This is a genomic window from Streptomyces sp. NPDC031670, from assembly GCF_055580545.1.
In genome coordinates this window covers 55,274-103,096 of sequence record NZ_JBVILC010000026.1, presented here as the reverse complement: position 1 = coordinate 103,096, position 47,823 = coordinate 55,274, and the positions used below count along the sequence as shown (strand labels likewise).

The following is a 47,823-nucleotide window of genomic DNA, read 5'->3' as shown; positions in this document are numbered from 1 at the left end:
CCGGTCCGGGAGCAACGGCTCAATCCGCGCCCACTGCGCGTCAGTCAAAGGCACACCCGAACCAACGATCAGATGATCCGAACGAAACGGCCTAGGTCCGCATCGTTGAGCAGCGCGACTTGCACGGCCATCGGCCGGTCATGCCAGGTCTGCGCGACCATCGCGCGCAGCTTGGGATCGGAGCTGGCCGCCAGCTCCCCCGGCGGTCGGCCATAGACGTCGACCAGGACCTCGATGTTCAGCGGCACCCCGATGTCCACCCTGTGACGGATGAAGTCCGGGTAGGCGTCGCGAATGGCGGGGTCGGGGTGCTGGGCAATGCGGCGGCGCATCGCCGAGGAGATGCGGCGCCCGTGCAGGGATACGGCGGAATCGCTGCCGCCGTACGCAAGCAGGGCCTCGGCCACGGTGTCCGGTAGCTGTCCCGCGCGTATGACCAGCCCATGCCGGCCCGCCGCGTGCCTGGCCAGACGCACCAAGACGCCCACCGGGGCGACTGGGTTCCGCCCCAGTCCCGACAGGTGCGGCTGCTTGAGGTGGACCATGCGCCCACATTACGCCGGGGGCGTACTGGACAAGGGCCGTTGACCGTTGACCGTTGGCCGCTGCCCCGGCCGCGCCGCCCCTCGTAGCGGTGGCAAGGCCCGGTGCCAAGCGGGAGTTGGCCTGGCGAAGGCACAAGTCCCGCCACCGATGGCCTGCACCTCAACACCTGGACGAGGCGTCGACTGCCGTCGCCCGCGCTCCGGCATTTCCCGGTTCTCCTCCGGCCGAACAGGTGCCGACAGAACGTCAGTCGGCGCTGCGGACGCCGCACAGCGTCCCCCTGCCCGACAGGGCATGATCCGGAGCCGATCTGCTTGACTCCCGGCACGCGGGAAAGGCCGTCCCGCTCAACCCGAGCATGATGGGAGGGAGCGTAGGGAACGGCCGACCCGCGGCACGGTCACCACCTGCCGCACGGCCCGCGCGACGCCGAATCACCAAGATCAGTAGATGACGACGGATACCCCGCACAGGCCACGCCCATCCGCCGCTGCCTGCCGCCACACGCGCAGCGGTCCGAAGAGGACGCCTATGCACTCGCCCAGCTGGCAGCAGCCGACCTGCAGCTCGGGGCCGACACCATCACGTACGCACTCGACTACCAGCGTGCACATGGCCGGACGCCGGACGGCACCCTCATGAGCGCTCCGCACCTGGAAGGCCCGGGGATACGGATCGACTGGGACCGGTCAGATCCCCTACCTACCCTGGTCGGGGGAACCCCAGCCGTGCTTCCCCGCCAACACCTACATCTACGAACGCTGCTCGATCACCCCCCACCCCACGATCAGCGTGGCGACCGCGCGGGCCCGTTACGGCACCGTCCTGGCCGTCCACCTCAGCGCATCGGACAATTCCGGCCTCTATTACACCGTCCCCTGCGGCAAAGTCCGTTGGTAAGCAACAAAGGGACTGGCATCCACCCGGCGTCGCCGCCGATCTGATCTGACCGTCCGCGAGTGCGACGCCGCGAAGCCCACCTGAGTGAATCCGAGCCGGCCCTGAGCTGCCCCCACCGCCGCTAGGCTCGCGGTGACGGTCAGCACAGACAGGGGACGGACCATGACTGAACAAGCGTTCGGAATCGACAAGATCCAGTTAGCCAAACTGCTCCGCCGGGCGGCAGACGGCGAAACACAGCTTCCGGAGTTTCAGCGTGGCTGGGTTTGGCCGGAGCAGAACATCATCAGCCTGCTGGCCTCGATCTCTCGCGGCTACCCGGTCGGCACCTTGATGCTGCTCCAGACCGGTGGTGACGTCCGCTTCAAGTACCGCCCGATCGAAGGTGCCACTCCCCTTGCGAACGTCGACCCGGACGCATTGATCCTCGATGGCCAGCAGCGCATGACCTCATTGTTCCAGGCCCTGATGCTCAATGAGCCCGTCAAAACCCTGAACCAGCGGAAGCGGCCGACGAGCGGGTGGTTCTACGTCGATATGATGAAGGCACTCGACCCGCAGATCGACCGCGAGGACGCGATCCGGCTACTGCCGCCGGACCGCGTAGTCCGCAACTTCAGGGGCGAACCAACCGAGGACTACTCCACCCCCGAGAACGAATACGCGGCGCACCTCTTCCCGCTTTCCGCCCTCTTCAACACCAGGGAGTGGAGCTACGGTTACGAGGATTACTGGAAGGAGCGGGGCGAGGACGGCCGTAAAGGGTGGCGCGACTTCGAGGAGGCGTTCGTCCGTCCCTTCGACCTCTACCAGGTCCCGGTCATCCAGTTGGGCAAGCAGACCGAGCGTCAGGCGGTCTGCCAGGTCTTCGAGAAGGTCAACACCGGCGGCGTCACCCTCACCGTCTTCGAACTGCTCACCGCCACGTATGCCGCCGACGAGTTCAACCTGCGCGACCACTGGGCCAATCAGGTGCGTGCCGCATGGAAGGCCCCCGAATACCGCATCCTCAAAGAGGTGTCCAATACCGACTTCCTCCAAGCCGTCACGCTCATGGCGACAGCTGCCCGGCGCGAGGACGCGCTCGCGGCCGGGGACGACGAAGAGCGACTGCCTCGCATCGGTTGCAAGCGCAAGGACATGCTGGGGCTGGGGCTGATGGAGTATCAGCGCTTTGCGCCTCTGCTTGTCGAGGGCTTCAAGCAGGCCGCGAAGTTCGCACGCCGGCAGTACCTGTTCGATACCAGGTTCCTGCCCTATGGCACCCAGCTGATCCCGCTGGCATCGATCTTGAGCACGCTGGGGCAGAAGGCCGAACCCGCCGGAGCCCAACAGAAGATGGCCCGCTGGTACTGGTGCGGAGTCTTCGGTGAGCTCTACGGCGGCTCGACGGAAACCCGGTTCAGCCACGATCTCCCCGAAACGGTGGCATGGGTGCGTAGTAACGGACCCGAGCCCCGGACCATCCGCGACGCCCGGTTCAGCGAGGACCGACTCCTGACACTGCGTACCCGCAACAGCGCCGCGTACAAGGGGATCTATGCCCTGCTGATGAAGGAAGGCGCCGTCGACTGGCGTACCGGCCAGAGGACCGAGGACGCGGAGTACTTCGCGGAGTCTGTGGACATCCATCATGTCTTCCCACGGGCCTGGTGCGTGGACGAACAGATCTCCCCCGATCGGTACAACTCCATCATCAACAAGACCCCCCTCGCCTCCCGCACCAACCGGATCATCGGTGGCGCGGCGCCTTCCACGTACCTCCCCAAGGTTGCCAAAAACGCCGAGGTGGAAGCGGACGTGGTTGCCGACCACATTCGTACCCACATGGTCGATCCGGCTCTGCTGGCCCGGGACGACTTCGAAGCCTTTTTCAAGGCCCGCCAGGACGCGCTGGTACAGGCCGTCGAGAGGGCAACAGGCAAGGCGGTGGTCGCGGGCGAGGGGCACCCTGACAGCGAAGCCGCGAATGAGGACGAATACGAGGACGAAGACGATAACTACTAATCCTCTTGGTCGAGCGATTACTGTGAACCTCGGCGCCGCCTCCTAGGGAGTGTTTGAGGGCCGACAGGTTCACGGGCTCGGCATCAGGTCGGTGAGCGGGAACGCCGTCACGTCCTCGGGTGGGCGCGACAAGTGCAGCACGGTGTGGAAGTAGCCGTCCGTTTCCGTTCCGTACGGGTCATCGCCGGCCGAGGCAACCGCCTGGACGGCGTATTGCTGCTCGTCCTTGCCCGTGAAACGTCGTTGCCTGAAGGGGTGCGTGGTTGCCTTCTCGGTGACCAGGCCGAAGGAATCCAGGCATGCGGCGATGGACGCGTACGAGGACGTGCGCAGCACGAAAGCCGCGACCCACACCGGGTCCTGGGCGCAGTCCAGGATCGGTTGGAAGGTCCGGGGGGAAAGGAAGGACGACCCTCCGGTGATCGTGATCAGACGGGCGTGCCGCGCGGCGCGGAGCAGGGGCTGGGAGGGAGGCGCGGATTCGAGGTTCTCGGCGAAGCCCGCTTCGATCAGACCGACCTCGCATGCGTAGGAGATGGCGTTCGCGGCCATGTCGAGTCCGATCACGCGGGCCGGGTTGTCGCGCCGACGAGCCGCGTAGTAGCCGCGGTCCCATTCGATCAGTTCGGCTGTGGTGAGGGCGGTGGCGTGCGGCGACGTGTAGTGGGCGCAGAGGTCGTCCAGCGTCACTTCGTGGTTGAGAAGGGCCGCGTTGATGCCGTAAGAGCAGCAGATGTCCATCACGGTTACCGGTTCCGGTGCGCGGACCCCCCCGCTGAGGGCCGCGAGCGCCCGCCGAAAGATGTTCTGTCCGTGATGGGGAGTCTGGTATTCCAGTGGGCCCAGTGCCTGGAAATAGGCCCGGGGATCCGGCTGGTCGTAAATGTCGTCGAACGGCGTCATACCCTCCGCGGCGGGGGTCTTTGACGGCTGCCGGCCGTCCGCAGCGACGTTCTCGTGTCCCCGGTTCCGCACTCCGCTCATGCAGGTTCTCCTCACACCGCGCGGGTGGCTGTCGGGTCAGAGTCGGTGACTCGGGGGCCGTACCGGAAGAAGGCGGGAACGAAACCGGCCACGCGCCGTGAAAGGCCCTGCGCTGAGTCCTGCTGAGTCCATCGACGCCACCGCCGGTGACTTGGCACCCTTCGGCACCGCCGACCGGCCGCGTCGCCCGAGCCCGGCCCGGGACCCGGCCCCCGGGCCCGGCCGCAGCCCGCCGACGACCCCGGTTCAGGGCGCGGTGGCCTCCCAAGCCGCATCGATCATCCGGAAGACCAGCCCATCCGGTCGATCTGCCCGCCGGGGTCGGACTGGACGCCGCCGGCGTGGTGGACGAGGTCGGCGAGGGCGTCGTGGGGGTCGAGGTCGGCGACCGCGTGTTCGGCGAGGGCGCCGACACGTACGCCGAATTCGCCGTGCTGTCGGCCTGGGCCCGGATGCCCGAGGGACTGTCCTTCGAGGAGGCGGCCGGGTACCCGTCTGTGGTGGAGACCGCGCTGCGCGTCATCCGTGAGGTCGGCGTGCGGCCCGGGCAGACACTGCTGGTCAGCGGCGCGTCCGGCGGTGTCGGGTCGGCTGTGCTGCAGATCGCCCGCGCGCGGGGCATCACCGTGATCGGCACGGCCGGGGCCGCGAACCAGGACTACCTGCGCGGCCTGGGCGCCCTCGCCACGACCTACCACGAGGGCTGGGTCGAACGGGTGCGGCACCTGGGCCGGGTCGACGCGGCCCTCGACCTGGCCGGCTCGGGCGTGATCCGCGAACTCGTCGAGCTGACAGGCGACCCGCGCAAGGTCGTCTCCATCGCCGACCTCGATGCGCCGCGGCTGGGCGTCCGGTTCTCCGGCGCGGCCGGGAGCGTACCGGACGCGCTCGCCGAGGCCGTCGACCTCATCTCCCGGGGCATGCTCCACATCCCGGTCGAGAAGTCGTACTCGCTCACCGAGGCAGCGGCGGCGCACGCTGACAGCCGCAGCGGCCACACCCGGGGGCGCCGGGTCCTGGTCATCTGAGCCGCGGCCCACCCGGCGTCCGCTCCAAACGGCCGTTCAGCAGCGGGTGTTGAAAGGGTTCGGCGGTGCGGTGTGACGGCCGGGGCCGGGGCTGCGGCGGTGGATACCAGGCAGGTCAACAAGCTCGCGCCACTGCCTGTCGGTGCCCTGGTTTAGGGTCGGCAGCATGGCCGAGCCCTCCTTTCTGACCGCTGTCCGGGAGTCGTACGACACGGTCGCCGACGAGTACGTCCAACGTGTCCCGTCTCCAGCGGAGATGGACCCGTTGTCCCGCGCGATGCTGGCGGGGTTTGCCGAACTCGTGCGGACGGCCGACCTGGGGCCGGTCGCAGACCTGGGGTGCGGCCCCGGCCGCGTGACGGCGCACCTGGCCGGGCTGGGGGTGTCCGCGTTCGGCGTCGATCTGTCACCGAAGATGATCGGGCTGGCCCGTCAGGCCTATCCGGACCTGCGGTTCACCGAGGGCTCGATGACGGCCCTGGAGACGGGGGACGACGAACTCGGCGGCATCCTGGCCTGGTATTCCACCCACCACACGCCCCCGCAATGGCTGCCCGCGGTGTTCGCTGAATTCCACCGCACGCTCGCGCCCGGCGGCTTCCTGCTGTGGGGAGACTACGTGGGCGATGAACGGCTGCGGCCGACTCACGGCTATGGCCGTCCCGTGTCCTATGAGTCGCATCTGCTGCCCCTGGGCCACTTGGTCAGCTTGCTGGGCGAGGCCGGACTCGTCGTCACGGCACGGCTGGAGCAGGAGCCCGGCGGTCGGGTGAACAGGCCGCACGCCTGCCTCCTGGCCCGTAAGCCCGAAAGACCTTGATGGGGCGAGTTCTTGCGGGGCGAGTTCTTGCGGCGAGGTCGTCCGTGCCGGGGCGCCGACGGCGTGTCCGTGCCGGCTCGTCCGTGCCGGAGCACTGACGGCGTCCGAAACCCACTCCCTCGTCAGGGCCCCTGAAATCGGTCATCTAGGCTGGCGCGGTGACTGATGAGCAGGAGCGGGTGCAGCCGTCGGGAGTGTGGGCCACAGCGGTCGGGGTGGCCCGAGTGCGGGCGCTGGAGACCGAGCGGGAGAACGCGCTGTTCCGCGACCCACTGGCACAGGCCTTCGCCGCCGCCGGCGGTCTGTGGCCGTCCTCGCCGCCACTAGCCGATGACGAGGCCGCGCGTCGCCGCCGGTTGGGCGTGTCGTTCTCCATCGTCATCAGGACGAAGTTCCTCGATGATCTGTTGGAGCAGGCCTGCGCGTCCGGGGTCCGGCAGGTCGTGCTACTCGGCGCCGGCATGGACAGCCGCGCCTTCCGGATGGACTGGCCCGAGGGCACCCGGTTGTTCGAGGTCGACACCGCCGCCCCCTTGGACTTCAAGGCTTCGGTGCTGCGCCAGGAGCGGGCCGTCGCGGCCTGCGAGCGGATCACCGTCCCGGTGGATCTGCGTGAGGACTGGCCCGGCGCACTGGTCGCCGCAGGGCACGACCCGGCCGTGCCGACCGCGTGGATCGCCGAAGGACTACTGATCTACCTCCCCGATGACGCGGTGGAGCTCCTGCTGTCCCGGATCAGCACGCAGTCGGCGGCAGGCAGTTGGATGGGGCTGACGCTGGGCTCGCGCGGTGTGATCGAACGCTTCGGCGCGGACGCGGCACCGGGGTCCGCGGCGTCCATGTGGATCTCGGAGATGCCCGAGGACCCGGTGGGCTGGCTGGCCGGGCACGGCTGGGAGGCCGACAGTCACACCCTGCGCGAGCGCGCTGCCGCCTACGGCCGCCCGATGAGTTCCCCGCCGCAGTCCGAGGAGGGGCCCGGCGGACTGATCTCGGCGGTTCGGCGATAGAACGCCTCCCGGTTCACCGGATGCCCCAAGACCTGCCGTCAGGCCGGGTCCCGAGCCCCTGCGCTCCGGCCGTGAGCCTCACACCGTCTTGATGCCGCCGCCATCGACGACATAGTCGGCGCCGGTCATGCTCGCCGCGCGGTCCGAGGCGAGGAACGCGACGACGGCCGCGACCTCGTCTGGTTCGACCATGCGGCCGGTGGTCATACCCATCCCCGCCGGCACCCCGGACACGAAGTCCCGGTGCCCGATGCCATGGGCCTCGGCAAGTCGGGCGCCGAAGCTGTCGTCGTCCTCCCACATGCCCGTACGCGTCGGGCCGGGCGAGACGGTGTTCACGCGTACGCCCTGGGGCCCGAACTCCTCGGACAGCGCCTTGCCGAACGCGTTGAGACCCGCCTTCGCGACGCCGTACTCGATCGGGCCCGTGCCCGGCAGACGCGCACTCATCGATGAGATGTTCACGATCGAGCCGCGGCGTTCCAGGATGCTCGGCAGCAGTCGGCGAGTGACCCGGACCGTGCCGAACAGGTTGACTTCGAAGCTCTGCGCCCACAGGGCGTCGTCGGTCGCGAGGAACCCGTGCAGATTGAACGCGTCCCCGCCGCCCAGGTTGTTGACCAGGATGTCCACGCCGCCGAGTTCCGCGAGCGCCTGCGCCCCCAACTCCTCCGCGCCTGCCGGCGTACTCAGGTCGACTGCCACCGGGTGGGCCCCGGCCTCCTTCAGTTCGGAGGTGATCGTGCGGGCCGCGCCGACGACTCGGACCCCCTCGGCGACGAGCTGCCGCGTGATCGCGAGGCCGACCCCTCGGCTGGCCCCGGTGACGACCGCCGTCTTCCCTACGAGATTGAGCTCCATGTCAGATCTCCTTGCAGATTTTTGAACTACAGGTACAAAACAAGCCCACAAAAATGAGGGCCCGGCCGGGGGGCCAACCGGCGGCACTGAACTACAAGGACTCCATCGCCGCGTCCACGACTCGCCTCAACTGCGTGGCATCCTGAGCGGTCTTCGCCAGTACCCGCATACCGATCACCGTCGCGAGCAGCCAGGCGGCCACCGCCGCCGCGTCGCGAGCACCGTCGATCTCACCGGCTCGCTGGCCCTCCTCGACGGTCGCCCGGAACGCGCCCTCCGTCCGCGCGAACATCTTGCGTACGGTGTCGGCCGTCTCGGCGTCGGAAGGGGCAGACTCCGCAGCGGTGTTGACCGCCATGCAGCCACGCCGACCCGGGTCGCCCAGGTCGAGCTCGACCAGCGCCTCCAGTGCGCCCCGCAGCCGGTCCCTCGCCGAACCGGGATGGTCGAGGAGTGCGGTCAGCCACGCGACCTGCGAGTCGCGGTAGCGCGCCAACGCCCGCTCGAACAGCGCGTGCTTGCTGCCGAAGGTGTTATACAGGCTGCCCTTGCCGATGCCGATCTCGTCCACGAGGTCCTGCGGCGTAGTCGCCGCATACCCCTTGCGCCAGAACACGTCCATCGCGCGCTCCACCGCCACGTCCGGATCGAACTGCTTCGGCCTGCCCATGGCGCTACCGTAGCAGGGTTTTTGACCTTGAGGTCAAATAGTTGGCCGGACAACGCCACCGGGTCGGGGTGATGGGCGGGGTCGTATGCGTACAGCGGGAGCAGCAACGCTTTCCCGCACCGGGCGCGGCCGGGGCAGGATCCGATCCGCAGCGCCCATCATGCTGCAACCTGCTTCCCGGACCGGAGAACGGCGGGATAGGGTCGAAAGGTCCCGGGCGCCGGCAAGTTCGGGGCCATGGGCCGACGACCGCGCCCACCTAGCTCCTGCACGGAGTGGGGTCCGTCTCATGACGGGCGGTCGTCGGACACACCGCCCTCCCCCACTGCCGGGTCAGGCGTCAACGTCAGGCCTGCCCTGCCATGCTTAGCGCGACCGCGATATGGCTCGAGAGGACGCTGCCGCCCGGCGCCCGCTCGTTCGCAGGCCCCTGGCGCGACGGATGCTGGGTGACGAAGCACTCGGTGAGGCGCAGGCGCGTTCCACTTCTGCGCAGGGGTTTGTGTCACCCACCCCCGCGCCAACGGGAGCCGCCCGCCACACCGCGCTGACGAGACGCGCTCACACCTGACGCCGTCGCCTCAGGACGATGTAACCGATACCCGCGGCGCCGGTCACCAGGACCACACCTGCCCCGATCTCAAGCCTGCCGGGGCCGGCCTCTGAGGTGCCCCCCATCCCACCCTGAGCACCACGAGTAGGTATCGCGGTGGGGCCGAAGGGTGCCGGCGTGGGCAGGACATTGCCCCTCCTGGGCAATGTCTCGCAGGCGATTCCGTCGTGATCCTCATCCAACCGGAAGGGATCACTGCGGTCCCTGTCGAAGACGGCTTGCGCTTCCTCCTGGAAGCGGAAGTCACTGCAGTCCAGATCCGTCTGCGCATGGGCAGTGCCGGAAGACAGAGCACAAGAAGCGAAAGCCAGCACTATGCAGGCCGCGCCAGCACGACGATCCACAGGAGCCTCCTCACGATCCCCGAGAGGTTGATTCGACCCTAAGAGGGTTGCCGCGAACGCGCGTCGAGAGGCAGACCGAACGGGTTAAACCAACTGCCGCCTACACCAACGCAGGCGGCCGACGGCGTCATGGACTCGGGACTGGTCAGGCCTGGTCACCCGCGCGGAGAAGACCGCCACCGTCTCCCCGACCGGACACCACACCCCGGGCGTCTTCATCCGGTCCGCCCGCTGATCCAGAAGAAGGAACTCAGGTCAAGCGCGCCACGGCCAGAGGCAGCGCCCGGTCGAGCGCCGTCTCGGCGTCGCACAGCACATCGGGCTGGACTCCGGTGCCCTCCCAGTTGGTGCCCGAGACCGGGTTGACCGCGCGGGCGACAGGCACGCTGAGTTCCAGGTGCGGGTGCACCGTCCAGCCCTCGCGCGGGTGCGCGCCGCCCCGGGTGGCCTCCCCGACGATCTCGGCGCGCCCGAGCTGCTGCAGGTCGTACGCGAGCTCCTCGCCCGCCGAGAAGGTGTTTCCACTCGTCAGCACGGAAAGCGGCTTGCTGCCACCGAAGCGGGCACCCGGTACGAACGGGGGCGTCCAGGACTGCTCAGCCACCTTCCCCTGCTGCGAGACCATGGTGTTGAGGTGTGTCCGGCCGTCGAGCAGATAGCCGCAGATGAAGGCGACCGTGTCCGGATCGCCACCGGTGTTGCGGCGCAGGTCCAGGATGAGGGCGCGGGCGGGGGCCACCAGGGAGAGCGCCGCGGCCAGCGGCTGCGCCGCCCAGTCCAGCGGGAACATCTTGGGTGCGATCTCCAGGACCGCGACGTCGCCGTCGAGGAGCTCCACGCGCGGGACACCACACAGAGAGGCGTCGAATTCTCTCCGCATCGCGGCGAGTGCCGCCGCGCCCTGCTCAGTCGGCACCGGCACGGCGTGGTACTTGAGTGCCAGGTGCAGGTCGCCGTTGACGGACCGTAGGTCCGCGGTGACCGCTTCGGCCAACTCCTCGGCGGATGCGGCCCGGTAGGAGCCCTCGACGCTCCGGCGCCGCAGCAGGTCCGCCACTTGTCGGGCGGCATCGGGGAAGACGTAGTTCTCACAGACCAGGTCGGCGATCGACTCGACGACGGCGTCCAGCGCACGTGGCGATGTGGTGGAAATCATGGAAGGGAGTAGACCAGCGCCTTGCCAAAGCGTCAACCGTACTTAACGCTTGATCTGGTGAACCACCAACCAGACGACGGCGTCCAGCGGATCAGCACGCCTCTGCAGCACACCGCACTCGCCCACCCCCTGCGACAGCGACTGCTCTTCGCCCTGAGCAGCCGGCCGTCCACGATCAGCCGCCTCGCCGCACAGTTGGGAGCGAACAAGGGCAGCGTCTCCCACCACCTCAGGGTGCTGTGCGAGGCGGGGTTGGTCCAGGACGCGGGAACGCGACGGGTGCGTGGTGGCACCGAGAAGTACTACCGGCGGACCGCCGAGCGACTGCTCGTCGCCGAACCGCAGGCCGAGGGTACGGCCGCACTGTTCGGCGCCGTCGCTCAGGAGTTGGACCGCTCCCCCGTCGACCACCTTCTGACACTGCGGCACATCCGGCTCAGCCCGGCCAAGGCAGCGCGGCTCGCCGAGGCACTGGCCGCACTGGTCGACGAGACGGAGGAGGATTCGGAGGGTGAGCCGGTGCACGGCCTCCTGGTGACGCTCTACCAGCAGGCCGGGGCGTAGGGGCCGTCTGCTGACGAGCGGGTAACGGGGCCTCTGCCACTCACCATCATGCGCTTCTCGAACGGTTGCCGTCTTCCAGCCCGGGGCCGGCCGGGCACAAGGCGCGACCTGACGGGTTCATCTCGGTGAGCCTCACGCGGGCCCGGAGCGTGAGAGCTCACCGCGGCAGCGGCGAGTTGCCTGCTCCTACGTTGCGTGGAACGCTGAAAACAGTATCCGAATGCCCGGATCGGAGGCTTCCGATGCGTCTCGGACCATTGACCGGCCTCGTGGCCGTTGTTCTGATCGCCGTCGCTTTCGGTGTGGGTGGCGATACGCCGGGTATCGGGGATTCCGGGCCGCAGATCAGGCTGTTCTTCCAGGAGCACGACACGCGGCAGGCGGTTTCCCTGTACCTGTTGATCCTGGCGGGCGTCCTCCTGGTTTTCTTCGCCGGTAGTCTTCGGCACCACCTCGCCGAGTCCGACCGGCACGGCTGGCTGCCTCAAGTCGCCTTCGCCGGAGGGATATTGTCGGCCGCGGGTTTCTGGTTGGGATCGGCGGTGACGCTCGCGCTGATCGACGCGAGCGACAAGCAGAAAGTCGGCGGGCCTGCCCTTCAGGCCATGAATGTCCTCAGCAACGACCTCTTCATTCCCTTTGTCGGCGGAATCGGCACCATGCTGCTCGCCGCCGGGCTGGACACAGCGCGCAGCGGAACGCCCTTGCCTCGCTGGCTCGGCTGGGCCGGCATCGTGCTCGGTGTGCTGATGTTCATCCCCTGGGCCGGCTTCATCGCCTTCCTCGTATCGGGATTGTGGATCATCATCGCCAGCGTGCTGCTCGCCCGGCGGCCGAACACCCCGGACGTCGCGAGGACCCCGAACGTACCGACCTCCTGATTCGCTCTTGCGCCCGACACGCATCGGCGTCGGCGACTGAGGGGCGAGCCGCCGGGACGACGCGGCGCGGGCCGGTTGGGCGGTGTCCGGCCCGCCCTTCGGGTATCCCCCACCCGGCCATCCCCGGCCTCAGCCGTTGAGGTTCCGCATCAGTTCGGGGGCGTAACGGTCGCCGGAGACGATGCCGCGCGGGGCGACCGCGTCGATGGCGGCCAGTTCCTCATCGGTGATCGCCACGGTGGTGGCGGCGACGTTCTCCTCCAGATAGCGGCGGCGCTTGGTCCCGGGGATGGCGACCGCTCCCTGGTGCAGCACCCAGGCAAGGGCCAGCTGGGACGGCGAGACCTGCTTGGCGGCGGCCAGGCGGCGGACCTGGTCGACGACGGCCAGGTTGCGGCCGAAGTTCTCGCCCTGGAAGCGCGGGTCGGTGCGGCGGAAGTCGTCGGCCGCGAAGTCGTCGGGGCTGGTGATCGCACCGGTAAGGAACCCGCGTCCGAGCGGCGAGTAGGCGACCAGGCCGATCCCGAGCTCGTTCAGGGTGGCCATGACCCCGTCGTCCTCGATGCCGCGCTCGAAGAGCGAGTACTCGGTCTGAACCGCCGTGATCGGGTGGACGGCGTGGGCACGGCGAATGGTCTGCGGGGCGACCTCGCACAGGCCGATATGGCGGACCTTGCCGGCGTCCACCAGCTCGCCCATGGCGCCGACCGTCTCCTCGATCGGCACCTGCGGGTCGACCCGGTGGAGGTAGTACAGGTCGACGTGATCGGTGCCCAGGTGACGCAGCGAGCGGTCGAGGGAGCGACGAATGTAGGCGGGGCTTCCGTTGTGGCCTCGGAGCGTCCCGTCGTCCGTGAACTCGATCCCCGTCTTCGTGGCGAGAACGGCCTGGTCACGGCGGCCCGCGAGGGCCTTGCCGAGGAGCTGCTCATTACGGAACGGGCCGTAGCTCTCGGCGGTGTCCAGCAGAGTCACGCCCAATTCCAGGGCGCGGTCGATGGTGGCGAGGGACTCGGCCTCGTCGGTGTGGCCGTAGAAGGCGCTCATGCCCATGCAGCCGAGTCCTTCAACGGAGACGGTCAGGCCCTGGCTGCCAAGGGTGCGGAGTTCCATGGTGATCTTCCTTGCTGGTGCGGGTCGTTCGCGCGGTGTGACTGGTGGGTTGTGCGTACGGTGCGGTGCGGACCCCCGGCTCGGCGGAGGCGCTGGTCGCGTGGGGCGGGTGCGGTGACGTTGTGGCGCCGACGGGCGGAGGTGCTGTACGGGCTGCCGCGTACGGCGTTCCCGGGGCACCCATGGGAGCGTGGGGCGCTCAGCGCACCCAGGTACGGGTGAGGTTCTGGACGGCGGAGCCGTCGAGGTCGGCGAGGGTGGTGGCGACGAAGTCGCGGGCCCACTGCGAGGTCTGGACGCGGTAGGGCGGGCGGGCAGCGGTCAGGGCCTCGACGATCGGGGCGGCTGCCTCGGCCGAGGTCTGGGCGGTGGAGAACGACTGACGCGTGCGGTTGATGTAGGCCTCGAGCGCCGGGCCGTAGGGCCCGGCTGCGGCCAGCTGCGCCGCGATGTCCAGGCCGAGATTGGCGACGAACTCGCTGGCTACCGCACCGGGCTCCACCACGGTGACATCGACGCCTACGGTGGCGGCGACCGGCGCGAGCGACTGCATGAAACCCTCCACCGCGAACTTGGCCGCGCAGTACGCCTCGTTGAAGGGTTGGCCGACGACGCCGCCGACGCTGGTGACGGTGATCACCCGGCCCTCGGACGCCCGCAGGTGCGGCAGTGCTGCCCTGGTCGCCGCCACCACGCCGAAGAAGTTGACCTCCATGGCCGCGCGGACGTCGTCGAGGCTGCTCTGCTCGATGGTGCCGACCTGGGCGGCGCCGGCGTTGTTGACCAGCGCGTCGAGGCGGCCGTGCTCGGCGATGACCTCGTCCAGGCAGAGGGTGATGCCCGCGGAGTCGGTCACATCCAGGCGCTTCACCTGGATCCGGTCCGCGACACCCGCTTCGGCGGCGGTCCTGAGCAGGGCCTCGGCCTTGCCGGTGTCACGCATGGTGGCGATGGTCGTCCAGCCCGCCTGGGCCGCGCCGATGGCGGCGGCCAGGCCGATACCGGAGGACGTACCGGTGATCAGAACCGTCTTGGGGGAGGTCATGAGGGTCTTCCTTGCATGGGAGCACGACGGGCCGACACCCGTAACCGGGGAGTTCCCCGGTTACCCATCACGTTAAACGGGGACCTCCCCGGTTGTCCAGCTAGACTGGTCCCCTGACGAAGGGAACAGCCTTGACCACCAAGCCGAGCGTGTTGCGCGCCGATGCCCGCCGCAACCGCGAGCGGATCCTCGAAGCAGCCGTGCGCGCCTTCTCCGAAAAGGGGCCCGACGTGGCGATCGACACGATCGCCAAGGCCGCGGGCGTCGGCTCGGCCACCCTCTACCGCCACTTCCCGACCCGGGAGGCGCTGGTCGAGGCGGCCTACCGCAACGAACTGGCGCGCGTCTGCGACAGCGCCACGACGCTGCTCGCCGATCATGCCCCGGACCGGGCACTGCGGCTGTGGATGGATCACTTCATCGACTACGTGGCGGCCAAGCAGGGCATGGCGGACGCCCTGCGGGCCGCGGTCGCATCCGGTGCGGACCCCTTCGCCGAGACCCTCGACAAGCTCGGCACCGCGCTCACCACCCTGCTGCACGCCGGTGCCGCTGCCGGTCTGGTGCGCTCCGACATCGACCCCTTGGACGTCGGCTTCAGCCTGGCCGGGGTCGCGCTGATCACCAGCGCTCCGGACCAGCGCGAACGAGCCGGCCGTCTCCTCGACCTGCTCCTCGACGGCCTCCGGTACGGAGCGGACGGGGCGAGGCAGCAGTAGGCAGGGGCGGCCGACGGCAAGCTGTTCGACTCGGCCACGGGGACCATCAGCCACACCGAATTCCTACCGGATCCCCGGCAGCGACCGTAGACCTCATCAATCTGTCGGCCTGCCTCATCGGCGAGCACCGGCTCGCCGATGAGGCCTTCACGGCCTGGAGGAAGTGGGAGGGCGCCGGCGCGCCCGTGCCGCGGCTGTCTCAGGCGCTCTGCTGGGCCGCCGCGCGGCGCTGCCGCTTGCCCAGCGGTGCCTGGGAAAGGTCCTCGGCACTGCTCCGGAGCTTGGCGTAGCCGTAGCCGCGCTCGGAGAGCCACGTCTTCGCGGCTCGTTCGGCTCGTTCGGTCGCCGCCAGGATGTCTTCTTCTTTCTCCCCCGAGTCGAGGAAGCGGAAGGTGAAGGCGGATCGCGCGGCCAGGTCGTAGCTGAGGTGCCCTTCGGAGGTGAAGGCCGCCTGAAGGACGTCATGATCCGCGGCACGGGCCAGCAGCTCGGCCCGCTGGTCGGCGCTGAGCTCGCTGAAGACGCCCCGGACGGTGATACGGAAGGTACGAGTACTCATCCCGCGACACTAAGCACACGCCGCCCGTACTTCCACCGCGTTTCCGGCGGCACGGGGCGGGGGCGTACCGGCATGTCCGGGACCACTCTCCGCGTCGGTGCACATGGCACGGGAACGCGCCCCGCTCGGGGTGCAAGTCGCATTCCGCGAAGGGATACTCGAAGTAGATACGCCTTCACCGCTGGCAGTCATGGACACAATGGACACAGCGGAAGCGAGGACCGCGCGCGTACTGCACAGCCCGCGGCCGTAAGGCACTTCGCCCTCCGAGCAGGGTCAGCGTCCACCACCGCCACCCCGAGTCGGGACAGGCAGGGTTGCTCTGGAACACGCGGAACAACCACACGAAAAGACCGGACGAGCGAGCCCTCGCGGTCGCTCCTCTTTGCAGAGGCATCCCATGACCAGGACCTGCCGCATCAGTTGCATCATTCCTCCGCACCTTCTGGAAAAGCTCCTGCGCAGCGACAACAGCGAAGTCCACCAATCGGCACTGGACACCTTGCTGACCACCGCCGGACTGCGCGGTGAGCGAGCGATTCGGGCGGGATTCGCGGGCGCCGCCACCCCGGGCAACGGACGGCGGACCGTCTTCGACTGCCAGAACGGCAGACTGCTTCCCTCGGCGGTCATGGCCCGGTCGGAAGACGGACCGGCATCGACAGACGACGCGGTCAACCGAGCGTTCAACGGCCTCGGCACGACGCACGACTTCTACCACGAGGTGTTCAACCGCGATTCGATCGACGACCGCGGGATGCGCCTGGACGGATACGTCCACTTCAGCGTGCAGTACAACAACGCTTTCTGGGACGGGCAACAGATGGTCTTCGGCGACGGAGACGGAAAGGTCTTCACCGACTTCACCGGATCCCTCGATGTCATCGCCCACGAGCTGACGCACGGAGTCACCGAGAACACCGCGGGCCTCGCCTACCACGACCAGCCGGGTGCCCTGAACGAATCCGCCTCGGACGTCTTCGGCTCGCTGGTCAAGCAGTGGTCGCTCAAGCAGTCGGCCGAGGAGGCGGACTGGCTGATCGGTCCCGATGTGTTCACCCCCGGGATCGAGGCCGACGCCCTGCGGTCGATGAAGGCCCCGGGCCAGGCGTACGACAACGCCCTGTTCGGCAAGGACCCGCAGCCCGACCACATGAGCAGGTTCGTCCACCTGCCGAACTCCGAAAGAGGTGACAACGGCGGGGTACACATCAACTCCGGCATTCCCAACAAGGCGTTCTACCTGACCGCCGCGGGCATCGGTGGATTCGCGTGGGAGGCGGCCGGCGCCATCTGGTACGAAGCGCTCAAGGCCTCCAGCGCCGAGACCCAGTTCCAGGACTTCGCGAACACCACGTACCACAAGGCCGAAGACCTGTACGGCGCCGACAGCGCCGAAAGGGCGGCTGTGCTGGCAGCGTGGCACGAGGTGGGCATCCAGATCAGCGGCGTACCCACCGGCATCGCCCGAGTGCGCAGCCGCGCGGCTCACCGGAACGGCAGCCCCGGCAGCGCGGACGCTCTGGCAGCCCTGAGCAAGCAGATCGGAGTACTCACCACCCAGGTCACGGGGCTGGCCAAGGACGTGGCTTCCCTGAAGGGCAAGAAGTGACCCAAGTTCCCTCTGTCGCTTGACGAGGCAGAGTTCCCATGGACGCCCCGGCAGCGCGGTGCCGGGGCGTCCGGGGGGCCGGGGGGCCGGGGGCGTCATAGCCGCTGCCGGCCGTCTTCGGTGCTCCAGGGCCAGGCGGCGAGGGTGGTGTGCATCAGCCGGGCGGCGGTCGGACATGGACATGACGGCCGACATCGAAATCACCTGATGCATCGTCCGACCGGATTTCTCCAGCGGTTTCTCGCCAGCATCCGTAGGATGCGGCCAGATCTTCTCGATCGATGGACACTCACTTGGGGGAAAGCGTGTCGTTCGAACAGGAGTGGAACCAGCTCAAGAGCACCGCCGCGCAGAAGCAGGACTCCGGGCGGATGCGGCTCAACCATCTGCCGGACGACGATCGCGGGGGCGGTCCGGTCAACGGCGACCTCGTGGTGAGCCAGCAGGACCTGGCCGCCGTCGGTGACGAGGCGTTCAAGCTCTACCAACGGCTCGACACCGACGGGGACCACGCCAAGCAGAGCACGAACGCCGCCGGAGCCGCGATGAAGGCGGACTTCGCACTCGGCAACGCCCTTGTCACCGTCGCCGAGCACTGGAACAACCAGGTCGACAGCCTGCTCCAGGCCTGCGCGCACATCTCCAACCACCTCGACTACACCAAGAACGCGCACGCGGGCGACGAGTACCACATCGTCACCAGCCTCAGCGCGCTCGACCTCAACCGGGCCTTCGGGGAAGGGAAGCAGGGCTGATGGAACTGGACGCACTCCGATTCGGGAACTTCACCCCGCTCGGCACGGCCGTCTCCGACTGGACAACGATGATCAGCAAACTGGAGTCGCTGCGGACGGACGCCCACAACCAGCTGGACGGCAAGTCCCAGAAGGCCAATTGGGCGGGCGCGAACGCCACGGTCACCCGGCAGTTCATCACCCGGACGGCCAACGAGTTCGGGGACGCCGTCACCGAGGCGACCACCATCCGCAACATTCTCCAGGACACGTACAACGAACTCGTCGACTGGCAGCAGAAGCTGAACGAGGCCATCGAGCACGGGCTCAAGAACAACCTGACGGTCGTCGGGACCGGCCACGGCGGGTTCACCGTCACCATGAACATCCACCCGGACCGCGCGGCCAAGGGCACCACGGTGCCCGGGCACTCCATGGCCGACGCCGAAAACCTGCGCGACGAGGTCCAGCGCATCCTCAGCAAGGCCACCGAGAGCGACACCAGCGCCGCGCAGGTGCTGACCGCGCTGATGGGACAGACCCCGCTCGGCTTCTCCGACGCCTCCTACGGCGACCGGGACTCGGCTGCCAAGGCGCTCAAGGACGCGGAGGACCTGGCGAACCTCATCAAGGGCAAGGGGGACGACATGACCCCCCAGGAGTTCGACAACCTCACCCGGCAGCTCGGTGCGTACAAGAACGACCGGCTCTTCCAGGAGAAGTTCACCACCACCCTCGGTTCGCGCGGCCTCCTCGACTTCTGGGCCGACCTCTCCGACCCGTCCGACGGAGGCCAACTGCAACGCGCCCGCCTGGACCAGCTGGGCGACCTGCAGAAGAACCTGAGCCTCACCCTGGCCGGGGCCACCCAGACCGACAGCTCCGCGATGCGTACTTGGGAGCAGGAGATGGTCGGTCTGGGCGGCCAGACGATCAGGACGCACGGCACGCAGGTGTACGGCTTCCAGCTGATGAGCAACCTGATGCGGGTCGGCGACTACGGCGACACGTTCCTCAACGACTACGGCAACGCGCTCGTCTCCACCGAGAAGAAGATGCAGCTGCCCGACCACTACTGGAACGGTGGCGTGGGCGGCCCCCCGATGCCGAAGATGAACTTCATCGGTGACGAGTTCGGGCACGATCCCATGACCGGGTTCATGACCGCCTTGTCCAAGTCCCCCGGCGCGGCGACCCAGTTCTTCAATACGACGGTCCCCCAGGACAACGCCGAGTACGTCCTCAACGGCCGCCACACCTTCGACGACACACCGCTCAACCACGGTGACGGCAACCAGGCCAGGGACGCCACCGGCAAGGCGTTGATCGCTGCCGCCACCGGAGTCGACCCGAACGACCCGAACGCCCGGCCCGTGGACCACACACCCGAGCACCGGCAGGTCCTCGACCGGTCGCTGAAATACCTGGCGGCGTCCGGTGACGACTTCGCTCCCGAGTTCCGCGACGACATGGCGATCGTCCTCGGCAACCACTCAGACGAGGTCCACTACTCGATGAGCGCGCTCGCCAACGATCCGAACGACCCGAAGCTGCTCGACCGGGGTCAGCTCCTGGAAGTCACCAAGCAGATCTCGCGCAGCCAGGACTCGTACGGAAAGCTCAACGACTTCATGAACCAGGAGATGGTGCGGGACATCTACCAGGACCATCCCAAGGACCCGCACGAGACACTCCAGCGGGCCGGGCAGACCACGGGTTTCCTGGAGGAGGCCCGCTACCAGGCGCTCAAGACCGACAAGCACGACCCGTCCTGGGACGCCAAGTGGATGTACCACGGCTTCGGCGCGGCAGTGAACTTCATCCCCGAGGTCGGCGACATCGCCCAGCGCGGGGTCGACGCGCTGACCTACCAGTGGCAGCTGGACGAACAGGCCCGCATCAACCACGAGATCCAGGAGCAGAACGGCAAGGTGTTCACCGGCCGGGAGGGTCAGCTCAAGGCGCTGGCCGAACAGTGGGACAAGGTCAACCCCAACAGCGGCAAGGACGCGTACACGCTGACCAACGAGGCCAGCACCGCCGCGCTCAACGGCAACGCGGCGGCCCAGGGCCTGGCGGGTGACCAGTGACCCGCACGCTCCGCGTTCTCGCGCTGTGCGCCGCGCTGGGGGTCCTCGCGGGGTGCTCCGCTTCCGATGACTACACCGTGCCCGACGCCCTGTGCGGTGTGCCCGTAGGGGCGAAGCCGCTGGCCCCGCTGCTGCCGGACGGACAGAAGCTGGACCAGTCGCGGAAGGACCTCAGTCCCCGGAGCTCCGTCTGCGCGCTCTCCGTGGACAACAAGCAGACGGTGTACCTCACGGACGACGTGACCGACGCGGCCACCGATCCGGTCGCCGTGCAGCACAGCGCCCTGGTACGGATGGGCAATCCGCGGAAGGCCGTCATCGGGGACGACGCCCGGATCGCGGACCGGGGCGGAGTGGCGGTCAATGCCTGTACGTACGAGGGCAGGCGGCAGAAATTCGTGACCCTGATCGACCTCACCTCACCGCATCCGGCTCCGGAGGGGACCGCCGAGCGCCGCAGAGCGCTGGAGGAGTTCCTTCGCGCGTATCTGCCGAAGGCTCTGGAGGCCCGGGGGTGCCGACGGTAGCGGGGGCTGCCGTTGCGGGGTTCAGGAAGCGAAATGGTTCGCGGATCAACCGCTTGGTTCGTAGCCTGCTCTCCGTGATGACCCTTGGGCTTTCTGACAAAGCGGGGCGACGTGTCGTCCTGCGTGAGGTGGACGACGAGAACTGGCGTGCCGTAGCGGATATCGCTCCACGGGACGACCAGCGTGGATACGTGGCCGCATTGGCGGCCCGCTACCTGCTTTTGTCGTCGCGGGAAGGCATCTGGCACTCGCTGGCGGTCTACGCCGATGACACGGTGGTGGGTCACCTCATGTGGGGCCGCGACGACGACGGCTCGTACTGGCTCGGGGGCATGGTGATCGACGCCCCCGAGCAGGGCAGGGGGATCGGTCGGGCGGCAGTGCGCACCCTCGTGGAGTGGCTGGCCCGACGCGAGGACTGCCGCGAGCTGCGACTGTCCTATCACCCGGACAACACCGTGGCCGCGGAGCTGTACGCCTCCGTGGGCTTCCAGCCGACGGCAGCCTCCTCCGGTGACGAGGTCATCGCCCGCCTGACCGTGCTCGACGGCCATCCGACAGTGCCGAACTCCCCGTCGCCGTGACGGGGCCTCTCCGGGGCGTCACGGAGTGCGGCGAGGAACGGAGCTGAAGGGCACGAGTGACTGACAACAAGTCGGTCGTGGTTCGTCGGCTGTGGGCCGGCCGTTCTCGGTGGCTACGGCCAGTTGTCGCGGCCGTATTTGACGAGTGCGTTGAGGGCCGGTCCACCCGCCACGATGTTGTTGTCCTCGCTGCCGATGCCGAGCGGCCCGGAGATCTCCTCGTAGCCGCTGACCGTGCCGATGGCGTACGGGCCGTCGTCCCAGGTCGCGAAGAAGGGGCCGCCCGAGTCACCGCCGGTGTCGTCGCCGTGGTGCTCCAGTTCCTGCGCGTCGCCGTCCTCGTCGTCGTCGATGACGTGAATGGCTGCCTGGAAGCTGGGGCGCTCGGAGGTCACCGCACTCGGGTAGCCCGCCAGGGTCCAGTAGTTGCCGCCCTCCCAGCCGTCGTCGTACGCCTTGGTGCCGAGGGAGCCGAGCCAGCCGCCGAGCGGGTCGGCCAGTCGCAGGACGGCCATGTCGTGGGCGGTCACGTCGTGGCCGGAATAACCGTGGGCGTTGGTGACCCAGGACTGGCCGCCGCTGCCGGCGCTGGAGCTGCCGTCGTAGTAGCCGGCGATGAACTGCGCCGCCCAGTTGGACGCGCCCCACGGAACCATATGAGCGGCCGTCAGTACTGTGCGGTCGCCCACGAGTGCCGCCGTGCCGTAGGAGTCCCAGTTCGGCTGGCTCGCGTCGCTCCACACAAACAGCCGACCGATGCACGCCCACGGGTAGCCCGACGGGTAGTAGGTTTGTCTGGTCGTGTACTCCCCGTACACATGGCCGCTGTCGGTCGGGACGACGACCGTGCGGCCGTTGATCCGGCGCAGCCGTGTCTCCGGCACCCCGGTCATGCGGGGGTAGTGCAGTTGCGGCTGCCACAGCGGCCGGTAGGGACGCGGCGGATCGTCCGGCGGTGCCAGCGAGTCGGGTTCGTGGAGCCGGGTCTCGTCCACGGTCCGGCCGTGGAAGGAGCCCTCGGGCAGGACGATGGTGGGGCCGTCGTGGTGCAGCAGCTGCTGCCCTGAGGGGACGGTCACGGTGACACGAGCAGATGCCAGTCCCGCCTGTGCCTCGTCGGATTGCTTTTCGGTGGCGGGGATGTCTTCACGGCGGGCCAGTTCATCCAAGGTGAGCGGTGGTGCCTGTCGGCCGTAGCGGTCACTCATGGTGGTTGCCTCCTCGGTGGGGTTCCGGAGGCGCGCCGACGCGGAGGTGTTCGGCGCCTGCGCCGACCTCTCTTCCATGGTGGACCCGGAGCGGGAGGCGCGGCCACCGGGGGTTTCCTACCAACGGCCGCGGGGAGTCAGACGGCGCTGACCTGGGCGGTTGTGTGGAGAGAAGGGAGTGGCCCCGGTCCGTCAGGTGTCTCAGTCGATGCTCGCCTTGGCCTGCGGGGCGACGGGGGGAACGTCCGGGTAGGGGCGGGGATACCGGGTGCCGATGCCGAAGCGGTCGGCGAGGACATCGGCGAAGGCGGCGGCGATGCGGATCTCGCCGTTGGGGTTGGGGTGGGTGCCGTCCCAGGTGTGGTCCGCCGCGACGAACTCCGCGGCTGTCTCGGCAACCACCACCGGGGAGGACGCGGTGGCGAGATCCTCGGCCACGGCGCGCAGCCGGTCGTTGCTGGCGTCGACCCGGGCGCCGAAGTCCGGATCATCGACCACTTTGCGGCATTGCAGGATGGTGCCGAGAACGATCGCGAGGTGTCCGTCGGCCCGGCGGGCGGCGGCGATGAACTCCCGCAGGTTCGCCTCGAACTGCGCGGGTTCGATGCCGTACCAGAACAGGTCGTTGATGCCGAGCAGCACCAGCAGGTAGTCGGGCCGGTGCTCACGGACCTTGGCCTCGATCTCGTCCTTCTCGGTGACGTAGGGGCGGCCCCACTGGGCGTCGTGATCGGGGTCGAACCGGGACTCGGCGTACGTGGCGTCGTCGTCGCCGACCTCGGCGGTACGGATGTTGTCGAGGGTGTCCTTGGGACCCACCAGGTCGACGCTGACGTCGCGCTCGTGGAGGTGTTTCCAGAACCGGTAGCGCCAGGTCCAGTCGCCGCTGCTGCCATGGCTGATCGAGTCGCCGACGATCATGATGTTCACCATGTCGGGCGTACGGGCGGGGTGGGCCAGAGACATGATCCTCCCTAGGGACACGGGGCCGTCATCAGGAGCGCAGGGGCTGACAGCCGATAGGGCGGTCGAGTTCTGTGCGGATGTGGTTCTGGTCGGAAGAGGTGGACGTACGGGGCGACGACGAACACATGGGCGCCGATCGCCAGGGAGGGGGGAGCCACCCCATGACTCCCCCATGGCTGCTCGACCCATGACCCCGCGCCACGAGTGACCCCGCGCCACGAGCCACCGCGGCTCGCAGTCGGCGGCGGCCTTCCAGCGCGGGACGGCCACGGCACCGATCGGCTGTCCAGGACATGCCCTCACGCTACGCAGACCACCACGGCCGCGCCGCCCGGACGCGCTCGCTCGGGTGACAGAGCAGAACCAGCCGCGGCCGGGTGCCGGTGTCATGCCGGGTGGATGAGGCGGCTCTCGTAGGCGAAGATCACGGCTTGTATCCGGTCACGGAGTCCGAGCTTCGGCAGCATCCGCCCCAGGTGGGACTTCACGGTCGCCTCCGCGAGATGCAGGGTGGCCGCGATCTCGGTGTTGGTCAGGCCGCGGCCCACCTGGATGAGCACCTCGCGCTCGCGGGGGGTGAGCCGTCGCAGCCGCTCGTCGTCGCGGCCGGAGTCGCTGCCGTCGGGGATGTGGGGACAGAAGTTCTCCAGCAGCAGGCGGGTGATCCGCGGGGAGACCACGGCGTCGCCCGCGGCCACGTTGCGTATCGCGGTGAGCAGCTCCTCGGGCCTGGTGTTCTTCAGCAGGAAGCCCGAAGCTCCGGCCCGGAGGCCCGCGAAGGCGTATTCATCGAGGTCGAAGGTGGTGAGGATCAGCACTCTGCTGCGCGGGCTGGCCCCGGTGATCTGTCGGGTCGCTTCGATCCCGTCGGTCCCGGGCATCCGGACGTCCATGAGGACGACGTCGGGCCGCAGTTCCCGGGCGAGGCGTACGGCCTCGGTGCCGTCCGCGGCCTCGCCGACCGGTGCCATGTCGGGCTGCGCCTCCAGAACCGTGCTGAAGGCCATACGGAGCAGCGCCTCGTCGTCGACGATCAGGACGCGAATCGTCATGAGGAAGCCTCCTCACCGCTGCCGAGGTCGAGACGGGTATGGACTCCCCAGCCGCCGCCCGGGAGCGGTCCGGCCCGCACCGTGCCCCCGTAGGCCGCCGCACGCTCACGCATGCCCGGGATGCCGTGACCGCCGGACGGTGGAGCGCCGCGGTGGAGGGACGGTGGGCCGCTGTCGGTGACGTCCACGGTGACGGTCTCGGCTGAGCACCGCACGCGGACCTTGGCGTGCGTGCCGGTCGGTGTGTGCTTGAGGGCGTTGGTCAATGCTTCCTGTACCAGGCGGTAGACGGTCAGTTGGGCGGTGGCGGGAATGTGGCTGTACTCGCCGTGGGTTTCCAGGCGGGTCGGCAGCCCGGCGGCGCCCATCTGGTCGGCGAGGGAAGGCAGTTGAGCGATGCCGGGCAGCGGGTGGCGCACCGCGTCCGGTTCGTCGGTCCGTAGGACACCGAGGGAGCGCCGCATGTCGGTCAGGGCCTGTCGGCCTGTTTCGGAGATCTGGAGCATCGCGGTGGTGGCCCTCTCGGGCGACCGGTGCTGGGCGTAGAGGGCGGCGTCGGTGAGCGCCACCATGACGGACAGGTTGTGGGTGACGATGTCGTGCATCTCCCGGGTGATACGTGTCCTTTCCTCGGCGACGGCCAGTCGCGCCTGCTGTTCCTGCTCGTGTTCCAGGCGTGCGGCCCGTTCCTCGACGGCCGCGAGGTAGTCGCCCCTGGTCCGTACGTTCACACCGAGGACGGCGGCGGCGACGACCATCGCGGTCACCGCCACGAAGGGGGTCAGAAATACGTCGTCCGCCACCCAGCGCAGACAGGCCAGCAGGACTCCCGCTTCCACGACGGCACCGGCGAGGAGCGTGCCGCGCCGCCCCGAGTGCGCGGCCACCGTGTAGAGCGCCACCAGCAGGGCGATGTCCGCCAGCAGTTGGACGTCCATCAGCCACTGGACGAAGGCGGCGGCTGCCACGACACCGAACACCGTGCGCGGGGCCCGGCGCCGCCACACCAGGGGCAGCGCGAGGGCGGCGGTGAGTGCCACGGACACCGGCCATCTCTGCGGGACGAGCGTGGTCATGATGTTGAGGAGGAGCAGCGCCGGCAACAGCGCATCGGCCACCGTGGGCGGCAGCCGGGAGCCCCAGCGCCGGGCCGCACTGATCGGTCGCACCGCTCGTGCGGAGGCCAGGCCGACGTACCTTCTCAGCTGTACGGCCGTCCACGCCCGCAGCACCAGGTCCCGGCGGCCCGCCGGGTGGGCACTGCCGGTCTCCGCAGCCGCCTCGGTCATCGCATGTCCCTGTCGATTCAGCGTCCTTGGCCCCGGACGGGGTTGCCCCGCGTACAACTGGAGCTCGGTCGGGCACGGGAAAAGCAGGATCCGCCGCGCTGCCCGGCACGTACCGCGGTCCTGTCACGGTAGGCCGCGGGCCGGTCGAGCGCATGAGTCCAGCGTCTGATCACACCGCGCCGAGGTACGACCACAGGAGGAGTCCCCCTACCTCCCCCGGTCGCAAAGCGGCCTCTGACCCGGCGGGCGCAAGGACGACTCCGGTCGCACGGGCGAGGCATCCGGATGCGACTGGGATCGCACACAGGACGTGTCCGCGGTAGCGACCCCGGTCGCATACGACGGCGACCCGGGGTCGATGTGGCGGCCCGTACCACGCGCCGAGGAGGGCCCGGTGACCGAAATCATCTCGGGACCGCACATGTCCCCCCTGGAAATCCTCGCCCTGCTGGGTGCCGTCGCGCTGGTGGCGGCACGCTGGCTTCCCCCCGCCGCTCGCCCACCCGTCACGATCGCGGCGGGAGCGGGTTTCGTCGTGTCCGCGATCGCGCTGGGCGTGACGGGGTTCCGCTGGCAGATGCTGCCGGTACTGGCCGGCGCCGCCCTCGCGTTGCCGTTCGCCGTCTCGCCCCTGATGCGACGGCGTACCGGGCGGGCGACGAGGCGGGCCCGCTGGTGGGTGGCTTTGCCGGGGTCGGTGGTCTGCGTCGGTCTGATCGCCACCGGCCCGGTGGCCGCCTGGGCCTTTCCCATCCCGGTGTTCCCCGAGCCCACGGGCCGGTTCGCGGTCGGTACCCAGGTGACGCAGTGGACCGACCCGAACCGCCCCGAGACCGCCACTCCCGAACCCGGCGACCGGCGCACGGTCGTGGTCCAGCTCTGGTATCCCGCGCAGAAGAGCCCCGCCGGCGCGCGGCGAGCTCCGTACCTGGGCCGCACGGAACAGGAGGCGCGCACCGTCTCCGATGCCCTCGCGCGCTATGCCGGCCTCCCCAGTTTCCTGGTCGACGGTGTCCCGCGTGCCCACACCCACGCGGTGTTCGACGCTCCGGTGGTCCACGGTGGCGAACGGTTCCCGCTCGTGGTGTTCTCTCCCGGGCTGGGGGGCGTACGCACGCAGAACACCGCGTGGGCGGAGGAACTGGCCAGCAACGGTTACGTGGTCGCCGCCCTCGACCACCCGTACGACTCCGCCGCCGTCGTCCTCGCCGACGGCCGGACGATCAACACGCGGATCGCCTCCACCGGCGACGACGACGAAGACGACAAACGGGCCGTCGAAACCACGAGGATTCGGGCCGCGGACCTCAGCTTCGTCCTCACTCAACTGGGCCGCCTCGACCGAGGTGACATCGCCGGCCCGCTGACCGGGCGTCTTGACACCGGCCGGGCCGCGGTGACCGGACACTCCCTGGGGGGCGCCGCCGCCCTGCAAGCAGCACGCCAGGACCGCCGGTTCGCGGCGGTCGTCGATCTGGACGGCTACCCCCGCGACCCCGAGCCGCTCCCCTTCCACCAGCCGGTGCTCGCGCTCACCCAGGCCATCGGCAGGGAAACCGACCCGCGCTACATACCCCGCCTCACCAAGGTCCTCAAGCTGAGCACCTCGACGAGCTACCGGCTCACCGTCCCCGGCGCCGCACACCTCACCTTCATGGACGCCCCCCTGTACCTGCCGCCCGTGCCCTCCATGGTCGGCTCCCTGGGCCGCACCAGGAGTGCGCGCGTGGTCGCCGCAAGCACTCTCGCCTTCCTGGACGCCACCCTGCGGCACAAACCGGGTGACGTGGCCGGCACTCTGTCGGCCTACGGCGACCTCAGCCTCTATCGCCCGGGCAGCAACGGATGATCCGCCGAGCACGGACACGCCCCGCGTAAGTCACGTCATACGAAGAGGAGTTGACGCCTGCCCGGGTGCCCTGGGCTTGGATAGCCTCGGCCCATGGCTCCCGCCCCCCGTATTCGTCAATGTCCGTGACTTCGACGCCGTTCCCGGCCCCGACGGCCGTGCGACCTGCTCGGACGCGTTCCAGAACGCCGTGGACGCCCTGGACAAGAACGCCGGGGGGATCGTCTTCGTCCCCGCCGACCCGCAGCCCTATGAATTCCTGCGCTCCGTGCTGGTCGACAGCAACCGGGTCCGTATCGTCGGCGAGGGCGGGCGCACGAGTGCCCTGCGGGCCATCGGGGCCACACCCCCGCTGACCTTCGGGCTGCGTCGTGTCACCCACGACCGGCCGCTGAGCGAGGGCCACTGGGCGAACCTGAGCGGCATGCTCGACGCCTCGGTCACCGACCAGCGGTGGGGCTGCCGCACCCGGGTCCCCTCCCCCGTGGCCGGGGGGCCGACGAGCGAGGCCACCGTCAGCCTGCCCTGCTCGCCCTTCCAGTTCGGCCCGACCGACGGTGACTACTGGGCGGGCGTGCGGCAGCTGACGGTGGACTTCGTGGTCCGCAACGAGTCATGCCCTGGTCGGTGCAGCCGCTGTTCGGCATGGTCGACGCGTTCAACCGGCCCTCCCCCTTCTACGCGTACGTCAACGCGCACGAGAACCCGCCGGCCGTCGTCTTCGCGTTCCTCACCTCGGACGGGCTGCACCGCGAGATCCGCATCCCCTTCGAACCGGCGCAGCCCGTCCTGCGTTGCTCACGAACGGCAAGGTCAACGACCTGCGGTGGCTCACCGTCGAGAGCCGGGTCTTCGGAGCCCTGACGATGCGGGAACCGGTGCACAAGAGCCCCGCGGGCGTGCCCGACCTGCAGTTCCTGTGGGAAGGGGACGTAGGGCTCTTCGGGCGCGGGTTCTTCATCCCGCACGACCTGGCCGAATACGTCGAGGGCAACGGCTGCGAGAAACTCAACGTGCGGGGATTCTCCTTCGCGCCGAAGGCGACCCACTACGGACAGGCCATCGGCCTCGGCCTCGTGTACAACTTCTCGATGGACGACGTGGTGGTGGAGTTCGGCGCCCAGGGCCTGAGCTCACACCACTTCGGGGTGAACTACCCGGTGTCGCTGCGTTCCTGTCGCTTCGAGCACCAGACCGACTGCGCCATCTACAGTTTCGGCCAGTACACCACCGCCACCGATCTGGCCCTCGCCTACTACGGACGGTCGGCGTTCAAGGCTCTCAGATCCCGGGTGGCCTACCGCGATGTGCCCTGCACCGACTCCGCGGTGTGCGAATCGGCGGTGAAGCTGTTCCAGACCGAAGCGGTCCTCGACAACTGGATGATCGATTTCGAGCACTTCGATGCGGACCTGCCGCGCGACAGCTACATCTGGGCGAGCCTCGCGGAGGACATCGGAGGACCGACCCAGCTGGTCGTCCGCGACTGCGTCGGAAGCGCCGGAGGCGAACACGCCGTGGCGATCCGGCTCGTCGGCAGCGAGCGCGGGGCGCTCGGGGACGTGCACAAGGGCCTCGGCTGGTGCAAGGTCGAGCGCTCGTTCAACCATCACGCGGACCTCCGTATGCGCGCCTTGATTGCGGTGGACGGGCCGCTGTGGCAGGGCCTCTACGAAGGCCTCCCGCCGGCGGACAAGGCCCTCGCGGTCAACACGGCCACGCCCGGGGCCTCGGCCCGGATCGGTATCGGAGCGGTGCCGCCCGCGGTGTCGGCGCCGCCGCTCGCCTCCTCGCCGTACGACCCGCTGCCCGGTCTGCCCGGTCTGATCGGCTACTACCGCGCCGACGCCCTTCTCGACGGCGGCGAACCGCTCAGGGACGGCAGCCCCGTCACCGCGCTCACCGACCTGAGCCCCGCCCACCACCACGGCACCGCCGTGGGCAGCCCCGCTGTGTTCGAGTCCGCGGCCGTCAACGGCCTCGCGGCGCTGCGCTTCACCGGCGGCCACTACGGATTCCCCACCCTCCAGGGCAGCAGCGGCGCCGCGACGTGGTTCTTCGTGGCCAAGCGTCTGCCCACCTTCGACTCGGCGCCCGGCCGGCCCGGCGGTCTGCGCAGCAACGGGCAGGGCTGGCAACTGGACTATCTACTGCTGTCACGCACCGCCGAGTCGGACAACGGCTGGGCGGTCTACGCCGTCCGCTCCACCGCGGGCGCGGCCCGCCGCCTCCAGACCTACACCAACGGGTATCCATACGAACTGCGCAGGGACGACCGGGTCCGTACGGTCGGCTGGGCGGCGCCGGTCTTCGGCTACCTCTCCGACCACGGCCACATGCTCCAGGGGCTGGTGGTCACGGCGGTCCTCTGCGACGCGGCGCTGAGCGACCAGCAGGTGGCCGACACCTGCCGCTATCTGCTCCATCGCTACCAGATCCCGGTGTGACCCGCACCGTGCCCGTGATCCGGCACGTCAGGGGAGCTGTGCCTCGATCTGGGCGAGGTGGGCGGCGAGGATTTCCTCGAATGCGGCCGGGCGGTCCGCTCCGAGGGGGCGCAGGTCGCGGGCGAAGTGGGCCAGGGCGGGGAAGCGCTCGGGATCGGCACCGAGCACCGCGACACGGAACTGCTCCATGCCCTGCTCGTACTCCTTGGGGGCGATGGTGCTGATACCGGCCTCGGAGGTGATCAGCGAGGCGAGGAGGACCACGATGCGGTGGTATCGCACCGGGACCTCCTCGTCGGGCAGGCCGGACGCGCGCAGGGCCTGCAGCAGTTCCTCCATGACCAGTCGGGATCCGGTGCCGCCGGACCCGTAGCGCCCCCACACCACGGCGAGTTGGACTTGCTCGCCGAAGGCCTGGCGCAGGCACAGGGCCAGGGCGGCGACGCGCTGCTTCCAGTCGCCCTCGGGGCGGTAACCGTCCATGGCGGCCAGCAGGATCCGGTCGGCAACCGCGCGCAGCAGTTCGGTCTTGTTGCGGAAGTGCCGGTAGAGGCTGGAGGAGTCGGTCCCGAGCGCCGCGGCGAGTTTGCGTACGCTGAACGACTCGGCGTCGCTCGTGCGCAGCAGTTCCGCCGCCGTGTCCAGGATCTCGTCGGTCGACCATCGCCGTCGGCCAGTCATCGCGCTCCTCTCACCGTCCGGGCTCACCCTAACTCGCGCACTTGATGATGCACGCACCGCGCGCGCATGGGGTTACGCTCTCGATCCAGTCCCCTCCGGATGTAGTCCACGTAGCCCAGCACTCCTGGGAAGTCCAACGCTCCGGAGTCGCGGCCGACGCCAACTTGCCTGGTTCTCCTACGAATCCACCAAAGTCGAGTCCAGTGCAACCGTGAGTTCGGGTCAGGCGTCGATCAAGGAGTGCGCACTGACGTACGCACCGCCCGGCCGCGTTCCGAAGGGTCTCTCCAACCGCAGGGCCCGAAGCGCTCGTTCCGGATATTTCATTGAATAAGGCGTACAACCCTCCTTCTTCCTCATAGGTCTTGGTGGGTGTCGCGTTGCTCCACCGCACCGCACGTCCTTCTACGAGGAGGCTCATCCCATGTCACGCGCCCGCACCCTCTCCCCCGGCTCCGGCTGATGGCCGCAGTCACCGTCGCCCTGGCCGCCACCACCGCCGGCACACTCGCCGGCCCGGCCGCCGCCGCGCCGACGGCCTCCACCAGTGCGGCCGTGGTCGCGCAACAGGGCGCCCGGGACGGGGTCTTCCCGTTCCTCAACAGCGCCCTCGCGACCGCCGGGCCCAACGGCTTCCTCGCCGTCCGGACGGACGACGTCGTCTGGACGCGGTACGCGGACGGCTCCAGCGTCACGTTCCCGAAGAGCGCCGCCGTCACCTATCGGGGCGCCGCCGGAGCCGACGTCGTCGTGGCGAGCGAGGGAACCCGCCACACCATCCACGACATGGCCAAGGGCGGCTCCCCCGTCGTCATCGACATCCCCTACGAGCTGCGCGAGGTCAACGGCTCGACGCTGGTAATGGTCGACCCGGCCACCCACGAACTCCACCTCGTGAGCCGGGCTCCCGGCGGCGAGGTCGTCGACCGCAAGGTGACGGGTATGCCGGCCGGAGTCCCCTGGGAGTTCTACGGCTCCACACCCGGTACGCTCGCCGTGCAGACCTCGGCATCCGAGGGCGGCTTCCATCTCGGCGTGGTCGACGTGGCCACGGCCGCCACCACCGAGACGTACGACCTCGACCGCTACAGCGGCTTCGCGCAGGTCACACCCGACCGTGTGCTTTGGGCGCCCGCAACCGGCCAGACCAGAATCGTGGACCGCAAGACCAAGCGGGCCGAGACCCTTCCCTACCGGGCGCAGATCGTCCTGGGCGGCGACTGGCTGGCCATCACAGGCGGTGACAAGGTCGTCGTCGACGGGGTCACCTACCCGAACAAGCCGATCGTCCTCAAGTCGCTCAAGGACGGCCGGAAGGTCCCTCTCCTCGATCTCGCGAGTGGTGTGGCCCCGGTCGGGGACGGCACGCTCCTGGTGTCCGGCGGCACCTTCGCGCAGGGCCAGGGCCTCTTCCACATCACACTCGGCCCCGACGGCACCCCGGTGGCCACCATGATCGGGGACGCGCGGAATCCCCTGGAAATGGTCTTGAAGGGGGTGAACATACCGAGCGTGTTCCACTTCGACGGCTCCGACAAGCACGTGACCTGGGAGGCCAACCAGCCGGACCTGGGTGTCGCCCTGGAACTGACCCACGTGGCCACCGGCCGCAAGGTGTCGCTGTGGAGCTACTACGACACCTACATCAACTGGAAGGGATACCTCGACCAGGTGACCGGCGCCTACAACGGCGCGTACACCTGGAAGATGACCGCCTATCCGGCGTCCGGCGTCGGCCCCGCCGCCGTGAAGACCGGTACCACCACGGTCGAGCGCGGCACCGCGCCGCGCGACTTCAACGACAACGCGCAGGCGGACGCCCTCGTCCGCGACAGCTCGGGCAACCTCTCGGCGTACGACCTCAGCCAGCTGCGCGCCATGGGCAACAGCCCCGACTGCCAGGACGAGGGCTGCCCGCCGGTCGTCCACGACCCGAAGCCGGACGTGCTGGGCACCGGCTGGGACTCGTACACCCTGATGGCCTCCCCCGGAAACCTGGCAGGCTCAGCCGCGGACGACGTCGTCGGCCGGGACCGTGACGGTGTGCTCTGGCTCCACCAGGGCGACAAGCAGAAGCTGCTGCCCCGCACGAAGATAGGCGGCGGCTGGAACGTCTACACCCAGATCACCGGCGGGTCCGACCTGAACGGCGACGGCCGGGGTGATCTCCTCGCCACCGACAAGGACGGCGTGCTGTGGTTCTACGCCTCCACCGGCGACGCGGCTGCCCCCTTCAAGCCGCGCCAGAAGGTCGGCGGCGGCTGGGACGTCTACAACCTCCTCACCGCCCCGGGCAACATCGCCGGTGCCTCCGGCGGCGACCTCCTCGCCCGCGACAAGGACGGTGTCCTCTGGCTCTACCTGGGCAAGGGCGACGGCAACTTCACCGCCCGACGCCAGGTCGGCGGCGGCTGGCAGAAGTACACCGACATCATCCCGGCGGGCAGGAACAGTAGCGGCGTGGCCGACATCTACGCCATCGGCCCTTCCGGCTCCGCCTACTACTCCGGTCTCAACAGCACCACCCGCCCCTTCGCAGCGGCCCACCCCCTGCCCCTGAGCAGCGACTCCACCCGCTTCAAGAAATTCTTCTGATCCCTGTCCTACGCGTCACGGTCCTACGCGTCACGCCCGACAGACCACCCGCGTCCGGGACGCTCCCGCCCGCGTGAGGCTGTGAGCCACAGGTTGCTGCCGCTCGCCGTGTTGGCGAGCGGCGGCAGCGGGTACTGCTGGGGCGTGCCGGACTTCGAACCCCGCCCTGTGCCGTTTTTACGCAGGAAGGTCTCCAGCCGTTCGGCGAAGCCCGGTGCCGCGGCGACGAAGTGACCAGCCCCCGGATGCACACCGCGCTCGCCATCGAGCGTCTCCGCGAGCGCGTCACAGATCCGCTCAAGCGCAGCCTCGTGGTCTCCGGACGCGACGAGTACCGGGACGCCGGCCTGCCGGATCACGTCGAGCCGCGGGCGCGCCTGGCTCGTCGGTCGACTGCCGTGCGCCCGCCGAACGCCGGCGACCACGTTCTTGGGGAGCGGACCGTGGCCGATGGGCGCGCCCGCGATACGGAGGAACTCGCGCAGCTCGGCCGGGTCCGACTCCATCCCGTGGGTGAGGACCGCATCGCCGATGCGCTCCAGTCGCGCCACCTCGGGGTCGTCCGGCACAAGGTAGTTGAGCGGTGGCTCGATCAACGTGAGCGAGCGCACGCTGTCCGGCGCGGCAGCGACCGCGATCAGCGTCCCCAGGACGCCGTAGGAGTGGGCGACCACGTGCGGGCGGCCCACGAGCAGCGGTGCCAGGTCCAAGGCGTCCACCTCGAAGTCCTGACGCTCCTGCGGCGGCGGACTCGGCGGATATCCTCGCCGGTGGACGTATGCCAGCGTCCACCGCTCCGCCAGCGCGGCCATACCGCCCCACGTCGTCCTCGGACCGGCACCGCCATGCACCAGCAGGACTTCCGGCCCACTGCCCTCGCGTACCACCGCGACCTCGCCCACGCGATGGAGCATAGCGGCGCGCGGTGAGACACCGGGCGTACAGGCCGTGGCAGGCAGTGCCGAAAGGCGGGTTCCTCATCCCGTCAGCCGCTGCTCGTCACTGCGCTCCCGTGGCCACCAGGATCGCGGTGACGGGTTCGAGCTCGGTGACCAGCTCGTCGAGCTCGGCGGGAGCCAGGACTTCGTAGGGAGGGGCGGCGAGCGCATCGGTCAGGGCCTCGCTCCCCGCACGCTCAGTCGATACAGAACTCGTTGCCCTCGATGTCCAGCATCGGAATGCACGCATCATTGCCGTCGTACAGCGTTTGCACGTGTACCGCGCCGAGCGGGATCAGCCGTGCGCATTCGGCCTCAAGTACGGCGAGACGTTCTTCGCCCACGAGTCCGGTGCCGACCCGCACATCAAGGTGCACCCGGTTCTTGGCGGCCTTCCCCTCGGGGACGCGCTGGAAGTACAGCCGCGGACCCACACCTGAGGGATCGATGCAGGCGAACCATGAGTCCCGCTGCTCAGGTGGCTGCGCCCGCTTGTATTCATCCCATGTGGCGAACCCTTCCGGGGGCGGCGGTATGACGTACCCCAGCACCTCGCACCAGAAGCGAGCGAGTCGCTCGGGTTCTGCGCAGTCGAAGGTGACTTGGAACTTCTTGATCGCTGACACCGGTGCACCGTAGCAACGGGACGCGGGGCTCTGCCGGTGATTTCCCGAGCGGGAGCCGCCAAGAGCGCGAGCACGAGGAGCAGACGGTTACGTACGACGGTCACCGCCCGCCCGTGAAGTGGCCGGCTACTTCACCGCTGAGGCGGCCGTGCGGCAGACGGCGCGCGAAGGCGAGCAGAAGGAGGTCCTGGGCGTCGCCGTGCTGCCCAAGGGCGAGGACAGCCCTGATCTCGACAGGCATCGGCGGACACTGACCATCGTCAGCGGGACCTGGCAGGGCACGGCTTCCCCCTCTTCCGTGCCCGGCCAGGCGGTCCCATTCTGTCCGGGCGGAGCGTACGGCGTCGTTGGCCGCCAGCGCACGCTTGTTGGCGTAGAACGCCCTGTCGGTTCGGGAGCCTGTGCCCTTTACTGCCTGCTTGGGGTCACTGTTGCCACAGCGCGCGGGGGTAGGAATGCGTTCCACAGTCATCGACACCGCGGAACTTCCCGTCAGCGAGCGGCCTGCGGCATGGGCCGAAGCGATGGCCGTGGCGCAGGTGCCCCAGCGCGTCGCTCCCCGTGACACGGGGACCTTCACGGCGCGGGTCGAGATGATGCCGCTGGGGGCCGGGCAGGTGTCTGTCCTGTCCTCGTACGCCTCCGTGAGCGCGCAACGGACACCCCGGCACGTCCGCCAGTCCGACCCGGAGATGTACCGCGTCCACCTCGTCACCTCCGGAGAGGTCGGCATCGAGCAGTACCGGCAGCGGTTCGTGCTCAAGCCCGGAGAGATGGGGTTCGGCGACAGCTCCGAGCCCATAAACATCCACGCCGACGACACCCCGGGCAGGCATCTCGTCTATCAGTTCCCCAAGAAGCTCCTGAGGCTTCCGCACGAGCACTTCACCCGGTTGTGCGGGCTGCCCGTGCCGGGGAGAGGTGGTGTCGACCGTCTGTTCAGCCAGTTCCTCAGCGGACTTGCCCACGAGTACGCGCAGTACACGGCGCGGGATGTCGCCCGCCTGGAAGCCACCGCGCTGGACCTGTTGTCAGCCGTCCTGGCGCACCACCTCGACCACGACACGCCATCCGGCGCCCCGGCCGTGTCCGGTGCCTCCAGCCGGCAGGCACTGTTCCTCAGGATGAGCGCCTTCGTCTCCGAGCACCTGGCGGACCCGGCCCTGGGGCCGGAGGTCCTCGCCGCGGCCCACCATCTCTCCCTGCGGTACCTGCACCGCGTCTTCCAGCACCACAACACCACACCCCGCACCTTCATCCGCCAGCAACGGCTCGACCGCTGCCGCAGAGACCTCGGCGACCCGGCTCTGCGACATCTGTCCATCCACACCATCGCCGCGCGCTGGGGGTACCCCCAGCCCGACAGCTTCTCCCGCGCCTTCCGCACGGCCACCGGGATGTCGCCCAGCGAATACCGCGCCGCCAAGGTCTGTTCCACGGGCCCCCGCCGTGCCGATGAGGAGGACGAGGCTCCCGGTGATGCCGGGGTGCGCACCGTGCGTTGACGCAAGTAAGCCCGTCAGTTCTTCTTCAGCTCCTCGGCGAGCATCACAAGGATGCCGCTGGGACCACGGACGTACGTGAGCTTGTAGACGTCCTCATAGATCGCCACTCCGCGAAGCGGATGGCATCCGTGCTTCGCGGCTGTCTCAAGGGCTTCGTCGATGTCGTCGACCGAGAAGGCGACGCGATGCATTCCGATCTCGTTGGGGCGGGTGGGCCCCGACTCGATCGCGTCGGGGTGGATGTACTCGAAGAGCTCAAGGCGGCCGTGACCGTCCGGCGTCTGGAGCATCGCGATCTTGGCGTGATTGCCATCAAGCCCGACGGCGGTGTCGGTCCACTCACCGCTGACCGTGTCACGGCCGACGACCGTGAGTCCGAGGTCGGTGAAGAAGGAAACCGTTGCTTCGAGGTCGCGAACAGCGATGCCGACGTTCTCAAGTCTGATGGCCATGCGCGGCATGCTACTGATTCCTAGACGACATCGAATTCGTTGCCCTCCGGGTCCCGCAGCAGCACGGCGTACTGTCCCATGGCCGGTTCATCCGTGATCCGAAGCACGCCGGCGCCGGCTTTGACCAGTCGCTCCACTGTGGCGGTGACCCGTTGCGTACGGACCGCCAACGGGACATCGCGTCCCCCGCCGACCTTCAGGTCGAGGTGTATGCGGTTCTTGGTGGCTTTGGGTTCCGGAACCTGCTGGAACCACACCCGGGGCCCTTGTCCTGCGGGATCGACGATCGACTCCGCGAGGTCGCCCGCGCCTTCGGGCAACTCCTCCTCGGGCACCCCCAAGGCTGCCCAGTACTCCCGCCACGTGGCATGTCCGCCCGGTGGGGGCTCGGGTACGTATCCCAGGGCCTCGCTCCAGAACGCCACCAGCCTCTGCGGGTCGGCGCAATCAATCGTCAATTGCAGCGTCATCTCCATAACCAGAGCCTGACAGACGGGTCTGACACTCATGCTGGGCTCGCCCCAACTCCCGCTCCCCCAAGGGGTGACGGTGCTCTGTTCAGGCTTAAACAGCTGCTGCACCCGCGCGCCCCGCCCACCTCTCAGGCGGGACCGTACGGCGGGTGAACCAGCGGAGCCTCGCTCACGTCCGTCAGGATGGTGAAGGCACTCGTCGTACCGGTGAGGTCGAACAGCCGCTGCATCCGGGTGGGCAAGGGACCTACAAGAATCAGCTCGCTGCGGCGGCGGGCCCGCAACAGGACGGTCAGCAACGCGCAGTCGCCGAACCCGCAGCCAGACAGGTCCACGACGACCCGCCGCGCCCCGGCGCACAGGAGCGCGTAGTCCAGGACGGGCGCGGTCTCTATGTCAACATCCCCGAACACACGCACGAGCACGGTCCGTGGTGTCGACCCGGCCACGGCGGTCTGCACGACGCGGACCGGCCGTCGGTCGGGCACCGCGCAGACGTCGGTCACGGCAGCGGGGCCCGGCAGCAGGCAGCGGAAGGTGCGCGGTTCTGAGGGCTTCACCATCTGGGGCCGTCCCTGGCTGGGAGGGGAGCTACTCCCCTTCCGCAAGGCAGTGTTGGGAAGGAAGCGCGCGGCCTTCTACCGGGGCCGCGCGGTTGAAGAGGACCGTACCGGGTGCGCCCCTCGGTCTGGGAAGGACGCAGCGGCGCGGTGGACACCAACGGCTGAGCTCACCGTACCGCTCATCCACGCCCCCAGACAGAGCGCCTCACGGTACGTCTGCCGGTCGGCCCCGCCCAACGCTCGTAAGGGTGAACGGCGATCGGGCCTTGCCTCGGGCCGTGGCACGCCAGATTCAGCCTCGGGCTCGCCTCCTCTGGCCCCCAGGCCCGTGACGCTCAGGAGTCCCACCCCTGGGATGCGGTCCGTGCGAGGGCGCTCCTCGGCGCCAGGCGTGTGCCGCCCGGCGTGTGACCCACGTGAAGTAAGGGACGAACCGGCACGATGGGGGCACTGGGATTGGTGCGGTGCCCGCCACGGGTGCGCACGACATCGGTCAGCAGAGTTGCTCCCCCCACGGCGGCACGTTGCCGGAAGGAAGGTCCTGGATGACGACCGTCGGCGTGGAAGAGGAGTACATGCTGCTCGATCCGGCCACGGGCCGACTGGTGGCGCAGGCCGAGAAGGTACGTGCCGCCGCCGGGCTCGAACCCTTCGTCGCCACGCGTGAGATCCAGTCGGAATTGCTCCAGGCCCAGGTCGAAGTGGCCACGCCGGTGTGTGACTCGCTGGAAGAGGTCGGCGGCCATCTGCTGCGCCTGCGGCTCGCCGTGACCGGGGCGGCGGAGGCACACGGCTGCCGCGTGATGGCCGGCGGGACGCCACCTCTGCGGCAGACACTGCCGGTGCCCGTCACCGACCAGGTCCGCTACCGGGCCATCCAGCAGCAGGCACCGCAGCTGGTGGCCGAACAGCTGGTCAACGGCATGCACGTCCACGTCGCCGTACCCGATCGCCACATGGGGGTCGAGGTGCTCAACCGGATTCGCGTCTGGCTGCCGATTCTGACCGCCATAGCGGCAAACTCGCCCTTCTGGGAAGGGCATGACACCGGTTTCGCGAGCTGGCGCACCGTGGTGTTCGACCGCTGGCCCGTCAGCGGTCTGCCTCCCTCCTTCGCCGATGCCACGGACTACGACGCACGGGTGGAGCGGCTGCTGGCGACCCGGGTCATCCGGGACACCGGCCAGCTGTACTGGCAGGCGCGCCTGTCCGACTCCTACCCCACCGTCGAAGTACGTGCCCTGGACGTCCAGTTGCGTACGGACGAGGCGGTGATGTTCGCCGGGCTGGTACGTGCCCTGGTCGCGACCGCCACGAAGGAGGCCGGGGCGGGGATCGGCTTGCCCGACATCCCTCCTGAGCTCTTGGGCCTGGGAATGTGGCAGGCCGCACGCCATGGACTCAGTGGTGAGTTGGTCATGCCCGAAGGGGAACGCTGTCGGGCGGCCGACGCCGTGGCCCTGCTGATGCGCCATGTGGGGCCCGCTCTGGAGGAGGCGGGCGACGCTCGTGAAGTCACCTCGCTCGTCGATCGTCTGCTGCGGCACGGATCGGGAGCGGACCGCCAGCGCCGGGCGCTGGAGGCCGGAGGCTTCGAGGCAGTCGTCGACCTTCTGACCGAGGCCGACACGGGCGTGCGGGCCGACATGGCCTGGCCCGAAGGCGCCCAGGACGCCCAGGACGCCCAGGGCAACAAGGGCGACCAGGTGGACGGCGTCTGACCGGTGCGCTGTCCGACCGTGGTCAGGGGCGTAGATACCGTTCCATCCAGTCGGCGGCGGTACGGCGGAACAGTCGACGATTGTCCGCGCGCAGGAAGTCATGGCCTTCCTCGTGCAGGGTCAGAAGCTCGGCGGGGACACCGCGTTCCCGGGCGGCCCGGACGAACTGTTCGGATTCCCCGGTCGGCACATTCGTGTCGTGTTCGCCGTGCACCGCGAGCACGGGGGCGCGCAGGGCGTCGATCCGGCTCATCGGGGAGAGGGCTTGCAACAGCTCGCGGTCACGTTCGGGGTGGCCGTATTTGTGTGCCGCCGACTCCGCGATCCACGGCTCCGTACCGGCGAAGAACGTCGAGAAGTCGGACATGCCGCAGACGGCGATCCCGGTACGGAACAGGTCGGGGTGCCATACGAGGGAGGCGAATGTCAGGTATCCGCCGTAGGAGCGTCCCATGACCGCCAGTCGGGAGGGGTCGACGAGGCCTGCCGTGATGATGTGGGCCGCGCAGTCCGCGACGTCGTCGAGAGCGGCGAAGCGGCCGGGGCCCAGGTCGGCGTCGACGAATGACCTGCCGTGTCCGGAGGAGCCGCGGACATCCGGCGCGAAGACGTCCAGTCCTCGGCCGAGCAACTCGTGGTAAAGCGGGTTGAAGACGGGCCGTTCCTGTTCCTCGGGGCCGCCGTGCAGGTGTATCACGCAAGGTGTCCGCTCCCCCGCCGCGCTTCCCGGGGCCTTGTAGTACCAGCCGCTCAGGGGCAGTCCGTCGCGTGCGGCGAAACGCAAGGGGACGGGGCGTACCGGCGAGCGGCCGGGAGCAGCGGCGGCGATGTCGAGGGAGGACCAGGGTGTGCGCGACAGGGCCCCGTCGTCATGGGCCCACCACACGCCGGGACGGCGCTGCGAACCGGACAGCGCCAGCAGGAGGCGGCCCGGTCCGGCCGGAGTGACACGTGTGACGACCTCGTGGGGAAGGGAAAGCGGTCTGGCCGGGCCGGTCCTGTCCTGGGCCTCGTGTGCCGGGAACGTGTCCATGAGGTCGGTTTCGCTGGCGCCCTGCATGTTCCATACCAGTACGGCCGTATGCCCTGCATGGTCCATCGAAAGCAACTCCAGGTCGTGGCCTTCGCGTTCCGCCACCACGGAGCTGCCGTACGGCTCGCCGTCGGCGCCGAGCGCCACCGCGAACAGCGCCGCGTACTCCCGGCCGGCATTGCTGCGCAACCACAGCGTCGCCCCGTCGGGGGAGAACCTGCCGACCCATGGATCGCCGTCGGCGACGGGCATCGTATACGTGGTCGCGCGGTCGGCCACGCGCCGGACGACCCCCTCCCGCCGTCCGCGTGGCCCCCGGCGCAGCAGCGCGAGCGTCCCGTCGTGGCTGAGGTCGCACACGCGCAGGGACGCGGCGCCGGTTTCGCCGGCCAGCAGCACGGGGGAGGTGTGGGCGTCGGGGTCGATCAGATAGGCGGACAGGTTCCCGCCCGCCTGGGCCGTGGAGGACGTGGTGGCCGGTGCCGCAAGATCCAGGGGCCCGGGTGCCGGAGCTGTCCCGGGTGCGATGAGGAGCCGGTCCTCCCCCAGGAGCGTCGCCCGCCCGTCCCGGTCGGGCGTGTGCGCTCGCGGTGAGGTGACGGCCGGGCCGGACGATGGCGGGGCGTGTGCCGGGCGGGCGGCCGGGGCGGCGACGGTCACGGTGACGGCCGAGCCGTCGTGCGTCCAGCAGCCGAGGTAGGCGGAGCTGCCTCGGTCGCCCCCGGCCAGCACGCGACGACCGGTGCCGTCGGGCCGTACGCACAACACGCGTCCGTGTTCGCCACCGCCTGGTGTGATGGTGTACGCGATCCAGCGGCCGTCCGGAGACCAGGACACTTCAGTGACGGGTTCCGTCGAGGAGTCCAGCAGCCGGGCGTCGTCACGGTCCACGGACGCGGCCCACAGCTGGGGCACACCGCCCCGGTCGCTGATGAAGGCCACCTGGGTGCCGTCGGGGTTGGGGCTGGGATACCAGCAACCGTGCGCGCGCAGCACGGTCACGGCGTCTCGTGGACCGCTCGCCTCGGGCAACAGCGCCGGCGTCGGGTCGAAGCCGGTGGATCCAGTCCCGGTCGCCGACCACAGGCCCGCCGACCGGAGTGCATCTGCCACGGAACCGGTGGGTCCCGAGGCGGGCGCGGCCATCGACCAGTCGGGCGGTACTCGCCGGGGCCGCGACCAGGGCTCGCCGGTCATGTGATTCCGTGCGTCTGCAGCCATATCTCCAGCAGGGCCACCTGCCAGAGCGCATTGGCCCCGCGCCTGGTGCGGTGTTCGTCGGGCGAGGCGAGCAGCTCGGCCACATACGTCTCCTGGAACAGACCGCGTCGCTTGGCCGCGGGTGCCTCCATCGCCTCACGCACCCGGTCCAGAACCGGACCCGCCATGTGCCGGATGGCCGGTACCGGGAAGTATCCCTTGGGCCGGTCGACGATCTCGCGGGGCAACAGTTTGCGGCCGGCTTCCTTCAGTACGCCCTTGCCGCCGTCCGCCAGCTTGAGTTCGGGCGGGCAGGCCGCGGCCAGTTCCACCAGTTCGTGGTCGAGGAAGGGCACACGGGCCTCCAGCCCCCAGGCCATGGTCATGTTGTCGACGCGCTTGACCGGGTCATCGACGAGCATGACGTGCGTATCCAACCGTAGGGCGGCGTCCAGCGCGGTCTCCGCCCCGGGCGCCGCCATGTGCTCCTCGACGAAGCGGGCCGAGACATCCTCGGCCGGCAGCATGTGTGGCTGGAGGATCTGTGCGAGGTCGGCGTGCGCACGGTCGAAGTAGGTCTTGGCGTACCTCTCCGGCTCGTCCTCTCGGGCGACCTCCGCCAGCTCCGGGTACCAGCGGTACCCGGCGAAGACCTCGTCCGCCCCCTGGCCGCTCTGGACCACCTTCACCTCCTTGGACACCTGCTCGGACAGCAGATGGAAGGCGACCACGTCGTGGCTGACCATCGGCTCGCTCATCGCCGCCACAGCCCCGTCCAGGTCCGCGGAGACGCGGTCCGACGGAACCATCAACTGGTGGTGGGCGGTGCCGAACTCGCGGGCGACCAGGTCGGAGTACCGGAACTCGTCGCCCTTCTCACCGCCCTCGGTCTCGAAACCGACACTGAACGTCATCAGGTCGTGCTGGCCCTCGTCGGCCAGGAGCGCCACGATCAGGCTGGAGTCCAGGCCACCGGAGAGCAGGACTCCGACCTGGACATCGGAGACCATCCGACGGCGCACCGCGGTGCGCAGGGCTTCCAGCACCGCGTCACGCCATTCGTCCGGGGACATACCGGCGTGCTCGGGCCGACGCACGTACGACGGCTCCCAGTACCGGTGGTCGCGGTGGGTCCCGTCCGGCTCCACGACGCGCACGGTGGCAGGGGGGAGCTTGCCCACTCCCTTGAGGACGGTGCGCGGTGCCGCGACGGTGGCATGCCAGCTCAGGTACTGGTGCAGGGCGATCGGGTCGAGGGAGGTGTCCACGCCTCCGGCGGCGAGGAGCGCGGGCAGCGAGGAGGCGAACCGCAGACGTTCGGGTGTGCCCGCCACGTACAGGGGTTTGATGCCCAGCCGGTCGCGGGCCAGGACCACACGACCGGTGCGGTGTTCGACGATGGCGAAGGCGAACATGCCGAAGAGGCGCTCGACACAGGCCGTCCCCCACTGCCGGTATGCCTTCAGTATCACCTCGGTGTCGGACGTCGACTCGAAGCGGTGACCCATCCCCCGCAGTTCTTCACGCAGTTCCCGGTAGTTGTAGACGCAGCCGTTGAAGACACCGGTCAGCTCTCCGCTGGCGTCGGTCATGGGCTGGTCTCCATGGTCCGACAGGTCGATGATCTTCAATCGGCGATGCCCGAGAGCCACCGCGCCGCGCGTCCAGATTCCGCTGCCGTCGGGTCCACGAGCAGCCAACTGCTCACTCATGCGCTCCACGGCAGCGACATCGGGGCGCTCGCCATCGAAGCGGATTTCTCCGCTCAGACCACACATCGAGGTTCGCTTCCTTCCGGACGTCGGACAGCGGGCGGCGCGGGGGCTTGCCTGGTGTGTCTCGGAGTCCGCCACGGGACCCGCCCTTACGCCTTCCACCGCGAGTACACCCCGGCCCACGTAGCGTTCTTGGTGACAACGGGTGCCCGGGACAGAGGTGAATAACCCCTGCAACGCCTTTTGGGGCATTCAGCCCCACAGACCGGCTCGGGGACGGGTCGGCCCGAGCCGCCGAATTGGTCGAACCGAAGAGGTGAGCGCACGGACGGCGTGGGAACTTGGATCACAGGCACCCATGAGAGGTAGCACAAATGAGCGAAAACACTCCGTCCCAGGCCGAGGGCGAGCGCGATGCGACCGACGAGGAGGCGAACGGGACGACTCCGGACGAGCGGGCCGAGCCGCCCCGCACCACGCCGTCGCAGGCCGAGGGGGACGACGACGAGTCCGCTGACGGCGAGAACGACGCAGACGGCTGAGCTGGAGGAGGCCACCGCGCAGGCCGGCGCAGGCCGCGTTCCGCACACCCACCGAGGCCACCTGCTGACTTCGTCGGCGGCCGGCACGCCCTGAAGATCGCGAATCTGGGCGACCGACTGGAGGGACCGGGACCGCCTCACCGCTCTCCGCCGGCGGGGCGGGCTCGGTTGCGGCCGTCGAGCCGCGGCGAGTAGCGTCCCTTGTGATCAACTGTCTCTTGACATGGGGGAAGTACCGATGACGAAGGGCCCCTTCGTAGCCATGGCGGCGGCGACCGCAGCGCTGGGAACCGTGCTCAGCTTTTTCGCGCTTCAGCTTCGCGCAGAGGGCTACGAGCAGTACGTCGAGTCCGTCGCCACGTTCAGTGTGCTGATGTACATCACCTCGGTCCTGACCATCGTGACCTGGGTACGTGACGGCCGGCCGCAGGCAGGCTGACCCGAGTACGCCGCCGGGCGAGCGAGGACATCCCTGACCTCCTCGTCCGCCCAGGCGGCAGCGGACCAGGCATCCGTCAGGTCCAGTCGCCCAGTCGCCGCCGCCACTTCGCGCGCTGTGTCGACGACGGAGCGCCCGGCGGTCACCACGCGCACCGCCCCGCCGGCCGCTCTGCGACGGTGGGCCACGCCGGTCATCTTTCGACGCGGGGAAGCACGAGTGCCGAGTCGGTGTGGAGGGTGATGCGTACGGGTGTGAAGGTGGTGGCGTCCGCGGGCGACTCGCCGGTGCCGGGGTTGCGGGCGTAGCGCGGGTGGGCGCCTGCGCTGATCTGCCAGCGTATGCGGTGACCGACGGGGAACCGGTGGGCGGTGGAGCTCATCGGCACAGTGAGGCGAGTGGGTGCCTGTTCGTCCGTCCGGAACCGGCTGAATCCATCACAGATGTTGACGGAACGGCCTTGGGGGTCCACATCACACAGGCGCGTGAAGATGTCCGCGTGTCCGGTGTCGGTGGAGAGACTCAGCTGCGCGAAGACGGGGCCCATGATGTCCATCGGTTCGGTCAGAAGCGGACCGGTGAATGTCAGAACGTCGTCCCGGATCTCCAAAGTGCCGTTGTCGCGGGGGCCGGCAGTGCGCGAGAGCAGCGGGCCGCCGAGGGACGGGGTGGGATCCGCCGGGTCGTAGCGGAACGTCGTCAGGGGTGCCGAGTCCGCGGGTCCCTGTTGCGTGAGATGGCCGCCGGGAATGGGGTACCACGGGGTGGAAGCCGCGGCGGGCGGCCAGTCGCCGAGGTCCTGCCAGGTGTCTTCGCCGCCGATGTGTACCCGTACCGGGGTCGGTCGCAAGCCGGAGGCGTCGGCGTACAGGTGGGCGCGCAGCCACGCCAGGCTTTCGGCGAACACCGCGGGCCATCCCTGCGAAGCCCTCTCCGCCCCCGGACGCGCCCTCACCCCCGAGGCCACCTTCACCCGGTTCCTGGGCCGCCTGATCGACGGTCTCGACACGGGCTGACGCCATCACCTACCGGAAAGGAGCGGCGGTCACGCGGTCTCCTCGGACACCTCGTCCTCCCAGCGCAGCAGATCGCCGGGCTGGCATTGGAGCACCTCGCAGAGCGCGGCGAGCGTCGTGAAGCGCACCGCCTTGGCGCGGCCGTTCTTGAGTACCGCGAGGTTGGCGGGTGTGATCCCTATCCGGTCCGCGAGCTCACCCACCGACATCTTCCGCCTGGCCAGCATCACATCGATGTCGACGGCGATCGGCATCAGATCACCTCGTTCAACTCGGCCCGCATCTGCGCCGCTTCGACGTCGCGGGCGACGGCTTGGGCGAGCAGCATCCGCAGCACGAGCACGATGAGCGCGACCCCCAGGATGGCGACACCGACCCCGCCCATGATGAGGGTGACGCCGGGGTCGTCCCGCTGGCCCGGTGCGTTGATGACCGTGACCGCGAACCACACCAGGGCAGCCGCCACGATCGCCCCGATCACCCCGTCCACGTACCGGAAGGCGGCGTGGGAGAACACGGTTCCGCGCCGCACCATCGTCACCAGCCGCCATACGCAGACCAGGGCGACCTGGACCGACACCATGCCCAGGACCGTGGCGACACGCAGCGCGGTCAGCGGGAGCGACCCGTCCTCCGGGTCGCTCCCGCTGACCAGTGTCCACACCATCAGTGCCTGCACGGAGGCGGTGCCGACGATCACCACCCCGAGCACGGCGCGCAGCGCACGCACGGCCAGCTTTCCCATGACCCACCCTTCCATCGAATCTCGATGCGAATCTATCGAAATTCGATAGGTGAGGCAAGGGCGGTGGGACGGAGGGTGGGTGCCGTGTCCGTACGGCAGCGGGAACCACCGCGGGAGGCGGCGGGCCCCGCCGCCTCCCGTGGCAGGGCAGTTGCGTGGACCGTCCTGATCCTGCCGAGCCGCCGCCCGTCGGACGCCCGACCAGGCGCCGCCCCGGTTACAGGTACGGGCGGGTGATCAGCTCGATCGCGTGGCCGGCGGGGTCTTTGAAGTACACGCCGCGACCGCCGTGCTCGTTGTTGATCTCGTTGGGGCGTCGCATCTGCGGGTCGGCCCAGTGCTCGATACCGCGCTCTCGCAGCCGCCGGTACGCCCGGTCGAACAGCTCGTCGTCGATCAGGAACGCGTAATGCTGCATCTGGATCTCCACCGGCGGCTCGGCGAACTGCAGCAGCACGCCGTCGGAGAGCTGGATGTTGGCGAACGGGCCCCAGGACGGCGCTTCGGGGAGTTCCAGCAGCTCGCGAAAGAACTGCGCCGACTCGTTGCGGTCCTTGGAGGCGATGATGGTGTGGTTGAACGTGACTGTCATTCAGCTGACCTCGTTGTGGTTCGACACGGAGAACGGACGCGTAATGCACGAGCGTCGGGGGGTCCGCGTGCCGAACTGAGGGGGTGCCTTCCGCGCACCCGCTGTGCGATCAGCCCACCACCGGGTGGCCAATCCGTGTGTGGCGTAGCGCCGGTCCGGTGTTCACGTCGCGTGACCTTACTTGATCTCGTCGACTGCGACAACAGTTTGTCGATCTGCCGAAGCACCCTGCCGGTGACATCAACCGGTATCGCTTGAGCACCGCACCATCGTTCCTGTGCGGCAGCGGCCGGGGGCAGTTACGAGGGTGTGCAGCTACCGGCTGGGGGACCAGGTAACAGGGAGGTCGACGGGGCCCCGGATGAGGACATCGGTCTGCCACGCGACGTCCTCGGAGGGAACAGCCAGACGCATGGTCGGAAACCTGCCGGTCAGGGTGGTGACCAGGATTTCCGCCTCCATCCGCGCCAGGAGGGGGCCGACGCAGGCATGGGGACCGAAGCCGAACGCCACGTGTGGCGGTCCCTTGCGCTCGAAGTCGATCCGGCCGGGATCGGGGTACACGCGTTCGTCCCAGTTGGCAGCCACATAGGAGACGTAGACGAACTCCCCCTCGCGGATCAGTACGCCGCCCACTTCTACGTCCTCCGTGGCGACCCGGGGCTGTCCGACACCGTGCTTGTGGGGGATCCAGCGCAGGAGTTCGTCCACGGCCGGAAGGATCCGGCCGGGATGCCGGTGTAGCCAGTCCCTCAGCTGTGGCTGCGTGAGCAGGACGAAAATCATGTTGGTGACGTTGTTGCACACGG

47 protein-coding genes and 2 pseudogenes (1 of these 49 running past the window's edge) are annotated in these 47,823 nt (G+C 69.1%); 20 read left to right on the top strand and 29 right to left on the bottom strand.

All coding sequences use genetic code 11. From position 1 onward, the window contains the following. Nucleotides 1-68: 68 nt before the first annotated feature. On the bottom strand, nucleotides 69-545 hold the full coding sequence (locus ACZ5ID_RS32500; RefSeq protein WP_468905140.1) for a hypothetical protein: 477 nt from the start codon (nucleotides 543-545) through the stop codon (nucleotides 69-71). A 444-nt stretch (nucleotides 546-989) separates the two neighbouring features. Then, nucleotides 990-1,160 (bottom strand): hypothetical protein, encoded by a 171-nt coding sequence (locus ACZ5ID_RS32495; RefSeq protein ID WP_468905137.1) that lies wholly within the window; start codon nucleotides 1,158-1,160, stop codon nucleotides 990-992. A 448-nt stretch (nucleotides 1,161-1,608) separates the two neighbouring features. On the opposite strand from ACZ5ID_RS32495, the gene ACZ5ID_RS32490 reads away from it, so the two are divergent. Then, a complete protein-coding gene (locus ACZ5ID_RS32490; protein ID WP_468905135.1) occupies nucleotides 1,609-3,453 on the top strand; it encodes a GmrSD restriction endonuclease domain-containing protein in 1,845 nt (614 codons plus the stop codon). Between the two features lie 69 nt (nucleotides 3,454-3,522). Here ACZ5ID_RS32490 and ACZ5ID_RS32485 read toward each other — a convergent pair whose 3' ends face one another. Beyond that, nucleotides 3,523-4,437: a hypothetical protein gene (locus tag ACZ5ID_RS32485; protein ID WP_468905133.1), complete on the bottom strand. Its 915-nt coding sequence runs from the start codon at nucleotides 4,435-4,437 to the stop codon at nucleotides 3,523-3,525. A gap of 293 nt (nucleotides 4,438-4,730) precedes the next feature. On the opposite strand from ACZ5ID_RS32485, the pseudogene ACZ5ID_RS32480 reads away from it, so the two are divergent. The 3 genes and pseudogenes from ACZ5ID_RS32480 to ACZ5ID_RS32470 all read left to right on the top strand — a co-directional run. Continuing rightward, nucleotides 4,731-5,465 (top strand): annotated as a pseudogene (locus ACZ5ID_RS32480) (NADP-dependent oxidoreductase); the annotation flags it as partial. A 166-nt stretch (nucleotides 5,466-5,631) separates the two neighbouring features. Next, nucleotides 5,632-6,285: a class I SAM-dependent methyltransferase gene (locus tag ACZ5ID_RS32475; protein WP_468905130.1), complete on the top strand. Its 654-nt coding sequence runs from the start codon at nucleotides 5,632-5,634 to the stop codon at nucleotides 6,283-6,285. A 158-nt stretch (nucleotides 6,286-6,443) separates the two neighbouring features. Beyond that, nucleotides 6,444-7,295 carry a class I SAM-dependent methyltransferase gene (locus ACZ5ID_RS32470; RefSeq protein ID WP_468905127.1) on the top strand — a complete coding sequence of 284 codons (852 nt, stop codon included), beginning with the start codon at nucleotides 6,444-6,446 and terminating at the stop codon, nucleotides 7,293-7,295. Between the two features lie 78 nt (nucleotides 7,296-7,373). Here the strand turns inward: ACZ5ID_RS32470 and ACZ5ID_RS32465 are convergent, their stop codons facing one another. From ACZ5ID_RS32465 to ACZ5ID_RS32450, 4 genes are all read right to left on the bottom strand, one after another. After that, complete coding sequence (locus tag ACZ5ID_RS32465) at nucleotides 7,374-8,156, bottom strand: oxidoreductase (protein WP_468905124.1); 783 nt, start codon at nucleotides 8,154-8,156, stop codon at nucleotides 7,374-7,376. Nucleotides 8,157-8,247: 91 nt separating this feature from the next. After that, entirely contained in the window at nucleotides 8,248-8,826 is a 579-nt protein-coding gene (locus ACZ5ID_RS32460) for a TetR/AcrR family transcriptional regulator (protein ID WP_468905122.1), read from the bottom strand. A 561-nt stretch (nucleotides 8,827-9,387) separates the two neighbouring features. Then, on the bottom strand, nucleotides 9,388-9,753 hold the full coding sequence (locus ACZ5ID_RS32455) for an excalibur calcium-binding domain-containing protein (RefSeq protein WP_468905155.1): 366 nt from the start codon (nucleotides 9,751-9,753) through the stop codon (nucleotides 9,388-9,390). A gap of 280 nt (nucleotides 9,754-10,033) precedes the next feature. Next, nucleotides 10,034-10,939 carry a S41 family peptidase gene (locus tag ACZ5ID_RS32450; protein ID WP_468905119.1) on the bottom strand — a complete coding sequence of 302 codons (906 nt, stop codon included), beginning with the start codon at nucleotides 10,937-10,939 and terminating at the stop codon, nucleotides 10,034-10,036. Between the two features lie 57 nt (nucleotides 10,940-10,996). On the opposite strand from ACZ5ID_RS32450, the gene ACZ5ID_RS32445 reads away from it, so the two are divergent. Continuing rightward, entirely contained in the window at nucleotides 10,997-11,503 is a 507-nt protein-coding gene (locus ACZ5ID_RS32445; protein WP_468905117.1) for an ArsR/SmtB family transcription factor, read from the top strand. A 242-nt stretch (nucleotides 11,504-11,745) separates the two neighbouring features. Further along, on the top strand, nucleotides 11,746-12,384 hold the full coding sequence (locus ACZ5ID_RS32440; protein ID WP_468905115.1) for a hypothetical protein: 639 nt from the start codon (nucleotides 11,746-11,748) through the stop codon (nucleotides 12,382-12,384). A gap of 129 nt (nucleotides 12,385-12,513) precedes the next feature. On the opposite strand, the gene ACZ5ID_RS32435 is transcribed toward ACZ5ID_RS32440, so the two are convergent. Both ACZ5ID_RS32435 and ACZ5ID_RS32430 read right to left on the bottom strand, forming a co-directional pair. Further along, nucleotides 12,514-13,497, bottom strand: coding sequence for an aldo/keto reductase (locus tag ACZ5ID_RS32435; RefSeq protein WP_468905112.1), 984 nt, complete (start codon nucleotides 13,495-13,497; stop codon nucleotides 12,514-12,516). Nucleotides 13,498-13,696: 199 nt separating this feature from the next. After that, nucleotides 13,697-14,542: an SDR family NAD(P)-dependent oxidoreductase gene (locus ACZ5ID_RS32430; RefSeq protein WP_468905110.1), complete on the bottom strand. Its 846-nt coding sequence runs from the start codon at nucleotides 14,540-14,542 to the stop codon at nucleotides 13,697-13,699. Nucleotides 14,543-14,673: 131 nt separating this feature from the next. Here ACZ5ID_RS32430 and ACZ5ID_RS32425 point away from each other — a divergent pair, with 131 nt between their 5' ends. After that, entirely contained in the window at nucleotides 14,674-15,261 is a 588-nt protein-coding gene (locus ACZ5ID_RS32425) for a TetR/AcrR family transcriptional regulator (protein ID WP_468905107.1), read from the top strand. A gap of 199 nt (nucleotides 15,262-15,460) precedes the next feature. Here the strand turns inward: ACZ5ID_RS32425 and ACZ5ID_RS32420 are convergent, their stop codons facing one another. Next, entirely contained in the window at nucleotides 15,461-15,820 is a 360-nt protein-coding gene (locus ACZ5ID_RS32420) for a DUF6204 family protein (RefSeq protein ID WP_468905104.1), read from the bottom strand. 400 nt (nucleotides 15,821-16,220) lie between these two features. Here ACZ5ID_RS32420 and ACZ5ID_RS32415 point away from each other — a divergent pair, with 400 nt between their 5' ends. The 5 genes from ACZ5ID_RS32415 (at nucleotide 16,221) to ACZ5ID_RS32395 (ending at nucleotide 21,367) form a co-directional block, all read left to right on the top strand. Further along, nucleotides 16,221-17,432, top strand: a complete 1,212-nt coding sequence (locus tag ACZ5ID_RS32415) for a M4 family metallopeptidase (protein ID WP_468905102.1) — start codon at nucleotides 16,221-16,223, stop codon at nucleotides 17,430-17,432. Between the two features lie 305 nt (nucleotides 17,433-17,737). Further along, nucleotides 17,738-18,187 carry a hypothetical protein gene (locus ACZ5ID_RS32410; protein ID WP_468905100.1) on the top strand — a complete coding sequence of 150 codons (450 nt, stop codon included), beginning with the start codon at nucleotides 17,738-17,740 and terminating at the stop codon, nucleotides 18,185-18,187. Next, complete coding sequence (locus ACZ5ID_RS32405; RefSeq protein ID WP_468905098.1) at nucleotides 18,187-20,256, top strand: hypothetical protein; 2,070 nt, start codon at nucleotides 18,187-18,189, stop codon at nucleotides 20,254-20,256. The genes ACZ5ID_RS32410 and ACZ5ID_RS32405 overlap by 1 nt, the downstream gene beginning before the upstream one ends. Further along, the gene (locus ACZ5ID_RS32400; protein WP_468905097.1) at nucleotides 20,253-20,783 is read left to right on the top strand and encodes a hypothetical protein; all 531 of its coding nucleotides are present in this window, start codon (nucleotides 20,253-20,255) and stop codon (nucleotides 20,781-20,783) included. Before ACZ5ID_RS32405 ends, ACZ5ID_RS32400 begins: the two co-directional genes overlap by 4 nt. Before the next feature lie 77 nt (nucleotides 20,784-20,860). Continuing rightward, on the top strand, nucleotides 20,861-21,367 hold the full coding sequence (locus tag ACZ5ID_RS32395; RefSeq protein ID WP_468905094.1) for a GNAT family N-acetyltransferase: 507 nt from the start codon (nucleotides 20,861-20,863) through the stop codon (nucleotides 21,365-21,367). Between the two features lie 113 nt (nucleotides 21,368-21,480). On the opposite strand, the gene ACZ5ID_RS32390 is transcribed toward ACZ5ID_RS32395, so the two are convergent. The 4 genes from ACZ5ID_RS32390 to ACZ5ID_RS32375 form a co-directional block, all read right to left on the bottom strand. Beyond that, entirely contained in the window at nucleotides 21,481-22,575 is a 1,095-nt protein-coding gene (locus ACZ5ID_RS32390) for a trypsin-like serine peptidase (RefSeq protein WP_468905092.1), read from the bottom strand. A gap of 201 nt (nucleotides 22,576-22,776) precedes the next feature. Then, the gene (locus tag ACZ5ID_RS32385) at nucleotides 22,777-23,541 is read right to left on the bottom strand and encodes an SGNH/GDSL hydrolase family protein (protein ID WP_468905090.1); all 765 of its coding nucleotides are present in this window, start codon (nucleotides 23,539-23,541) and stop codon (nucleotides 22,777-22,779) included. 386 nt (nucleotides 23,542-23,927) lie between these two features. Then, nucleotides 23,928-24,593 (bottom strand): response regulator, encoded by a 666-nt coding sequence (locus ACZ5ID_RS32380; protein WP_468905088.1) that lies wholly within the window; start codon nucleotides 24,591-24,593, stop codon nucleotides 23,928-23,930. Beyond that, on the bottom strand, nucleotides 24,590-25,882 hold the full coding sequence (locus ACZ5ID_RS32375) for a sensor histidine kinase (protein ID WP_468905085.1): 1,293 nt from the start codon (nucleotides 25,880-25,882) through the stop codon (nucleotides 24,590-24,592). The genes ACZ5ID_RS32380 and ACZ5ID_RS32375 overlap by 4 nt, the downstream gene beginning before the upstream one ends. Nucleotides 25,883-26,240: 358 nt before the next feature. Between ACZ5ID_RS32375 and ACZ5ID_RS32370 the strand changes: the two genes are divergently transcribed. The 3 genes from ACZ5ID_RS32370 (at nucleotide 26,241) to ACZ5ID_RS32360 (ending at nucleotide 30,178) form a co-directional block, all read left to right on the top strand. After that, nucleotides 26,241-27,731, top strand: coding sequence for an alpha/beta hydrolase family protein (locus ACZ5ID_RS32370; protein WP_468905152.1), 1,491 nt, complete (start codon nucleotides 26,241-26,243; stop codon nucleotides 27,729-27,731). Nucleotides 27,732-28,346: 615 nt separating this feature from the next. Beyond that, nucleotides 28,347-28,595: a hypothetical protein gene (locus tag ACZ5ID_RS32365; RefSeq protein ID WP_468905082.1), complete on the top strand. Its 249-nt coding sequence runs from the start codon at nucleotides 28,347-28,349 to the stop codon at nucleotides 28,593-28,595. Beyond that, on the top strand, nucleotides 28,526-30,178 hold the full coding sequence (locus tag ACZ5ID_RS32360; protein WP_468905080.1) for a hypothetical protein: 1,653 nt from the start codon (nucleotides 28,526-28,528) through the stop codon (nucleotides 30,176-30,178). Before ACZ5ID_RS32365 ends, ACZ5ID_RS32360 begins: the two co-directional genes overlap by 70 nt. 27 nt (nucleotides 30,179-30,205) lie before the next feature. Here ACZ5ID_RS32360 and ACZ5ID_RS32355 read toward each other — a convergent pair whose 3' ends face one another. Beyond that, nucleotides 30,206-30,859, bottom strand: a complete 654-nt coding sequence (locus ACZ5ID_RS32355) for a TetR/AcrR family transcriptional regulator (RefSeq protein WP_468905076.1) — start codon at nucleotides 30,857-30,859, stop codon at nucleotides 30,206-30,208. A 462-nt stretch (nucleotides 30,860-31,321) separates the two neighbouring features. Here ACZ5ID_RS32355 and ACZ5ID_RS32350 point away from each other — a divergent pair, with 462 nt between their 5' ends. Further along, entirely contained in the window at nucleotides 31,322-33,454 is a 2,133-nt protein-coding gene (locus tag ACZ5ID_RS32350; RefSeq protein ID WP_468905074.1) for a hypothetical protein, read from the top strand. Between the two features lie 23 nt (nucleotides 33,455-33,477). On the opposite strand, the gene ACZ5ID_RS32345 is transcribed toward ACZ5ID_RS32350, so the two are convergent. From ACZ5ID_RS32345 to ACZ5ID_RS32330, 4 genes are all read right to left on the bottom strand, one after another. Further along, nucleotides 33,478-34,356, bottom strand: coding sequence for an alpha/beta fold hydrolase (locus ACZ5ID_RS32345; protein WP_468905072.1), 879 nt, complete (start codon nucleotides 34,354-34,356; stop codon nucleotides 33,478-33,480). Between the two features lie 97 nt (nucleotides 34,357-34,453). Further along, complete coding sequence (locus tag ACZ5ID_RS32340) at nucleotides 34,454-34,642, bottom strand: helix-turn-helix domain-containing protein (RefSeq protein ID WP_468905069.1); 189 nt, start codon at nucleotides 34,640-34,642, stop codon at nucleotides 34,454-34,456. After that, nucleotides 34,590-35,018: a VOC family protein gene (locus tag ACZ5ID_RS32335; protein ID WP_468905067.1), complete on the bottom strand. Its 429-nt coding sequence runs from the start codon at nucleotides 35,016-35,018 to the stop codon at nucleotides 34,590-34,592. Before ACZ5ID_RS32335 ends, ACZ5ID_RS32340 begins: the two co-directional genes overlap by 53 nt. Before the next feature lie 100 nt (nucleotides 35,019-35,118). Then, nucleotides 35,119-35,259 (bottom strand): hypothetical protein, encoded by a 141-nt coding sequence (locus ACZ5ID_RS32330; protein ID WP_468905065.1) that lies wholly within the window; start codon nucleotides 35,257-35,259, stop codon nucleotides 35,119-35,121. Between the two features lie 214 nt (nucleotides 35,260-35,473). Between ACZ5ID_RS32330 and ACZ5ID_RS32325 the strand changes: the two genes are divergently transcribed. Beyond that, on the top strand, nucleotides 35,474-36,523 hold the full coding sequence (locus ACZ5ID_RS32325; RefSeq protein ID WP_468905062.1) for an AraC-like ligand-binding domain-containing protein: 1,050 nt from the start codon (nucleotides 35,474-35,476) through the stop codon (nucleotides 36,521-36,523). Between the two features lie 14 nt (nucleotides 36,524-36,537). Here ACZ5ID_RS32325 and ACZ5ID_RS32320 read toward each other — a convergent pair whose 3' ends face one another. From ACZ5ID_RS32320 to ACZ5ID_RS32310, 3 genes are all read right to left on the bottom strand, one after another. Continuing rightward, complete coding sequence (locus tag ACZ5ID_RS32320; RefSeq protein ID WP_468905059.1) at nucleotides 36,538-36,975, bottom strand: VOC family protein; 438 nt, start codon at nucleotides 36,973-36,975, stop codon at nucleotides 36,538-36,540. A 20-nt stretch (nucleotides 36,976-36,995) separates the two neighbouring features. Further along, nucleotides 36,996-37,451, bottom strand: coding sequence for a VOC family protein (locus tag ACZ5ID_RS32315; RefSeq protein WP_468905056.1), 456 nt, complete (start codon nucleotides 37,449-37,451; stop codon nucleotides 36,996-36,998). A gap of 125 nt (nucleotides 37,452-37,576) precedes the next feature. After that, nucleotides 37,577-38,011 (bottom strand): STAS domain-containing protein, encoded by a 435-nt coding sequence (locus ACZ5ID_RS32310; protein ID WP_468905053.1) that lies wholly within the window; start codon nucleotides 38,009-38,011, stop codon nucleotides 37,577-37,579. Between the two features lie 545 nt (nucleotides 38,012-38,556). Here ACZ5ID_RS32310 and ACZ5ID_RS32305 point away from each other — a divergent pair. Next, nucleotides 38,557-39,732 carry a carboxylate-amine ligase gene (locus ACZ5ID_RS32305; RefSeq protein WP_468905050.1) on the top strand — a complete coding sequence of 392 codons (1,176 nt, stop codon included), beginning with the start codon at nucleotides 38,557-38,559 and terminating at the stop codon, nucleotides 39,730-39,732. Between the two features lie 22 nt (nucleotides 39,733-39,754). Here ACZ5ID_RS32305 and ACZ5ID_RS32300 read toward each other — a convergent pair whose 3' ends face one another. Together ACZ5ID_RS32300 and ACZ5ID_RS32295 are read right to left on the bottom strand one after the other, a co-directional pair. Then, on the bottom strand, nucleotides 39,755-41,986 hold the full coding sequence (locus tag ACZ5ID_RS32300; RefSeq protein WP_468905048.1) for a S9 family peptidase: 2,232 nt from the start codon (nucleotides 41,984-41,986) through the stop codon (nucleotides 39,755-39,757). Beyond that, nucleotides 41,959-43,743 carry an N-acetylglutaminylglutamine amidotransferase gene (locus ACZ5ID_RS32295; protein WP_468905046.1) on the bottom strand — a complete coding sequence of 595 codons (1,785 nt, stop codon included), beginning with the start codon at nucleotides 43,741-43,743 and terminating at the stop codon, nucleotides 41,959-41,961. Before ACZ5ID_RS32295 ends, ACZ5ID_RS32300 begins: the two co-directional genes overlap by 28 nt. A 311-nt stretch (nucleotides 43,744-44,054) precedes the next feature. Between ACZ5ID_RS32295 and ACZ5ID_RS32290 the strand changes: the two genes are divergently transcribed. Then, entirely contained in the window at nucleotides 44,055-44,222 is a 168-nt protein-coding gene (locus ACZ5ID_RS32290; protein ID WP_468905044.1) for a hypothetical protein, read from the top strand. A 238-nt stretch (nucleotides 44,223-44,460) separates the two neighbouring features. Further along, on the top strand, nucleotides 44,461-44,661 hold the full coding sequence (locus ACZ5ID_RS32285; RefSeq protein WP_406555532.1) for an SCO3870 family protein: 201 nt from the start codon (nucleotides 44,461-44,463) through the stop codon (nucleotides 44,659-44,661). Nucleotides 44,662-44,854: 193 nt separating this feature from the next. On the opposite strand, the pseudogene ACZ5ID_RS32280 reads toward ACZ5ID_RS32285, so the two are convergent. The 5 genes and pseudogenes from ACZ5ID_RS32280 to ACZ5ID_RS32260 form a co-directional block, all read right to left on the bottom strand. After that, nucleotides 44,855-45,583, bottom strand: a pseudogene (locus ACZ5ID_RS32280) (CocE/NonD family hydrolase); the annotation flags it as partial. Between the two features lie 123 nt (nucleotides 45,584-45,706). Further along, nucleotides 45,707-45,931, bottom strand: coding sequence for a helix-turn-helix domain-containing protein (locus tag ACZ5ID_RS32275; protein WP_468905042.1), 225 nt, complete (start codon nucleotides 45,929-45,931; stop codon nucleotides 45,707-45,709). After that, nucleotides 45,931-46,422, bottom strand: coding sequence for a DUF2975 domain-containing protein (locus tag ACZ5ID_RS32270; protein WP_468905040.1), 492 nt, complete (start codon nucleotides 46,420-46,422; stop codon nucleotides 45,931-45,933). Before ACZ5ID_RS32270 ends, ACZ5ID_RS32275 begins: the two co-directional genes overlap by 1 nt. 217 nt (nucleotides 46,423-46,639) lie before the next feature. After that, nucleotides 46,640-47,014, bottom strand: a complete 375-nt coding sequence (locus tag ACZ5ID_RS32265) for a VOC family protein (RefSeq protein WP_468905038.1) — start codon at nucleotides 47,012-47,014, stop codon at nucleotides 46,640-46,642. A 315-nt stretch (nucleotides 47,015-47,329) separates the two neighbouring features. Continuing rightward, on the bottom strand, nucleotides 47,330-47,823 hold the 3' portion of the coding sequence (locus ACZ5ID_RS32260; protein WP_468905035.1) for a cytochrome P450. Its footprint extends 502 nt past the window's final position; the window shows 494 of its 996 coding nt (coding positions 503-996); its start codon lies off the right edge, out of view — the gene reads right to left on this strand; the stop codon is at nucleotides 47,330-47,332.

Coding starts and splice junctions, on each gene's coding strand:
- ACZ5ID_RS32415 (WP_468905102.1), top strand. CDS start 16,221: ATGACCAGGACCTGCCGCATCAGTTGCATCATTCCTCCGCACCTTCTG.
- ACZ5ID_RS32500 (WP_468905140.1), bottom strand. CDS start 545: ATGGTCCACCTCAAGCAGCCGCACCTGTCGGGACTGGGGCGGAACCCA.
- ACZ5ID_RS32420 (WP_468905104.1), bottom strand. CDS start 15,820: ATGAGTACTCGTACCTTCCGTATCACCGTCCGGGGCGTCTTCAGCGAG.
- ACZ5ID_RS32405 (WP_468905098.1), top strand. CDS start 18,187: ATGGAACTGGACGCACTCCGATTCGGGAACTTCACCCCGCTCGGCACG.
- ACZ5ID_RS32475 (WP_468905130.1), top strand. CDS start 5,632: ATGGCCGAGCCCTCCTTTCTGACCGCTGTCCGGGAGTCGTACGACACG.
- ACZ5ID_RS32465 (WP_468905124.1), bottom strand. CDS start 8,156: ATGGAGCTCAATCTCGTAGGGAAGACGGCGGTCGTCACCGGGGCCAGC.
- ACZ5ID_RS32435 (WP_468905112.1), bottom strand. CDS start 13,497: ATGGAACTCCGCACCCTTGGCAGCCAGGGCCTGACCGTCTCCGTTGAA.
- ACZ5ID_RS32290 (WP_468905044.1), top strand. CDS start 44,055: ATGAGCGAAAACACTCCGTCCCAGGCCGAGGGCGAGCGCGATGCGACC.
- ACZ5ID_RS32370 (WP_468905152.1), top strand. CDS start 26,241: ATGTGGCGGCCCGTACCACGCGCCGAGGAGGGCCCGGTGACCGAAATC.
- ACZ5ID_RS32355 (WP_468905076.1), bottom strand. CDS start 30,859: ATGACTGGCCGACGGCGATGGTCGACCGACGAGATCCTGGACACGGCG.
- ACZ5ID_RS32300 (WP_468905048.1), bottom strand. CDS start 41,986: ATGGCTGCAGACGCACGGAATCACATGACCGGCGAGCCCTGGTCGCGG.
- ACZ5ID_RS32395 (WP_468905094.1), top strand. CDS start 20,861: ATGACCCTTGGGCTTTCTGACAAAGCGGGGCGACGTGTCGTCCTGCGT.
- ACZ5ID_RS32495 (WP_468905137.1), bottom strand. CDS start 1,160: ATGTGCACGCTGGTAGTCGAGTGCGTACGTGATGGTGTCGGCCCCGAG.
- ACZ5ID_RS32385 (WP_468905090.1), bottom strand. CDS start 23,541: ATGTCTCTGGCCCACCCCGCCCGTACGCCCGACATGGTGAACATCATG.
- ACZ5ID_RS32295 (WP_468905046.1), bottom strand. CDS start 43,743: ATGTGTGGTCTGAGCGGAGAAATCCGCTTCGATGGCGAGCGCCCCGAT.
- ACZ5ID_RS32285 (WP_406555532.1), top strand. CDS start 44,461: ATGACGAAGGGCCCCTTCGTAGCCATGGCGGCGGCGACCGCAGCGCTG.
- ACZ5ID_RS32350 (WP_468905074.1), top strand. CDS start 31,322: ATGGCCGCAGTCACCGTCGCCCTGGCCGCCACCACCGCCGGCACACTC.
- ACZ5ID_RS32315 (WP_468905056.1), bottom strand. CDS start 37,451: ATGGAGATGACGCTGCAATTGACGATTGATTGCGCCGACCCGCAGAGG.
- ACZ5ID_RS32265 (WP_468905038.1), bottom strand. CDS start 47,014: ATGACAGTCACGTTCAACCACACCATCATCGCCTCCAAGGACCGCAAC.
- ACZ5ID_RS32450 (WP_468905119.1), bottom strand. CDS start 10,939: ATGATTTCCACCACATCGCCACGTGCGCTGGACGCCGTCGTCGAGTCG.
- ACZ5ID_RS32380 (WP_468905088.1), bottom strand. CDS start 24,593: ATGACGATTCGCGTCCTGATCGTCGACGACGAGGCGCTGCTCCGTATG.
- ACZ5ID_RS32485 (WP_468905133.1), bottom strand. CDS start 4,437: ATGAGCGGAGTGCGGAACCGGGGACACGAGAACGTCGCTGCGGACGGC.
- ACZ5ID_RS32270 (WP_468905040.1), bottom strand. CDS start 46,422: ATGGGAAAGCTGGCCGTGCGTGCGCTGCGCGCCGTGCTCGGGGTGGTG.
- ACZ5ID_RS32460 (WP_468905122.1), bottom strand. CDS start 8,826: ATGGGCAGGCCGAAGCAGTTCGATCCGGACGTGGCGGTGGAGCGCGCG.
- ACZ5ID_RS32375 (WP_468905085.1), bottom strand. CDS start 25,882: ATGACCGAGGCGGCTGCGGAGACCGGCAGTGCCCACCCGGCGGGCCGC.
- ACZ5ID_RS32490 (WP_468905135.1), top strand. CDS start 1,609: ATGACTGAACAAGCGTTCGGAATCGACAAGATCCAGTTAGCCAAACTG.
- ACZ5ID_RS32440 (WP_468905115.1), top strand. CDS start 11,746: ATGCGTCTCGGACCATTGACCGGCCTCGTGGCCGTTGTTCTGATCGCC.
- ACZ5ID_RS32275 (WP_468905042.1), bottom strand. CDS start 45,931: ATGCCGATCGCCGTCGACATCGATGTGATGCTGGCCAGGCGGAAGATG.
- ACZ5ID_RS32320 (WP_468905059.1), bottom strand. CDS start 36,975: ATGGCCATCAGACTTGAGAACGTCGGCATCGCTGTTCGCGACCTCGAA.
- ACZ5ID_RS32340 (WP_468905069.1), bottom strand. CDS start 34,642: ATGCGTGCATTCCGATGCTGGACATCGAGGGCAACGAGTTCTGTATCG.
- ACZ5ID_RS32325 (WP_468905062.1), top strand. CDS start 35,474: ATGCGTTCCACAGTCATCGACACCGCGGAACTTCCCGTCAGCGAGCGG.
- ACZ5ID_RS32430 (WP_468905110.1), bottom strand. CDS start 14,542: ATGACCTCCCCCAAGACGGTTCTGATCACCGGTACGTCCTCCGGTATC.
- ACZ5ID_RS32390 (WP_468905092.1), bottom strand. CDS start 22,575: ATGAGTGACCGCTACGGCCGACAGGCACCACCGCTCACCTTGGATGAA.
- ACZ5ID_RS32305 (WP_468905050.1), top strand. CDS start 38,557: ATGACGACCGTCGGCGTGGAAGAGGAGTACATGCTGCTCGATCCGGCC.
- ACZ5ID_RS32365 (WP_468905082.1), top strand. CDS start 28,347: ATGCCCTGGTCGGTGCAGCCGCTGTTCGGCATGGTCGACGCGTTCAAC.
- ACZ5ID_RS32310 (WP_468905053.1), bottom strand. CDS start 38,011: ATGGTGAAGCCCTCAGAACCGCGCACCTTCCGCTGCCTGCTGCCGGGC.
- ACZ5ID_RS32330 (WP_468905065.1), bottom strand. CDS start 35,259: ATGCCTGTCGAGATCAGGGCTGTCCTCGCCCTTGGGCAGCACGGCGAC.